Consider the following 57,054-nt stretch of genomic DNA (forward strand, 5'->3'; position numbering starts at 1 on the left):
GCAAGCGTTCAGCGCCGAGGCGCTTCGGTCCGACGTGGGGGAGCTACGGACGCGCCTGCAGGAAGCCGAGATGCGCAGCAGCACGCTCCGGGATCTCATCGACTACGTGCCCGGGGTCGTCTGGGAGAGCTGGTTCGTCGAGGATCCGAGCCGCGGCCGCGTGGGCTTCGTGAGCGGGCAAATCCAGACGATGACGGGCTATACGAAGGAGGAGTGGCTCGCGAGGCCGAGCCTCTGGTTCGATCTCGTGCACCCGGAGGACAAAGAGGAGGCGGCCCTCGGCAACCAGCTCCTCGAACGCGACGGCCGCTCCGTCCTGCGATACCGCTGGGTCCGCAAGGATGGCGGGATCCTCTGGGTCGAGGCCCAGACGGTATGCGTGCCCGAGGAAGACGGGCGCACCGTGGGGCTGCGGGGGATCATCATGGACGTCACCGACACCGTACGCGCCCAGCAGGATCGCGCCGACGCCCTCCTTCAACAGGAGGCGCTGCGCGCGAAAGAGGCGACGCTCCTCGAGCTCTCCACGCCCCTCATCCCCGTGAGTGACGAGGTGATGGTCATGCCGCTCGTCGGAGCGCTCGATCCGGCGCGGGCGGAGCGGGCGATCTCGGTGTTGCTCGATGGTATGGCGCGGAGCGGGGCGCGGGTGGCGATCCTCGATATCACCGGCGTCCCGCGCGTCGACGCCGAGGTGGCCGACGCGCTCGTGCGGGCCGCGCGTTCGGTCGTATTGCTCGGCGCCGAGCCGATGCTCACGGGCATCCGCCCGGAGGTGGCGCAGACGCTCGTCTCGCTGGGAATCGACCTCTCGGGGATCAGCACGCACAGCACCCTGCAAACGGGCGTCGCCCGCGCGATGCGCCGCGCCCGGGTGGGGTGAATACGAGAATAGGTTACATTACGTAATGGGCTCGGCGCGCAAAGCAAGATCCCGCCACGAACTCGTCTGGTCCAAACCGATGGAAAATGAGACAGTTTGGGGTTCGAGGTGCATCATGAAGCAGCAGCACACGCTCAACAAGGTGCAGTGGGGGTTCCTCGTCGCGCATGCCTGGTCGGAGGCGTCCTTCCGAAAGCAGCTCGAGGAGGATCCTTCGGGCACGATCCAGCGCTTCGCCCAGCAGCAATTCGGCCTGGAGCTCGCGCACGACGTCGTGCTCCCGATGGACCTGCCGCTGCCGCCGATGGATCTCGGCTTCGAGGATCTCACCCAGGGGATGGGGCTCAACGCGGCGCCCGGCACGGGGACCGGCAGCGGGACGGCGAGCGGGACGGCCACCGCGGGGGAGGTTCGTATGGAGGCGAAAAGCAACTGATTGACGCGCAGCTCCATGCTCGTTCGTCCATACTCCGCACAGACGGCGCGTCCTCGAGCACGCTGACGACAGAACCTATGCAGTGCACCCTCCGGCTCGATGAGCCCGTAATGCCATTATGCCCGAGGCGTGCAGAGCACGATTTTGTCGGTGGTCCGACTTGCAAATTCGCCCATACCATGAGACACACACTTGAGGTGCATCATGGAGAAGACGGACAATTTGAACAAGGTGCAGTGGGGCTTCCTCGTCGCGCACGCGTGGTCGGAGGGTTCGTTCCGTAAGCAACTCGAAGACGACCCTTCGGGCACGATCAAAAGCTTCGCCAAGCAGCACTTCGGCCTGGAGATCGCGCACGACGTCGCGCTCCCGATGGACTTGCCGATGCCGCCGGCGGATCTCGGCGTCGAGGCGCTCACCCTGGGGACAGGGCAGCACGCGGCGCCTGGCACCGCGAGCGGCACCGCCACCGCGCCTGGCACCGCGAGCGGCACCGCCACCGCGCCCGGCACCGCGAGCGGCACCGCCACCGCGCCTGGCACCGCGAGCGGCACCGCCACCGCGGGGGGTGAGGTTCATAAGGACACGAAGAGCAACTGATCGACGCGCAGCTTCATGCTCGCTCGCCCGCGTTTCAAACGTTCCTTTCGCGTCGAGACCATCGAAGGCGAGGGCGTCTACCTCCTCTGGGAAGGAGGTAGCCACGTCCTGCACGGCCGCACCCATCAGGTGCTCGCGCCACTCCTGGACGGCAAGCTGACCGAACAGGAGATTTGCGAGCGCCTCCTGGAGCACGTCTCCCCGGCGGAGGTCTTTTACGCCATCACCATGCTCCGCAGAGGCGGCTTCGTCACGAATGACGAGGCCGATATGCCCCCCGCGGAGGCCGCCTTCTGGGACGGCCTCGACATCGAGCCCGCGCAGGCCCGCGAGCGCCTGCGTCGGGCCCGCGTCGCCCTCGTCGCCCTCGGCGACGTGGAGACGACGCCGGTCGTCGAGGCCCTCGACGAGCTCGGGATCACGACGAGCGACGAGGGGGACCTGCCCATCGTCCTCGTGGACGATTACCTGCGCCCCGCGCTCGAATCCTTCAACCAGGCCAGGCTCGAAGACGGAAAACCGTGGCTCCTCGCTCGACCGAGCGGGAGCGAAGGCTGGCTCGGGCCGCTTTTCGTTCCCGGACAAACCGGGTGCTGGCGCTGCCTCGCCCATCGACTGGAGGGACATCGCCGCGTCGAGCGATATCTCGAGCGCCGCACCGGCAAGCCCGTCCATCCGCCCGCCCTCTGCGCCCTGCCCTCCACGCGCCGCGCCCTCGCCTCCGCGATCGCCACGGCCGTCGCGCGCTGGGCCGCGCTCGGCGGGATCCCGTCGCTCGAAGGTCGGGTCGTCACGCTCGGCACGACCACGTTCGAGAGCCACACGCATTCGCTCACGCGTCGCCCCCAGTGCCCGGCTTGTGGGGATCCCGCGACGGTCACGCGCGCGCAAGAGCTCCCCGTCCTCCTCGAACCCACGCCCCGGATCTATTCGGCGGACGGCGGCTTCCGGCAGGCGACGCCCGAGGAGACGTTCGAGCGCCTCTCCCTTCACCTGAGCCCCATCACGGGTATCGTGAGCCGCCTGCGCCGCACGGTGCGCCCCGAGGACGATCCACGGCTCGTCTTCTCGTATTCGACCGACCACAACTTCGCCCAGCTCGCGCACGACCTCTCCTCGCTCCGCAGCACGCTGCGTAGCCTCTCCGGGGGCAAGGGTCGGACGGACATCCAGGCGAAGACCGGCGCGATCTGCGAGTCGATCGAGCGGTATGCGGGGGTCTTCCAGGGCGACGAGGCGCGCGTCCGGAGGAACTCGAAGGAGCTCGGCGAAGAGGCGCTCGATCCCGTCCTCTTGATGGGATACAGCCCTCGTCAATACGCCGAGCGGGACCGCTGGAATCGGCACGGCGAGATGTGCACCTGGGTGCCCGAGCCCTTCGATCCGGCGCGGAGCATCGAATGGAGCCCGGTCTGGTCTCTGACCGAGGAGCGGCGGCGCTTCGTGCCCACTGCGTTCTGTTATTATGGCTATCCATTCCGTGAGGGCCCGCTGTTCACGCGGGCGGACTCCAACGGATGCGCCGCGGGCAATACGCGCGCCGAGGCCGTGCTCCAGGGGTTTTTCGAGCTCGTGGAGCGCGACGCCGTCGCCCTCTGGTGGTACAACCGCCTGCGCGCGCCGGGGGTGGATCTCGGGAGCTTCGAGGAGCCGTACCTCCTCGAGACCGCCCGGCACTGGCGCGCCCGAGGGCGCGAGCTCTGGGCCCTCGACCTGACGAGTGATCTGGGCATCCCCACGTTCGCGGCGCTCTCCCGGCAGGTGGAGGGGCCGTTTCAATCGATCGTCTTCGGGTTCGGCGCGCACCTCGACGCTCGGCTGGCCTTGCTCCGCGCGGTCACCGAGCACAACCAGCTCTTGCCGTTCGTCTTCACGGGCGACCCGGACAAACCCTCGCCGGGTGGGCAGATCGTCGATTGGCTGCGGCAGGCGACGGTGGAGTCCGAGCCTTACCTCCGGCCGAGCGGCGCGGCGCCGCGCACGCCGCGTGATTTCGCGCCCTCCGCCTTCGAGGACCTCCGGGAGGCCGTGGCGCATTGCGTGGAGATCGCCAGAGGCCGCGGGCTCGAGACCCTGGTGCTCGATCAGACGCGGCCCGACACGGACCTCGTGGTGGTGAAGGTGATCGTGCCGGGGCTCCGTCATTTCTGGGCCCGCCTCGGCCCCGGGAGGCTCTACGAGGTGCCCGTGGCCATGGGCCTGCGAAGCGCGCCCCTCCCCGAAGAAGCAATGAATCCCCACTCGATGTTCATCTAGCGAGCGAGCCGCGAGAGACGTTTTTCATGATGGAACCGTGGCGAAAAAGGCTCGTCCTCCGCCTGCGCGAGGGGGTCGCTCTTGGCCGGGACGAGGCCGGCGGCGCTTACCTCGCATCGCCCTCGCTGCCCGCGATGTCGCTCGGAGCGCTGCCGCCGGTTTTGCTCCCCGCGTTCGAACGTCTGGGCGCCGAGGGCGGTACGGTCGAGGCGCTGGCCGAAGAGGTCGCCGAGCAGGGCGGGCCCCTCCTGGTCGCGACGTTGCTCCACCACCTCCGCCGCATGGAGCAGCTCGCGCTCCTCGCGTATGCCGTGCGCGACGGCGGCGCGACGATATCGATCCTGCAACCGATCTCGCCCTGGTTCTCGCTGGGCAGCGGCGAGACGCCCCCCGCACGTCGCCATGTGCTCTCCCGATTCGCCTATCAGCGCCGCGTCGGCGCGGGCCTCGTGCTGGAATCACCCCGCTGTCACGCGCTCCTGCGAATCGAGGACGCCCGGGCCGCGGCCCTTTGTTTTGCGCTCGCCCGTCCGACCGCGCCCGCGGCCCTGACCGTGCCCGGAGCGAGCCCCGAGGCGACCACCACCCTCGTCGGCCTCCTCGTCGCGGCGGGGTTTTTGCTCCCGGTCGACGAGGATGACCACACCGAGGAAGATCGCGCATTCGAGCTCGCGAGCTGGTCCTTCCACGACCTCGTCTTCCACGCCCGCAGCCGCCCGGGCCGCCACGCCTCGCCCTGCGGCAAGACCTTCCCCTTCCGCGGCCGCGTCCCGCCGCCTCCTGCCCTCCGCCCCCCTCCCGCCGCGGCCGATCCTCCCATTGCATTACATCGCCCGAACCTCGACGCTCTCGTTCGCGACGACCGCCCCTTCACCGCCGTGCTCGAGGGCAGGCGCACCGTGTACGCCCAGGGGCGGGAGCCCATTTCGGTGGAGCAGCTCGGCGAGTTCTTGTATCGGTCCGCGCGGGTGCGCGCGTTTTTCCCCGCGACGCCCGAGACCGGCTACGACATCACCTCGCGCCCCTCCCCCGCCGGCGGCGCCTGCCACGACCTCGAAGTCTACCTCGCCGTCGATCGCTGCGGGGGCCTGGAGCCGGGCCTTTACCATTACGACCCCGCCGCCCACGCCCTCGCACGCGTCCAGGGGCGCACGCCCGAGGTCGCGGCCCTCCTCCAAGGCGCCGCGCAGGCGACGATCGGCGGCCGGCTCCCCCAGGTGCTCGTCTGCCTGGCCAGCCGCTTCCAGCGCGTGTCCTGGAGCTACGAGGGCATCTCTTATGCGATCACCCTCAAGAACGCGGGCGTCCTTTACCAGACGTTTTACCTGGTCGCGACCGCGATGAACCTCGCCTGCAATGGCGTCGGGCGGGGGGACTCCGACCTCTTCTGCAAGGCCGCCGGCACCGATTATCACGCCGAGACGACCGTGGGCGAATTCGCGCTCGGCAGCCGCCTCGAAGGAGATGAGAAATGAGCCGTGATCGCGTCGACATCGAGGGCAGCGCGAGGCCCGCCATCTTCGGCGCCGTATCCCGGGGCGACGTCTCCCCCGACGAAATCGTGACCGCCGTGCTTTTGCTGCGCACCCCGAGAGGCGCGCCTCCGCTCGTCGAGACGGCCCGGGACGTCGTCCGGACCCGCGAGCCCTGGTCACACGAGCGTTATGCGGCCACCTATGGGGCGAGCCCGGACGATCTCGCGCGTATCGAGGCGTTCGCCCGCGAATGGGATCTCTCGGTGGTCGAGGTCCATCGCCCCTCTCGGGCGGTGACGCTCCGGGGGACTGCGAGGGCTTTCATGGCGGCCTTCGGCGTGAAGCTCGAGCGCCACGTCTACAAGGGGGAGGTCGACGTCACCCACGACGCGCCCTTCTCCGTCCCCGCGAGCCTGGGGGGCGTGATCGTCTGGGTCTTCTTGCCTCGCCGTACGCCGCTCGCGAGCGAGAGCCCGCCGCCGCGGAGGTCCATCGAGCCCCCTCCCGCTCCGCCCACGAATGACCATGACAAACCATGGCGCTCGCATCCTCCCACGCGTTTCGCCGAGCTCTACGATTTTCCGGCCGAGCTGACCGGAGAAGGCGTTTGTCTCGGTGTACTGTCGCTTTATGGTGGATTCTCCACGGACGACATGCAGGTCTTCTTCGAGGGCCTCGGCATGCGGGCACCGGAGATCCTCACGGTGGGCCCGAACCGCTGGGCGACCGGGCAGGACGCCTGGGCGAACTTCGAGATCACCATGGACGCGCAGATCGCCTTCTCCTGCGCGCCCGGGGTGCGCCCGGTGGTTTATTTCTCCGGGGCGACGGGGAACGACGACACCACCGTCCACAGCTACTTCCAGCTCTTCAACGCCGCGCTCTTCGATACCGAGAATCGCCCCGCCGTGCTCACGCTGAGCGCCGGGCTGCCCGAGGACCTGCCCGGCGTGTGGACCCGGGCCGAGGTCGAGCGGGTCGACGAGCTCTTCATCATCGCCGCCATTCTCGGGATCACTGTCTGCCTGCCCTCGGGCGACTCCGGATCCATTTTCCCCATGGCCCAGGGCATGTTCTCGGCGCCCTCGCTCGTCTATTTCCCAGGATCGAGCCCCTGGGCCCTCTGCTGCGGGGGCACGACGCTCGTCCTCGACGGGCGCGGCGAGCCAAAGGACGAGGTGGTCTGGAATCGCCTCGCCGACACCATGTTCCTCGCGTATGGCAGCGCCGGCCGGCTCGCCCACCTCGGCAGCTCGAGCGGCGGCGTGAGCCTTTATTTCGAGCGCCCCGAATGGCAGTCCCGGGCCTCCGTGCCCGCGCGGACCCTCGCCACGTTCCGCGACTGGGTCTTCACCGAGCCGGCGCACGCCTTCGCCGGCCGCGGCTGCCCCGACGTCGCGGCCCACGCCGATTTCCTCGAAGGATACCGAATCTTCGTGGACGGCGCGTATCGATATGGCGGCGGCTCGAGCGCGTCCACGCCCCTCATCGCGGCGCTCGTCGCCCGCCTCTGCCAGGGCGTGGGCAGGCGCCTCGGCTTCTTGAACCCGCTCCTCTATCGATTGCAGCTCGACGAGGGGGCGGACGTGTTCCGCCCGATCGTCTCCGGCAACAACGGCGGATATTCCGCTTCACCGGAGGCGCGCTGGAACGCCTGCACCGGGCTCGGCTCGCCTCGCGGGCGAGCGCTGCTCGAAGCGCTACGCGAAGCGTATGGCGCCTAGTTCGTTCCGACAAACTCCATCGTGCCGTCGTCGACCTCGCCGAACCGCAAAGCGGCGATGTCCGCCAGGTAATTCTGGTTGACCTTCCACGGCTTCTTCGATCCCTGCTTGGGGAAGGCGCCGATCGCGCGCTGCACGTAGCCCGAGCTGAAGTTGATCAAGGGCAGCTCCTCCACCTCGGCGGCGTCACGGCGCGGCATGCAGCGGCGCGCGCCGATCGCGTCCATGTGGTTCAGGAGGCGACACACGTATTCGCTGACGAGGTCGGCCTTCAGGGTCCACGACGCGTTCGTGTACCCGAACGCGCACGCCAGGTTCGGCACGTCGCTGAACATCACGCCCTTGTAGCTGAGGAGCTTCGTCGGCTCGACGCGGCGGCCGTCCACCTCGAGCTCCACGCCGCCGAGGAAGAGGAGCCTGAGCCCCGTCGCCATGACCACGAGGTCCGCCTCGAGCTCCTCTCCCGAGGCGAGCCGGAGCCCCGTCTCGATGAAGGTCTCGATATGGTCGGTGACCACCGAAGCCTTGCCCGACTTCACCGCCTCGAAGAGATCGCCGTCCGGCACCACGCAAACGCGCTGATCCCAGGGGTTGTACCGAGGCTTGAAATGGGCGTCGACGTCGTAGCCGGGCCCGAGGTGCTCGCGCACGAGGTCGACGAGGCGCCTCTTCACGCCCTCCGGCCGCCGCCGGGCGAGCTGATAAAAGAACATGCCCAGAGCCACGTTTTTCCAGCGCGTGATGTCATGAGCGACCTGCGCAGGCAGCCGCTCGTGCAGCCAGCGCGCGATCACGTCCTGGGACGGCATCGAGACCACGTAGGTGGGGGAGCGCTGGAGCATCACCACGTGCGCGGCCTCCTTCGCGAGCTCCGGCACGAGGGTGACGGCCGTGGCGCCGCTGCCGATCACGACCACGCGTTTCCCGCGATGATCGACGTCCTCCGTCCAGAACTGCGGGTGAACGATGCGCCCCTCGAAACGATCGGTGCCCCGCAGATCGGGGGTGTAGCCCTTCTCGTAATCGTAATAGCCGCTGCACATGTGCAGGAAGTTGCAGGTGAAGTGGACGAGCTCCTTCGACGGGCCGCGCTCGACCTCCACCGTCCACGCCGCGCGATCGCTCGACCACGTCGCGCGCTTGACCCGACAGCCGAACCGGATCTTCGATTCAATCGCGCGCTCGCGGGCCGTCTCGCGGATGTATTCGAGGATCGAAGGGCCATCCGCGATGGCCTTCCGGTCCTTCCACGGCTTGAACGAATAACCGAGCGTGTACATGTCGGAGTCGGACCGGACGCCCGGATAACGAAAGAGATCCCAGGTCCCGCCGATGGCCTCACGTCCTTCGAGGATCACGAAGGTCTTGCCCGGGCATCGGGCCTCGAGGTGACAGGCCGCCCCGATCCCCGACAACCCTGCACCGACGACGATCACATCAAAATGTTCGGCCATCTCCGCACCTGCTCCGTCGACCTACGAACGGCCCCCACGGTAGCAGGATACGTCGAGGCTGGCGAGCCGGCGGCCTCGCGGCGCGATCAAAAGCGGCGACCCTCACCCCGGAGGCGCCGGGCGCCGCAGGTGACGCTCGACCGTCTTGACCAGCCGGTCGATATCAAAAGGCTTTCCGACCCACCCCTCTGCGCCGGTCTCGGCCGCGCGCCGCGGGGCGCTCTCGACCGCCGTCACCACCACGATGGGCGCCCGATCGGGGTAACGCGCCATGAGCAGCTCGACGAACATCCGGCCGTCCATCACCGGCATTTTGATGTCGAGCAGGATGAGGTCGGGCATGCGCTGGTCGATCAGACGCAAGCCCTCGACGCCGTCGCGCGCGCTCTCGACGGCATACCCCTCCTCCTGCAGGAGGTCGGACATGAGCACGCGGAGATCCGCCTCGTCCTCGATCACGAGCACGCGACCGCGACGACCTCCGGCCATCACCTCCTCCCGGGCCCTGGTTCCCACACCTGCAACGTGCTTCAAGGACGAACTTCGAGCAATGCCCCCACGGCATAACCGACGAGGGCGGTCGCCATACCGATGGCCGCGAGCTCGAGGCCGCTCCTCGAGCGCCGCCCCGTCGTGACGTGGCCCTTGTACACGCCGACCGCGAACAACGAGAGCGCAGAAACGAGCACCGCGACGATCATCCCGAGCCGAACGGGCAGGAGGAAGAAGGGCACGAGCGGCAGCAGCGAGCCCACGATCGACGAGAGCCCCACGACGAGGGAGGCGCGCAGCGCTCGCCCGCGATCGACGGGCGCGAGCTTGTGCTCCTCGGCCATCATGACCGCGACCCACACGTCTCGATTCGACGTGATGGTCGCGACGACCTTCTCGAGCATCTCGCCCTCGAAGCCCTTGCCTCGATAGATTTCGCGAATTTCCTCGCGCTCCAGCGCGGGGATGTCGCGGATATGGCGCAGCTCCCGCGCGCGCTCGCTCTCGTAGACCTCGGCCCGGGCCATCGTCGAGGTGTAGGCGACCGCGGCCATCGACAGGGATTCGGCGAACGCGGCCGCGAGGCCGGCGACCAGCACCACGCGCGCCGAGCTCGTCGCGGCCGCGACGCCGAGGACCACGCCGAGCACATTGACGAGCCCGTCCTGCCCGCCGAGCACGACATCCGAGATGCCCTCCCCGCGACGGTGCGGATCCCCGAGCGCGCGCGCCTCGATATCCTCTCGCGTGGCGTCCTCCTGAACATCGGGCGGCATTGGCACCCCATCAGCGAGCGCCGTGCCAGTTCCGCCTCGGTCGTTCGCCCGGCCGGCGCGGGACGTTCGTTTTCTCTATTGTCCGGGCCCGCGAGGAGAGGTACACCATTTGCCAGGGCCGCTCCTCGCGCCTCTCGACCTCGCCGCCGTATGCCGACCCCCGACGCCGCCCCCGCAATGCTTGCGCCCGACCGCGCAGAACCTGCGCCTGCCGGGCGTTCGCCCTGGATCCTCGGGGCCTCCGATCTCGATGTGCTCGTCCAGGCGCTCGCGGGCCTGGGTTACCGTGTGCTCGGGCCCGTCGCGCGGGATGGCGGCATCGTGATCGACGAGGTGCGGCGCGCGGCGGACCTGCCCGTCGGCCTCGAAGACGTCCAGGCGCCTGGCCGCTTTCGCCTCGAGCGCCGCGACCACGGCGCCTATTTCGCATTCACCGTCGGGCACGTTTCCTGGAAGCAGACCTTCCACGTGCCCGTCGAGCGCCTGTTCCAGGTGCGGCGCAGCAAGGAGGGGTTTTCCGTGATCCCCGAGCCGATGCCGCACCAGCGCGTGGCATTGCTCGGCGCGCGCGCCTGCGACCTGCACGCGATCGCCATCCAGGACCGGATCCTCATGCAGGGCGCCCACGCCGATCCGCGGTATGCGGCGCGGCGGAGCGACGTCTTCGTGGTCGCGGTGAACTGTATTCGCGCCGGCAATACCTGTTTTTGCGTCTCCATGGGGACCGGCCCGCGCGCCGAGCGGGGGTTCGATCTCGCCCTCACCGAGCTGCTCGACGCGGGCGAGCACCGCTTCCTCGTCGAGGTCGGCAGCGACGCGGGCGCCGCGGTCGTCGCGGGTATGCCCGTTCGTCCGGCCACACCCGAGGAGGCGGACGCGGCGGCGCGGGTCTCCGCGCGCACCGCCTCCTCGATGGGCCGCGAGCTCGATACGGACGGGCTGAAGGAGCGCCTCCAGCAGAACCTCGAGCATCCGCGGTGGGACGAGGTCGCCGAGCGTTGCCTCGCCTGCACCAATTGCACGCTGGTTTGTCCGACCTGCTTCTGCACCGACGTCGAGGACACGACCGATCTCACGGGCGAGACCGCCGAGCGCACGAAGCGCCTCGACTCCTGCTTCACGATGGGTTTTTCCCACGTGCACGGCGGATCGGTCCGCAGCTCGATCAAGGCGCGTTATCGCCAGTGGCTCACCCACAAGCTCGCGAGCTGGCACGATCAGTTCGGCTCCTCGGGCTGCGTGGGCTGCGGGCGCTGCATCACCTGGTGCCCGGTCGGAATCGATATCACGGAGGAGGCCGCCGCCGTCGGGCGGCCGGAGCAAAGGCCGGAGACGGACGGCTGAACGAGGAGCATGGAAACCGAATCCCTCGCCCGATCGCTCGCAGAGCAACCCCTCGTCGCCGGCATGCTCGACGCGCATGTCGAATTCCTGAGCGGCTGCGCGCAGAACGTCCGCCTCTCCGCGGGCAAGTTCCTCTTCCGCGAGGGCCAGCGCGCCGACAACCTCTACCTCATCCGGTCCGGGAAGATCGCGCTCGAGAGCCATGACGGCGGCCGCGGGACGCTCGTGGTCGAGACCGTGGGCGCGGGCGACGCGCTCGGCTGGTCGACGCTTTTTCCTCCTTATCGATGGGGCCTCGACGCCCGCGTGGTCGAGCCTGCGCTCGTCTTCGCGATCGACGGCACTTGCCTCCGGAGCAAGCTCGACGCCGACCACAGCTTCGGTTACGCCTTCACCCGCCGCCTCCTGAACGAGGTCCACAGCCGCCTCCAGCGCGCGCGCCTGCAGACCCTCGACGTCTATCGGGCCGCGCCATGACCGCCTCGCTTTCGCTCATGAAGCGCCCCGATCCGATGCTCCCCGAGCCGATGCGCATCACGCGCGTGAAGCGGGAGACGCCCGGGGTCTTCACGTTCGATTTCGATGTCTCGGCCCGCGGCGGTTTCTCCTTTTTGCCCGGGCAATTCAACATGCTGTATCCGTTCGGGGCCGGCGAATCGGCGATCTCGATCAGCGGCGACCCCGCCGAGCCCGAGCGGCTGGTCCATACGATCCGCGCCGTGGGCGCGGTGACGCGGGTCCTCGAGCGCCTCGGCCGCGGGGACGTGGTGGGCGTGCGGGGCCCGTTCGGCCGCGCCTGGCCGATGCACGAGGCCGCGGGGAAGGACCTCGTGGTCATCGCCGGCGGCATTGGCCTCGCACCGCTGCGCCCCGTCGTCTACCACGCCCTCCGCCACCGCGCCTCGTTTGGCCGGGTCGTCCTGCTCTACGGCACACGCACCCCCGACGATCTGCTCTACCGCAAGGAAATCGAGCGCTGGCGCGGCAAGTTCGACATGGAGGTCGAGGTCACGGTCGACGCGGCCGGCAAGGATTGGCGAGGCAATACGGGCGTCGTCACCAAGCTCATCGGCCGCGCCGCGTTTGATCCGGCGAACGCCGTCGCGATGCTCTGCGGCCCCGAGATCATGATGCGGTTTTGCGCTCGCGAGCTCGAGCGGCTCGGGGTCCCGCTCGCCGACGTCTGGGTGACCATGGAGCGCAACATGCGTTGCGGCGCCGGCCTCTGCGGCCATTGCCAGTTCGGCCCCACCTTCGTGTGCAAGGACGGGCCCGTGTATCGCTACCCCGAGGTCGAGCGCCTGCTCTCGGTGAGGGAGGTGTAGCGTGAAGAGGAAGCAGAAGCCGAAGCTCGCCGTCTTCAAGTTCGCCTCCTGCGACGGATGCCAGCTCAGCCTGCTCGATTGCGAGGACGAGCTCTTGCTCCTCGCCGACGCGGTTCGTATCGCGAATTTCGCCGAGGCCTCGCGCGCCGTGCTCCGGGGCCCGTACGACATCACCCTCGTCGAGGGATCCATCACCACGGCCCACGACGCCGAGCGGATCCGCGAGATCCGCGCGCGGTCGCGTTTCCTCATGACGATCGGCGCCTGCGCCACGGCCGGCGGCGTCCAGGCGTTGCGCAATTATCGCGACGTGAAGGAGTTCACGCGGATCGTCTACGCGAGGCCCGATTACATCGACACGCTCGCGACCTCAACGCCCATCGCGGACCACGTGAAGGTCGATTTCGAGCTCCGCGGCTGCCCGATCGACAAGCGCCAGCTCCTCGAGGTCCTCGCGGCGCTGCTCGCCGGCCGGGGGCCGAAGGTCGCGAGCCACTCGGTGTGCGTGCAATGCAAGCTGCGCGGGAACGTGTGTGTGATGGTCGCGCACGGCACGCCGTGCCTCGGCCCGGTCACGCACGCGGGCTGCGGCGCGCTCTGCCCGACGTACCACCGCGGCTGTTATGGTTGTTTCGGGCCGGCCGAGACCACGAATACGAAGGGGATCGAGGGCGCGCTGCTCGCCGCCGGCGCGAGCCACGAGGACATCGCGCGGGCGTACGCCACGTTCAACGCGGCGGCCCCTCCGTTCCGGAAGGCGCAGGAGGAGCAGCTCGTGCAGATCCGGCTGAAGGAGGGGCCCCGTGGCTAGGACGATCAAGGTCGATTACCTCGCGCGCGTCGAGGGCGAGGGCGCGCTGACGATCCGGTTCAAGGGCGACAAACCCTCCGCGGTCGAGCTCCGCATCTTCGAGCCGCCGCGGTTCTTCGAGGCCTTCCTGCGCGGCAGGGCGCACCTCGAGGTCCCCGACATCGTCGCGCGGATCTGCGGGATCTGCCCTGTCGCCTACCAGATGAGCGCCTGCCACGCGATCGAGGACGCGCTCGGGATCCATCCGGGCGGCGCGATCCGCGCGCTGCGGCGCCTGCTTTATTGCGGCGAGTGGATCGAGAGCCACGGGCTGCACGTCTTCATGCTGCACGCCCCCGATTTCCTGGGGTACGAGGACGCGATCGCGATGGCGAAGAACCACCGCGAATGGGTCGCGCGTGGCCTCGGCATCAAGAAGGCGGGCAACGCGATCGTGACGGCCCTCGGCGGCCGGGAGATCCACCCGATCAACGTGAAGATCGGCGGGTTTTACCGCGCGCCGACGGTCGCCGAGCTCGCGGCGCTCCTGCCCGACCTCTCGCGCGCCCTCGAAGACGCCGAGATGTGCCTCGAATGGATGGCGAAATTCGACTTCCCCGCATTCGAGCGTGATTACGAGTACGTCGCGCTGCGCCACCCGGACGAGTACCCGTTCTCCGAGGGACGCATCGTGTCGAGCAAGGGAATCGACATCGACGCGCGCGACTACGAGGCGCACTTCGCCGAGGAGCACGTGCCGCACTCGACCGCGCTGCACGCGGTCGTGCTCGGCCGCGGCGATTACCAGTGTGGCCCCCTCGCCCGCTTCAACCTGAATTTCGATCACCTCGGCGAGCGGGCTCGCGCCGCCGCGGAGCGGATCCATTTCGTGCCGCCCTGCAACAACCCGTACAAGAGCTTGCTCGCGCGCGGGGTCGAGCTCATCCAGGCCCTCGACGAGGCGATCCGCATCATCGAATCGTACACGCCGCCCGAGGCCCCCGCGATCACGGCGGCGCCGCGCCGGGCCACGGGGTATGGTTGTACGGAGGCGCCGCGCGGCATGCTCTGGCACAAATACACGATGGACGAGGCCGGGCTCGTCGAGGACGCCCGCATCGTGCCGCCCACCTCGCAAAATCAGAAATGCATCGAGCGGGACCTCTGGCAGCTCGCCCCGGCGCTCGCCGCGATGCCCCACGCGGCGGCCACGCGGCGCGCCGAGCAGGCCGTGCGGAATTTCGATCCGTGTATCTCCTGCTCGACCCATTTTTTGCGGCTCTCCATCGAACGGGAGGATTGACGTGGTCGTCCGCGTCATCGGTATCGGTCAGCGCGCGGCCGGCGACGACGGCCTCGGCCCGGCCGTGGTCGACGCGCTCCGGAGCGAGGGCGCCCTCGAGGGCGTCGACCTCTGCGAGGTGAACGAGCCCTCGGCGCTCCTGCCGCTCCTCTCAGGCGCGCGGCGCGTCATCCTCGTGGACGCGGCGCTCGGCGGCGGCGAGCCCGGCGCCGTGCACGTGCTCGCCCCGGAGGCGCTCCTGGGCGGGGAAATCGCGCCCATCTCGACGCATGGTATCTCTGTCGGACAGGCCCTCGGGCTCGCGCGCGCGCTCGAACCGGAGGTGGTTTGTCAGGACATTCAAATCGTCGCCGTCTCCGTCGAGCGACCGGCCTGCCTCGCGTATGGCCTGTCGCCCGAGGCGCTCGCCGCCGTCCCGCGCGCGGCCCGGGCGGTGCGAGACCTCGTCGCGGGGGTGAGGTAGACGAAGATGCACGAATCGTCGCTGGGCAAGGAGGTCCTCCGTCTGGTGCTCGCGCGCGCCGACGAGGAGGGGGCCGCGCGCGTGTGCGCCGTCCGCGGCTGGATCGCCGAGACGGAGCGCCTCGCGCCGGAGGCGATCGCGTTCCATTTCGAGGCCCACGCCCGCGGCACCAAGGCCGAGGGCGCGCGGCTCGACCTCGCGCTCCGCTGGGTCGAGGCCGAATGCAAAACTTGCCGGAGCCATTACCGGCCCGAGCACCACCTGCTCCTCTGCCCGGCGTGCGGCTCGACCGAGGGCACGGTCCTCGGCGAGACGGGCCTCGCCGTCGAGGCCATCGAGGTCGAGTAGAGGGCGAAATGGCGCGCGTGTCCTTGCACGTGGAAGGGGTCGTCCAGGGCGTGGGCTTCCGGCCCTTCGTGTATGGCAAGGCGCACGCGCTGGGTTTGTCCGGCTGGGTCAAGAATGGGCGCGGCGGCGTGGAGATCGAGGCCGAGGGTTCGCCCGAGGAGATCGAGGCGTTCGTCCGGGCGATCGAGGTCGACCTGCCGAGGCCGGGCGCCGTGACCCGGATCGAGCGCCGCGAGATCGACGCGCCCCCGAACGCGAATGACGGGAAAAAAATTCCCGGCTTTCGGATCCTGCCGAGCGACGAGGGCGCGCGTCCGGCGCCGCTCTTGCCGGCCGATCTCGCCACCTGCGCCGATTGTTTGGCCGAGACCTTGGCCCCGCAGGGCCGGCGCAGCGGGTATCCCTTCACCACGTGCGCCCGCTGCGGGCCTCGTTATTCGATCATCACCTCCCTGCCCTACGATCGCGACCGCACCTCCATGCGGTCCTTTCCGCTCTGCGAGGATTGCCGCCGCGAATACGAGGACCCGCGTGATCGCCGCTTCCACGCCGAGACGATCGCCTGCCCGCGCTGCGGCCCGCGCCTCTCCTTGCTGTCGCCCGCGGGGCGCGCGATCGAGGAGGGCGAGCGAGCGCTCGAAGCGGCCGCCTCGGCCCTCCGCGAAGGCCATATCATCGCGCTACGCGGCGTGGGCGGATTCCAGCTCCTCGTGGACGCGACGAACCCGGGCGCGGTCGAGGCGCTCCGAGAGCGCAAACGACGCGACGAAAAGCCGTTCGCCGTGCTCTTCGCCGACGTGCGCGCCGCCTCGGCGGCCGCCGTGCTCTCCGAGGAGGAAATACGCGCCCTTTCGGGACCGGAGGCGCCCATCGTGCTCGCGCGCCGCCGCGATTCGACGCCCCTCGCGCCCGAGGTCGCGCCGAAGAGCCCGCTCGTCGGCGCCATGCTGCCGGCCTCCCCGCTGCATCGATTGCTCGCCGAGGCCGCGGGCCGCCCGCTCGTCTGCACGAGCGGCAATCTCTCCGGGGAGCCGCTCGCCGTGGACGTGCCCGAGGCCCTCGCGCGCCTCGCGGGGATCGCCGACGTATTCCTCGTCCACGACCGACCCATCACGCGGGCCGTCGACGACGCCGTGGTGCGCGCGGGGCCGGATGGCATCGGGGTGCTCCGGCGCGCGCGCGGCTTCGCGCCGCTCTCCGTGGCACATTGGCCCGCGGACGAACCCATTCTCGGCCTGGGCGCGCACCTCAAGAGCACGATCACGATCGCCGTGGGCGGCGAGCTCGTCACGAGCCAGCACCTCGGCGACCTCGACGGGCCCGCCGCCGTGGACCTGCTCGAACGCACGGCGCGCGACATGGTGCGTTTTTTCGATATTCGCCCCGCCGCCCTCGCCTGCGACCTGCACCCCGATTACGCGTCGAGCCGCCTCGCGGAGCGGCTCGCGGAGGAATGGGGCGCAAAGCTCGTCCGCGTGCAGCACCACCATGCGCACGTCGCCGCCGTGATGGCCGAGCACGGCCTCGAAGGCGAAGTGCTCGGCCTCGCCTGGGATGGCACGGGCCTCGGGACGGACGGGTTCTCGTGGGGCGGCGAGGCGATCGTCGCGAGCGCCGCCCATTTCCGCCGCGTCGCGCACCTCGCGCCCTTCCGGCTCCCCGGCGGCGATCGAGCCTCGCGCGAGCCACGCCGGAGCGCGCTCGGCCTGCTCCACGCCACGCTCGGCCCGGAGGCGCTCGCCCGGGCGCGCGGGCTCGGGGAGGAGCGGGCGCTCTCCGCGCTGCTCGCCGCCATGAACCAGGGTTTTTCCGCGCCCATTTCGACCAGCGTGGGCAGGCTCTTCGACGCGGTCGCGGCGCTCGTCGGCCTGCGGGAGACGTGCTCGTTCGAGGGCCAGGCGGCCATGGAGCTCGAATGGTTTGCCTCGACGCACCCCGAACCGCGCCCTCTGCCTTATCCCCTCCCCCTCTCGGACGGCGCGCCCGCCGTCGCGGATACGGCGCCGCTCGTGCGCGCCTTGCTCGCCGATCGGGACGCCGGCCGGCCCGTCGCCGAGATGGCCGCGCAGTTCCACGCGAGCCTCGTCGAGCTCGGGCTGCGTATCGCCGAGCGGGTGAACCTCCCGCGTGTCGTGCTCGCGGGTGGCTGCTTTCAGAATGATCTGCTCACCCGCGCGCTCACCTCGCGCCTGCGCGCGGCGGGGTTCGACGTGCGCCTCGGGGCGCGCGTCCCCACGAACGACGGCGGCATTTCGGTGGGCCAGGCGGCGATCGCCGCGCGTGTATGTACAGGAGGCCGGTGATGTGTCTCGGGGTGCCCGGGAGGATCCTCGACGTGCGGGAGGGTGACCTCCGTCATGGTCACGTCGCGTTCGGCGGCGTGGTGCGGGACGTGTGCCTCGAATACGTGCCCGAGGCGCGCGAGGGAGATTGGGTGATCGTGCACGTGGGGTTCGCCATTTCGCGCATCGACGAGGCCGAGGCGGCCCGCGTCTTCTCCTACCTGGAGGAGATCGGCGACCTCGGCGAGCTCGGGCGTCCGCCGGACGGAGGGGACCGATGAAATACGTGGACGAATACCGCGACGCCGACCTCTGCCGCCGGTACGCCGCGGCCATCGCCGCGAAGGTGACGCGGCCGTGGCGGATCATGGAGGTCTGCGGCGGCCAGACGCATTCGATCGTGCGTTACGGGATCGACGCGCTCCTCCCGCCCGGGCTCGAGCTCCTGCACGGACCGGGCTGCCCGGTCTGCGTGACGCCGCTCGAGATGATCGACCGCGCGATCACGATCGCGGCGAAGCCGGGCGTGATCTTCTGCTCGTTCGGCGACATGCTCCGCGTGCCGGGGACACGCACGGACCTCTTCGGCGCGAAGAGCGAGGGCGCCGACGTGCGTATCGTGTATTCTCCGCTCGACGCGCTCTCGATGGCCACGAAAAACCCGGACCGCGAGGTCGTGTTCTTCGGCGTCGGCTTCGAGACCACGGCGCCCGCGAATGCCATGGCGGTCCGCGAGGCGCGGCGACTCGGGGTCCCCAATTTCTCGATGCTCGTCTCGCACGTGCTCGTGCCCCCGGCGCTCGGGGCGATCCTCTCCTCGCCGGATTGCCGCGTGCATGGCTTCCTCGCGGCGGGCCACGTGTGCACCGTGATGGGCATGGACGAATACCACCCGATCGCCGCCCGCTCCCGCGTGCCCATCGTCGTCACGGGGTTCGAGCCGGCGGACATCCTGCAAGGCATTCACATGTGCGTGGCGCAGCTCGAAGAAGGCCGCGCGGAGGTGGAGAACCAGTACGCGCGCTCGGCGCGCCCCGAGGGCAATCGAGAGGCTCTGCGCGTCGTCGAGGAGGTGTTCGAGGTGGTGCCGCGGAAATGGCGCGGGATCGGATCGATCCCCGCGAGTGGCCTCGGGCTCCGGGCCGCGTATGCGGCGCACGACGCGGAGCGGCGCTTCGACGTGGGGGCCCTCTCGGCCGAGGAGCCGGCCGAATGCATCAGCGGCCTCGTGCTGCAAGGGATCAAAAAACCCTCGGCTTGCCCCGCGTTCGGGACGCGTTGCACGCCCGAGACGCCGCTCGGCGCGCCGATGGTCTCCACCGAGGGCGCCTGCGCGGCCTACTATCGTTATCGGAGGGCAGGCTCTTGAGCGGGCGCGGCTTCGATCTCGCCTGCCCCGCGCCGCTCCGGCACAGGACCGTGCAGCTCGCGCACGGCGGCGGCGGCCGTTTGTCGCGCGACCTCGTCGAGCAGGTCTTCATGCCCGCGTTCGGCGGCGCCGCGCTCTCCTCGCGGCACGACGGCGCCGTCGTCGAGGTCCCCGCGGGGCGCATCGCGATGACCACGGACGGCTACGTGGTAAAGCCGCTGTTTTTCCCGGGCGGAGACATCGGCAAGCTCGCCGTTTGTGGCACGATCAACGACCTCGCCATGACCGGCGCCGCGCCGCGCTGGCTCGCGGTCGCCTTCGTGCTCGAGGAGGGTTTGCCCATGGAGGACCTCGTCCGCGTGGTCCATTCGATGCGCGACGTGGCCCGCGCCTCGGGGGTCGAGATCGTCACGGGTGATACGAAGGTCGTCGATCGCGGCAAGGGCGACGGGATGTTCATCACGACGACCGGCGTGGGCGTCGTGCCCGCGGGAATCGTGATCGAGCCCCGCCGGGTGCGTCCGGGCGACGCCGTCCTCGTGAGCGGCGACCTCGGGCGGCATGGCATGGCCGTGCTCTCGATGCGCGAGGGGCTCACGCTCACGGGCGCGCTCGAGAGTGATTGCGCGCCGCTCGACGGGCTCGTGTCCGCGCTCCTCGCCGCGGGCGTCGTACCCCATTGCCTCCGTGACCCCACGCGGGGTGGCCTCGCCGCGGCGCTCGGCGAGATCGCCATGGATGGGGGCGTGGACATCGAAATCGACGAATCCGCGGTGCCCGTGAGCGAGGCCGTCGCGGGCGCGTGTGAGCTCTTCGGGCTCGATCCGCTCTACGTCGCCTGCGAGGGCCGGCTCGTCGCCATCGTGCCGGCGGAGCAGGCGACGCGGGCCCTCGAGGTGATGCGGGCGCATGCGGCGGCGCCCGCGCCGGCGCGTATCGGCGAGGTCCTCGGACCTCCCGATGCCTCCCGGCGCGGCCGCGTCACGCTCCGGAGCCGCGTCGGCACGAGCCGATTGCTCGACATCCCCGCGGGCGAGCAGCTCCCGAGGATTTGCTGAGCGTCACCCCTTCCAGTGCGGAGGGATCGTCTTCGCGTAATACGGCAATGCCTCCACGCGCTTCATCCACGCGGCGAGGCGCGCGGGCCACGCGGCGCCGAGCCCGTGCGCGGGCATGCGGTCGTCGACGCGGCCGATGGCGCGCACGTGCGGGTAGACCGCGAAATCGGCGAGCGAGAGCGCGCCGCAGAGCCAATCCCCCGAGAGCCGCGCGTCCCAGCGCGCGAGCTCCTCGACGACCGCCGCGCGGGCCTCGGCGATCTTGGTCTCGTCGCGCTCCTCGGGTTTGCGGTAGAGCGTCTCCTGGAACAGGCGCCTCTGCACCGGGGCGATGTAGCCGTCGGCCTCGGCGGCCAGCATTCGCACCTGCGCGCGCGCCGCGATGTCACGCGGGAGGAGCGCGGGATCGGGGAATCGCTCCTCGAGGTACTCGACGATCGCGTTCGACTCGGCGATGGCGACGCCGTCGTGGACGAGGACGGGCACCTTTCCGCGCGGGTTCACCGCGAGAAACTCGGGCGTCTGCGTCTCCCCGCGGTCGAAGGAGAGCATCTTCCACTCGTAATCGAGCTTCTTGTGCTCGAGGGCGAACCACACCTTCCAGGCGTACGGCGAGCCGGAGCCGTAATAAAACGTGAGCGACATCGAGAATGAGCCTCCTTCAGCCAGACGCGGCCGGGGCGGCAGTAAAACCACTCGCCGCGGCCGGGTCAACCGTCGCCGAACCTCGCAGCAACGTTTCGCCCGTGTGGTTTACTACAAATTCCCGCCTCGCGCCGGGCCACCCTATGCCGCGCGCAGCTTGGCTCCGATCGTGATCGCGTGGTCGAGATCGTCGGCGAGCTCCTCGGCGGTCGGGTAAATCGCCGCCGCGCCCGCCTGCTCCAGCAATCCTCGCTCGATCCCGCCCGTGAGCACGCACAAGCAAGGCAGGCCGAGCTGGGTCGCGGCGACGATGTCGTAGACCGTATCGCCCACGACGAACGCGGCGCTCGGCCGCCCGAGCGCTTCGAGCGCCACCGCGAAGATATCGGGCGCGGGCTTCGTCGTGCTGACGTCCTCTTGCGTGATGATCGCGTCGACCTCCTGTTTTGCCGGGCCGAGCTTGGCGAGGAGCCGATCGAGCTCCTCGCGCCGCGCCGAGCTCGCCAGCGCGATACGCGCCCCTCGATCCCGCAGCGCCCCGAGGAGCCGCGCCGCGCCCGGCAGCGCGCGCGCGTGTTCGAGGAGGTTCGTCTCGACGTACTCCTCCGCGTGATAAGCCCGCGCCTGCTCGGCGAGGGCCTCGTCCACCTCGCCCAGGATCGCCGGCACCAGCCGATCTCCGCCCATTCCGATCGCGTGCACGATCCGGTTCACCTCGATCTGGCTCCCGAGCCGCTCGAACGCGCGCCGCCAGGCGAGCACGTGCAGGAGGTTCGTGTCGAGCAGCGTCCCGTCCACGTCGATGAGTGCCGCAATGTTCATCCTCTCCTCCACGCGCCGATCGCCTCGCCTTTTCAACCTCGCCCGCCCCGACCGCGTGAATGCTCGCGATCGAAGGGCACGCCGTGCCGCCATTGCTCGGCCGGCACGCGGACCTCGTTCTCGCGATCACTGACCACGCCCGTCGCCGGCATGTCGCCCTCGTGCCCGGTCCGTTGCACGTGCTCTTGCGCCAGACGCTCGCTCTCGATGGTCTCGAGGTCCTGCCGAACGGCCTGCTCGACGGCCCCTTCGCCCTTCGGCTCGCTCGGTCCCTGATTCTGGCCTGCCATGGGGATCACCTCCTGTGAGGTGATCTCCTCGGACCGCCCCGCGGCCGCAGCAAGCGCAGCGAGGGCAAAACACCCGCAAGACGCTGCCCGAGCGCCACCGCCGCCGGGTCCTTGAACCGGACGTGGAAATGCGTCCGGTGTCCCCAGGCATGTCGAACGAGGGTGTCTCGCTTCGTGGGGCTCGGAAAAACCTCCTCCGAGGGCCGCTCCTCTTCGGGCAACGTGGCGATGTACGCCTGGAGCAGCCGCTGCACCGAGACGTCGATGAAGATCATCTCGACATTGCCGCCCTCGATCAGCGCCCGGACGAGCGCCCAGGTGCGCGCCGCATCGAAATTGTGGGCCGTGGCGGCCTGGTACCAGATCGCCTGCGTGTTGTAATAATAACCGATATCGGCGTCGAGGCCGGATTGGTGGCTGCGGTGGGGCTTGAGCCACCCGCCGCGCTCGCGGGCGATGTCACCCACGTACAGCCTGGGCGTGCCCGGGAAGCAGCGGCGCACCTCCCGCACGGCGCGCTCGATCGAGCGAATGACGCGCTCCGTGCCCCAGCCGTATCCCCCGGCGCGCAAGATCCCCTCGGATTCCTGGAGCTCCACGCCGCCGAAGAGCGAGCCTCGCGTGGGCGAGCCCAGCGACGCCGAGCCCAGCGCCTCGGGTCGTTCCTTGGCGAGGCGAGCGAGCTCCGCGGCCGGCGGTGGCTCGACCTCGCGCACCTCGATCGCGGGCTCGGGCGCGCAACGCGCAGGCGCGGGCGGCGCCTCCGGCGGGGGCGCGTCCGCGACGGCGGCGCTCGCGGGCGCGGCGGGGATCGCCGTCACGACCTCTGCGACGAGGCCGCTCCGCAGCGTGGAGACCCGAGGGATCGGCTCGCGCGCGCGCTGCAGGGCCACGCCGGCGATCGACGCCGCCGCGACGATCGCGGCGACGGATCCCAGGACACGCGGGGGCACGGACCTCACGCGCTCATTCTACGCCGAAGCGCGGAGTCGCGGGCGAACCATGTTCGTCGCTCCCGTGCTAGAGGTCCGATCATGTCGTACAAAACCCTCCTCTACCGCACCGAGGGCCGTATCGCGCGCATCACGCTGAACCGCCCCGATCGGCGCAACGCGATTACCGACGAAATGCCGGGCGAGATCCGCGCGGCCGTCGATCGGGCGAACGACGACGATGGCGTGCACGTGATCGTCCTCGACGGCGCGGGCGCTTCCTTCTGCGCCGGCTACGACCTCACGCTCTTCGCCGAGGGCGAGGGCGCGACGATCGGCATCCAGGAGATGCCCTGGGATCCTCTGCTCGATTATCGGCACATGAAGCGCTTCACGGACGACTTCATGAGCCTGTGGCGGAGCTACAAGCCCACGATCTGCAAGGTGCACGGGCACGCCGTGGCCGGCGGGAGCGACATCGCGCTCTGTTGTGACCTCGTGGTGATGGCCGAGGACGCCTCGATCGGATATCCGCCGGCCCGCGTCTGGGGCTGCCCGACCACCATGATGTGGGTCTATCGGCTCGGCGTCGAGCGCGCCAAACGGATGCTGCTCACCGGGGATCTCGTCACGGGCCTCGAGGCCAAGGCCATGGGGCTCGTGCTCGACGCGGTGCCGGCGGAGGCGCTCGAGGCGCGTGTCCTCGCGCTCGCCGAGCGCATGAGCGGCGCGCCGAAGAACCAGCTCATGATGCAGAAGCTCGTGATCAACCAGGCCTACGAGAACATGGGCCTCGCGAGCACGCAGATGCTCGCCACCCTCTTCGACGGCATCACCCGGCATTCGCCCGAGGGGATGTGGTTCAAGAAGCTGAGCGAGGAGCGAGGCTGGAAGGCCGCGGTCGCGTGGCGCGACAGCGGGCGGCCGATCCCCTCGATCAAGGATCCCGGCGAGGGCGAAGGTTAGAGGCCTTCAAGCGGCGGCCGCCTCGCGCGCGAGACCCTCGCCGAGTTTGTCGAGGCCGATCTTCGTCCCGTGCTCGCGCTGGGCCGGATCGTCGTGTCCATCCAGGAAAGCGCCCTGCTCCGTGAAGACGAAGCGCGTCCCTTTGCCCTCGGCGCGGAGCTCGATCGTCACCAGCGAGACCGAGATCCGCGCCTCGTCGCGGTGCATGTCGTACGTGTAGACGATCCGCTGGTCCGGCACGATGTCCTGAAACCGCGTCTCGTTCGTGTAGACGGGGCCGCCTTTCGGGCCGCCCCGGTACGTCTCGTGGCCTCCGACGCGGAAATCGAGCTCGTGCGTGCCCCCCTCGTGGCAGCCGAACCACTTCCGCTTCTCCTCGGCCGTGGCGAAGGCCTTGAAAACACGCGCCGGTGAGGCCTGATAAAAACGCTCGATGACAAAGGTGGTGTGCTTGACGGATCGTTCCATGAGGATTCATTCCTTCGATTCGGGTTCGTCGGGGTGCTCGGCGAGGTAATCGCCGAGCCGGTCGAAGCAACGCTCCCAGGCCGCTCGCCGCTCGGCGATCCATCGCTCGGCCGTCCGCAGCGCCGCGGGCTCGAGCCGGCACGTCCGCACCCGCCCGGCCTTCTCCGAACGGACGAGGCCGCTCGTCTCCAGCACTTGCAGGTGCTGCATCACCGCCGGCAGCGACATGGAAAGCGGCTCGGCGAGCTCACTCACCGAGGCCGGCCCGCGGCTCAGCCGCTCGATCATGACCCGCCGGTTCGGGTCCGCGAGCGCCTGAAACATACGGTCGAGCGACGTGGCTTGGTTAAGCACGTGCCTAAGTATCGCGGCCGGCCTGGGTTGTCAAGAAACAGTTTGGCAAACACTGAAGTGTCCTGCCCGACAGACAAAAAAACTTGGGGGGCGTGTCGATCGGGCCGGCGCCCGTTCGTCGTGACGATGAAGCCAAGTCGGGGAGCCCAGCCCGGCAGAGCCGAGAGTAAGGAGACGACGATGCGATTCATGATTTGCGCCGCCCCGGACCCGAACGCCCCGAAGACCGAGGGAGCTCCGCCGAGCGAGGAGCTCATCGCCCGTTACATGAAATTCAACGAGGACATGACGAAGGCCGGCGTGCTCGTGACGGCCGAGGGCGTGAACCCGGGCCGTGAGGGCGCGCGGGTCGGCGTCAAGGGCGGCAAGCGGGTCGTGCTCGACGGGCCGTTCGTCGAGACGAAGGAGCTCGTCGGTGGGTTTTACCTGATCGACGTGAACAGCCGCGAGGAGGCCATCGAATGGGCCCTGCGCTGCCCCACGGGGATCGGACACGACGACATCCTCACCATTTTGCCGATGACGGACGCGGACGACCTCCCGCCCGAGATGATGGCCATCATCGAGAAGGTCGCGCCGACGTGGGTTCAATCGTTCTCGAAAAAAAAGTAGAAGGGCGCGTCGATTTCAGGGCCCCTCGTTCGACGTGAGGATGAAGGAGAGACGACGATGAAGTTCATGATTCTGGTCAAGGCGACGAAGGACAGCGAGGCCGGCGTGCTGCCCAGCGAGGAGATGCTCGCCGCGATGGGCAAGTACAACGAGGAGCTCGTCAAGGCCGGCGTGATGGTCGCGGGCGAGGGGTTGCACCCGAGCTCGAAGGGCGCGCGCGTCCGGTTCTCCGGGAAGGACCGGACCGTGATCGACGGCCCGTTCGCCGAGACGAAGGAGCTCGTCGCGGGCTTCTGGATGTGGCAGGTGCGCTCGAAGGAAGAGGCGATCGAGTGGGTCAAGCGGATGCCGAACCCCATGCTCGAGGAGAGCGAGGTCGAGATCCGGCAGGTGTTCGACACGGAGGACTTCGCGCCGAGTGATCCCACGGGCGAGCTGCGCGCGGCGGAGGAGCGGCTCCGGGCCCAGGTCGAAGGGAAGAAGTAACGAGACAAACCCTTGCGCGGGCGGTGGAAGATGCTCTGATCCGCCCTCGTGACGGCCTCCGCTACCCACCGCGCGATCGACGCGGTCTTCCGGATCGAGTCGGCCAAGCTCATCGCCGGGCTCGCGCGGATCGTGCGTGACGTCGGCCTCGCGGAGGAGCTCGCGCAGGACGCGCTCGTCACCGCGCTGGAGCGGTGGCCCGAGGCGGGCATCCCGGAGAACCCGGGCGCCTGGCTCATGGCCACCGCGAAACACCGCGCGATCGATCACGTCCGCCGCAGCAAGCGGATCGAGCGCAAGCACGAGGAGCTCGGGCACACGATCGAGGCCGCGCAGCCGTCGATCGCGCCCGATCTCGAGGCCGCGATCGACGAGGACGTGGGCGACGACCTCCTGCGGCTCGTGTTCACGGCCTGTCACCCGGTGCTCTCGACCGAGGCGCGTGTCGCGCTCACGCTCCGCTTGCTCGGCGGGCTCTCGACCGAGGAGATCGCGCGCGCCTTCCTGGTCCCGGAGCCGACCGTGGCCCAGCGGATCGTCCGCGCCAAACGCACGCTCGCCGAGGCGCGCGTGCCCTTCGAGGTCCCGCGCGGCGAGGAGCTCGCCGTCCGGCTGTCGTCGGTGCTGCAGGTGATCTACCTCGTCTTCAACGAGGGGTACTCGGCGACCGCCGGCGACGACTGGATGCGGCCCGCGCTCTGCGAGGACGCGCTGCGCCTCGGCCGCATCCTGGCCGAGCTCCTGCCGAAGGAGCCCGAGGTCCACGGCCTCGTCGCGCTCATGGAGATCCAGGCGTCACGGGCGCGCGCGCGGGTCGGCCCGTCGGGAGAGCCGATCCTCTTGCTCGAGCAGAACCGCGGGCTCTGGGACCAGCTCCTCATCCGCAGGGGCCTCGCGGCGCTCGCGCGGGCCGAGGCGCTCGGGGGCGCGTGGGGCCCGTACGCGCTGCAAGCCGCGATCGCCGCCTGCCACGCGCGGGCGCGCGCCGCCGAGGAGACGGACTGGCCACGTATCGCGGCGCTCTACCTGGCGCTCGTCGAGGTCACGCCGTCCCCCGTCGTGGAGCTGAACCGCGCCGTCGCGTTTGGCATGGCGTTTGGCCCCGCCGCGGCCCTCCCGCTCGTCGACGCGCTGCTCGCGGAGCCCTCGCTCGCGCAGTATCACCTCCTGCCGAGCGTACGCGGCGACCTGCTCGCGAAGCTCGGCCGAATGGACGAGGCGCGCGTGGAGCTCGAGCGCGCCGCTTCGCTCACGCGGAACACACGCGAGCGTGCCATCCTGCTCGAGCGCGCCGCCGCCTGCGCCCGCGCCTCGTCTCGCGCGGATTGACCTTCGAGAGACGCCGGGAGGACACGCACGCGGCGCGACGGCGTACCCTGTCCTGGAAATCATGCCCTCCGCCGCCGACGGCTCGCCCGTATCCCTGCCCCTCCGCTATCGCCTCCCGAATCCCCCGCCCCTCTTCGTCGGACGCGCCGAGGAGGCCGAGCGCCTCCGGGCCATGATCCTCCGCGCCCCCGTCTCCGTCGTCTGGGGCCTCGGCGGGCTCGGCAAGACCGCACTCGTCCTCCACACCCTGCACCACGCCTTCCCGGAGCAGGCCTCGCGCACCCTCTTCATCGGCTTGCGCCCCGCCGAGCCGCCCGGCGTCGTCCAGGTGGAGATCATGCGCGCCATCGCCGCCGCCTCCGGGCTCGCCAGGGTCGACTGGTCCGGCCTGCTCGACGACCCCGACGCCCTGCTCGCCACCCTCCTCGATCGCACCGAGGCCCGCGCCGACTGGGTCGTCCTCGACGACCTCCACCACGCCGACGCGCGCGGCAGCCGCGACGTCCTCGCCGCCCTCACCCGCTACGCGCGCAAGACCCGCTGGATCGTCACGAGCCGCGTCGACCCCACGCTCCCGGAGCTCGCCGACCAGACCCTCTTCCTCGGCGGCATGAGCCACGCCGACCTCTACCAGCTCGCCGCGCGTTGCGCCCAGGAGCACGCGCCCGTCGAGCTCCGCCAGGCCACCGACGCCGCCGCCGGTTCGCCCTGGCGCCTGCGCCAGCTCCTCGCCGGCGGCGCCCCGCGCAGCGCCGAGGGGGACCTCCTCCACGCCGCCCCGCCCGAGGCCGTCCCGCTCCTCGAAGCCCTCGCCGTCCTCGACCTGCCCCTCTCGCCCACCTCCCTCGGCGCCATCGTCCCCCTGCCCCCGCCCGACGTCCTCGACGCCCTCGAGCGGCGCGGCATCGTCGAGCGATCCTCGGGCGGCATGCGGCTGCACGACGTCGCCAGGCCACTCTTCCAGGACCGCGAAGGCCTGCGCCTGCGCAAGAGCCACGCGGCGAGCGCCCTCGCCCACGTCGACGATCCGCTCGCCACCCTCGAAGCGCTCCGCCTCTTGCTTGGCCTCGGGCGGTACGACGAGGCCGTCGCCTTGCTCGAGGCCCGCTGCGAGCTCGTCCTCGCCGCCGGGCTCGCCCCTCGATTGTCCCGGCTCATCGAGCCGCTCGAAGGTCCACGCTTCGCCCGCTTCCGGCTCCGATGCGCCGTGGAGCTCGGCGACCCCGCCGCCCTCGACGCCGCGACCCTGCCCGATCCACCCACCCTGAAAGACCGCTTCCTCTGGGCGCTGTCCCGCTTCGTCCGCGGCCACATCGCCGAGACCGCGCCCGTGGCCGCCGAGGTCCGGCGCGCCGCCGCGGACGGGCCCGCCGCCGCCTCGCTCGCGTTCGCCGCCGGTATCCTCGAAGCTGGCTGCCTCGGCGAGCAGGGCCGCGCCGACGAGGCCCTCGCCGTCATCGAGTCCCTCGCGCCCGACACCCCCCACGCCGCCGCCTTGCGCGAGGTGCACCGCGCCCGCTGGCGCATGCACGTCGGAGCGATCGTCGAGGCGATGGACGTGCTCGAGCGCCTCCTCGCCTTGCACCTCGATCCGGACACGGCCACGGCGCGTGAGGTGCGCGACGAGCTCGTCGTCACCTTCTGCTTCATCGGCCGCATCCGCCGGCTCACGCAGGCCCTCGCCGCCCTCTCGCTCGCCGCGCCCACGGGCCACGCCGCCCTCTTCGGCTCCCGCCGAGGCCTGCTCACCGAGGCCATGCTCGCCGTCCACGAAGGTCGCCTCGGCGACGCCCGGGCGCTCGTCGATGCCGTGGTACCGCTCACCGGACAAACCTCCTACCTGCGCTCCTTCGTCCACGCCCTCGACGTGGAGTGCAGGCTCATGGTCGGCGAGCTCGACGGCCTCGAAGCCCTCCTCCACGCCGTCCACGCCGAGGCCGCCCGCGCGGGCCACGCGCTCAACCAGTGTTTCGCGCTCGTCACCGCGTACCGGCTCGCCATCCTCCGCGGCAGAGCTTCGACCTCGCTCGCCGCCGGACCGCCCATCGTCACCCCCTTCTGGGCCTCGCTCCACGCGCTGATCGCGCGGTATCACGCTGTCCTGCACGGCCTACCGCCGCCTGCGCCGCCTCCGCTCGCCGACCCGAGCATCTTCGGCCGCGTCGTCGCCGCGCTCTTTCGCTCCGCCGAGGCCACCCTCGCCGGGGACCTCGTGGCGGCGCGCGTGCACGCCCTCGCCGCGCTCTCGGCCGCTCGCGAGCATGGGCACGTCCCGGGCGAGCTCGACGCCCTCCGCGCGCTCGCGGACGTCTTGCTGCTCGCCGACGACGACGGCCTCGCCTCCACCGCCGTGCAGCTTCGTGAGCGCGCCGAGGCCGCGGGGTCTCGGCGCTTCTCCGCCGAGGCCGAATGGTTTTTGGCCACGCTCGGCCCCGCCCTGCACCCTGCCGCGCTCGAGCCCTTTTGTGCCCTCGTGGACGTGGCGCCCGTCGCTGCGCGCCGGGCCCGCGCCTTGCTCGGCGAGCCTGCCGAGCTCGACCTCGTCGACGGCGCCGTGGTCGACGCCCTCCGCCGCAGGTTGTCGAGCCCGGCGATCGTGCGCGTGGCGGAGCGCGCGCCCGAGTCGATCGGCGGCGCGGGCTGGGGGCTCGACCTCGGCGCGCGCAAGGCGTGGCTGCCGCGCGGCCGCGTCGTCGACCTCTCCACCCGGCCGATGCTCTGCCGCCTCCTGCTCGCGATCGCGGAGCGGGGCGGGCGCGCGACGAAAGAAGAGATCGTCCTCTTCGTCTGGTCTTCGCGTGACTACCACCCCATGCGCGACGACAAGCGCCTGCACGTCGCGGTCCGCAAGGTACGCCTCCTCGTGGAGGACGACCCCTCGCACCCGCGCCGCCTCGTCACCACGGAGGACGGTTATGCCTTCGGCGAGGCCGAGCCGTTTCGCCTGCTCGCCGCCGACGGAGGCTAGCCGCCCAACGTCCGGGTAAGCGCAAGTTACCCGAGGTAACCCCCACGCCCCGCGCCCCTGGTGGATAGTCCCTTCGTCGCCAACGAACGCCGCGTCCCCCGCGGGCAGGCAGGAAGAGGAGAGAACCATGAAGGCATTACGTGTCGTGCTCGCCATCGCTTCGCTCACGGCTCTCGCGGCTTGCGTCGTGACGCCCGTCGACGAGGGCTCGGTCGAAGGGCCGCTCGGCGAGGACGCGGCTGCCCTCAAGTTCCCGGGGGACCGGGACCTCACCTGGTCCGGCCCGGCGACGTACGGCGCTCTGTGGGCGAAGCAGTCCTTCACGCCCTACCCGGGCATCTACATGTACGACAATGGCCAGGGGGTCGACCATGGCGCCGTGTACCTCTCGCCCGGCACCGTGTGCAAGCTCGTGGGGTATCAGGAGGACGCGGAGCGTATCTACCTCGGGAGCGGCAATTGCAGCGGGCCTCGGGCGGGCCTCCAGGTCGCGCTGAGCTGCCTCAAGGGGGCGCCCATGGTCTGCAATGGCAGCCTGTCGACGGCGAACGGCGCGCAGTCGGGCATGTCGACGTCGATGGCGATGAAGGTCTGCGCGCCCGACGGCTGTTACGAGGGCCCGAAAGACCCGGGGCCTTCGGGACCGAAGGGCCCCGCGGATTGCCCCGAGGGCCAGAGCCCCTGCGGCGGCGACGGCTGCTGCGGCCCGGGCGAGCGCTGCGGCGACGGCCAGTGCTGGGTGCCCGAGGAGGGCGACGAGCTCATCGCGCAGCAGGAGATCGCGGCCGGCGGTCTCTGACAGTGTGAGCGGAAAAGTTCCGTCGTAAGTGGAATCGACGATACCTGAAGGTCTCGTGGGCACGACCTGAAGTCTCGTGGGCACGACCCGAAGGTCTCGTGGGCGGGTAGTGGCTGGATCCGGCCATGCGCCGAAAGTGGCGGGATATCCGCCCGGCCACTTTCACCGGGGCTCGTCGTCGGGGAAGAGGGAGAGCTGGCCCTTCGGGGGCGGCTTCGGTTGCCACGAGAAGAGGTCAAGCTGCCCGGTCGGATCGGCAACCGGCGCGACGGGGATCGCGACGGGCACGGGCGCGACCGGAGGGGGCTCGACATGAGGACGCGGCTCCGCTCCCTTGCTTCCCCCGACCAGGCGCAGGAACCCACGCCCGCCGGGCAGCTCGCGCGCCGGACCTTCCGGCTCCCGATGGCGCAGCGCTTCCTTGGCCGGCGGGTCGCACGGCTTGGCCGTCATGAGCGCGTCCAGAAGCTCCTCCATCTCCCACAGATGATCGGTCACGTGCGCGGCCATTCCCGGCGTCGTGCGGAGCGTGCTCACGATATGGCACATGTTGTAATGCACGTAGGCCAACGAGACGGCGGCGCGGTGATTCTCGGGGCGCTTGCTGAAGGCGTACGAGAGGCGCCGCATGCGTCCGATATGGTGGCGCATCGTGCCGTTCTGGCGCTCCATGTAGGCGGTGCTCGCCGTTTCGAGATCGGGCGCGCCGAAGATCGCCCGCTTCGTGACGAAGTGCGCCTCGCGCGCGGGCTCGTACCGGTGGTCATCGTCGCGGCGCCCCTTGCGGCTGTAGTTCTTGACGGTCTGCGCATAGTCGACGCCGGGCCCGAAGGACGCGCCCACGGCGGCGATGTACGGGGCGAAGCCGTCGGACACGATCGAGGGCATGACGCAGAGGCGCGCGCGGACGTCCTCCATGAACGCCCGCGCGCTCTCTTCGTTCCGCTTGCCGACGTGCCAGCCGATGACGAAGCGGCTCGTGGCCGACATGGCGACGAAGGTGTACGCCTCGCCGACGTAGGGCGGGTCCTCGGGCGTGACGCGCTTCTGCTTCTTCCCGACGTAGCTCCAAATCTCGTCGACCTGGATCAGCGACGCCGCGAGGTGCCGCGCGAGGCCGTTGTGGAGGTGCACCGCGCCGGTGCCGAACTGCAAGGACAGGCGCCCGACCGTCTCCCGATCGACGCCCGCGATCCGGGCCGTAGCGCGCTCGCTGTTCCCGTCCACGAGCGCGGAGAGGACACGCAGGCGCTTCGATCCATCCAAGGACGCTCCCATGGCTTCCTCGCCCCGGCGACGGTCTATCGGGCGCCCCGTCGCACCCTCTCCGCGTCGCCGTTGACTCGTAGAAGGTACCACGAAACGCGCGGAAAACGCGGAGAAACACACGACAGATCGGACACGGAATGTCCTAGCGCGGGGATGTGGTGATGGGACGCCTAGACCACCTCTACGGCGTGCCATACAGTCTTATGACTCAGGATGAGTTCGCAGATTTCGCTGTGCGTGTGACGTGCACCATGTGCTCGTCGTTAGACGTGCACATCGATCGCACAAGATTGGCGCCACAGGTCGTACGGGTCGACGAAGACGATCTTGATGTTGTAATCGCCAGAAACAACCTAGGCGACGTAATCGTGAGGCAATATCGAAACCGAAGGCCATTCGGTGGCTATGCGCCGCCTAACTATCACGCTAGGCTATGTGCGTAGCGAGCGCCCATATTCGATAGCAGCCGCTATGGATGCTTTTATTGCACCACGAAAGCTGTCGGAAGCAATGGAGCTTGCGTCGTAGGTGTCTCGCAATGCCACCGGACTCGCTGTCGTCAAGTCACGAGACCATTGCGTGACTACGTATAGCTTGCTGTTGTATGGATCCTCAATGACGTACACGTGATGCGTAGTCCATACTGGCGTAACAGCAACAGGAGACGAAACCTCTCTATACGTCCTGAACTTTATGGAGAGCATTGCTTCTCCAAGGTGGTAGCGGAATGACTTTACAGTCTGTCCAATTTGTGTGCCATAGCGAGTATTTATTGTTGCCTCGTGATCGATGCCAGACGCCTCTCCGAGGGCCTCCTGTGCAGCTTCAAAGATCGTTGTTTCTCGCTCACGAACAGCAGCGGCAAACTCTTGGTTCAGCTCCACTAACTCCAATTTCACGTCACTCATACTCGGCCTCGTGAGTGAGCGCGCGACGCGCGACGGCGCCTTGACGGTGTGCCGTCCGCCTGCTATGTGAGCCTCCATCCGTGGCTGGATGTTGGGCGAGCATGGCAGGCGAAAGCCTCGCGGCTCGCCCTTCTCTTTGGCAGACCCGACGAGCCCGGGATGGGCGCGCCGGCCAGACGGCGAACCGCCCAGCGCGGGCATGGATGGTCGGTTACAGGCGTGGCGTCAAGAGGCAGGAGAGGTGACGGGCGCAGCGGCGTCGATCCGGGCTTCCAGCTCGCGGATGCCGCGGAGGATCTCCCGACGCAGGAAGGCGCGTGCGTGGACGCGCCTGCTCGGTTCTGCGGTCGCATCTTCGGCGAGGGTCCGGAGGCTCGCGACGACGGGGCGCAACGCGCCCGCGTAGGCGGCCAGCGCGGCCGGGTCGGTGGTCTCGACGGGCGCCCGGAGGCGCTCGCGTTCCCTGACACGGGAGCGCTTCATGCCGCCCTCCCGATGACGGGCGTGGTCACGACGAGCTTGCCGCCGAGAAGGACCTCGACCGCGACGCCCGCGGCGGCGGCGATGCGGATCGCGAGCGTGCCCGTGGGGGAACTCTTCGGGTTCGCGGCGCGGCGGAGCGTGCTCGCCGGGATCCCGGTCATCGCGGAGATCGCGCGGAAGCTTCCGAACGCGCGGCGGAGCTTGCGGACGGCGACGCGCACGTGGCGTGCCTCGTCCTCGGAGAGCATGAGCGCGCCCGACTTGCGGCGGCTCGGCGTCTCGGTTTCGGGTACGTCGGGCGGGCAGGGCGGATCGTTCTCTTGGCCGTATGAGCCGGGCCATGACAGATCGTGCATGGGCGTGACCTCGTGTGTGCGAAGTTGCGTCAAGTCGCCCCGGTGGTGTGGATAGCGCCATCGGGGCGGCGTCTTGCACAAGCGTAGATCGAGACGCGCTCGCCGGATCGTCATCCAGCCACTTTCACGGATATCCGGCCACTACCCGTGGGCGTGACTTCCGGTCGCCCGGGCACGCCTCGACGGCCCCTCGACACGACCTCGGGTCGCCCGGTCACGCCCCGCGCCTCGTCTCGACGTGACCTCGGGTCGCCCGGGCACGCCACGCGCCTCACCTCGACACGACTTCGCGTCACGTGCGCCCGCCTCGAAGGCCCCTCGACGTGACCTCGGGTCGCCCGGGCACGCCCCGCGCCTCGCCTCGACGCCAGGAAAGGTCGCCTGGGCACGCGTCGAAGACCCCTCGAGGCGACCAGAGGTCGCCTGGGCACGCCCCGCGCCTCGTCAACCCTCGGCGCCATGCGGGGGTCGTGCTCTCGTCTTCTGCGAACCCCGAAGCTCTGGCACGATGGGCCCATGCGCGTGCCCGTTCTGATCGCCTTGGCTCTCGCCGTCACGGCTTGCGAGGTTCGTGGGCCTTCGGGGTCCACCGCGGATTCCACAGCGTCGCCCGCTGGCTCGGCCGCGCCGGCCGCCTCGGCCGAGCCCGCCGCCGCTGCCGCGCCCGCGTCGAGCGCGAGCGCGGCTCCCTCCGCGGCCCCGGCGGCCGCGAGCGCCGAACCGCCGGACGCCGGGTCGCCGGACGCCGCCCCGGTCGCCGATCCGAGCCGCCTCACGATCGAGGGGCGCGCCGTGCAGGGCGGGCTCCTCCGCGCGAAGCTCGACGGCAAGCTGAAGAAGATGAACTTCCCCGGGCACCGGGCCATCGTCAGCGACGAGGGCGAGTTCTTGATCGTATTCGGCCGCAACGCCCCGAAGCAGGAGAAGATCACGATCACGTTCGACGACGGCCAGGTCCTCGAGCGCGTCTTCGACGTGGAGCAACGCACGTACGAGACCGACAAGATCGACAACCTGCCGAAGAACATGGTCGAGCTCGACATGCCCACGCGGGTCAAGCTCACGCAGGCCGAGCAGAAGCTCGACGTGGTCCGCAAGAAGTACACGAAAAAGAGCTGCTTCAAGGAGGCCTTCGTCTGGCCCTCGAAGGGCAAGGTCACCTCGCGTTATGGGCAGCCGCGCGTGCTCAACGGCACGGACGGCGGGATCCACTGGGGCGTCGATATCGCGGTGCCCACGGGGACGCCCGTGCGCGCGCCGGCCTGCGGCACGGTGGTGTTCGCCGAGAAAAACCTGCCGCTGAGCGGCGACACCCTCGTCATCGATCACGGCCAGGGTTTGACGTCGACCTTCATCCACCTGAGCGGCTTCTCCGCGAAGGTGGGCGACGAGGTCAAGCAGGGCCAGGTCGTCGCGCGGGTGGGGATGACCGGCCGCACGAACGGGCCCCACCTCGATTGGCGCATGAATTTCTTCGAAGTCCGGATCGACCCGGAGCTCCTGGTCGCCGGCGCGAAGTGATCGTCACCGCTTCGGGAAGCGCACCCGGAGGTCGTAGATGACCTTCTCCATGTTCGGGTTCTGCGGGAAACACGCGCGCCCGTGCGTCTCGAGCGCGAGGCGCGCGCGGAAGTCGCCGTCCTTCTGCGCGCGGTCGAGGAGCTTCAGCTTGTCGACGCACGAGGCATTCCGCAGGTCGAGCGCGATCCGCATCGCCGGCGAGGCCTTCTCGAGCCGCTTCTCGTCCTCGAGGAACTTGCCCGCCGCGACCGCGATCGGCGCCCTGCCCTGGCCCTCGACGAACGCATAAAGCATATCGAGGCCCACGCTGCCGAGGTCGTCGGCGAACAACTTCAAGAGCTCGCCGTCCGCGTTCTCCCGCGAGAGCTGGATGGCGAGGCCCTGCACGAGCTGCGAGAATTCGCGGTCCTTGAATGCGTCGGGCGCGCCTTTCCCGAGCTCCAGCACCACGCGGCTCGCGCCGCGCCAGTCCTGGTAGCGGAATGCATTCTTGAATTTCAGCTTCGCCGCCTCCACCTCTTCCTTCGACAGGGTGGCGGCCGGGACCGCGGCCGACGCCGGAGGCTCGGGCGCGGCCGACGCGGACGGCGCAGGGGCGACCGCCGCCGCCGACGGCGCCGGCTTGGCCACGGGCGCGGCCGAGGCTCTGGTCGTCGCCGTCGCCGTCGCCGTCGCCTGGGGCGCGACCGACGCCGTCGCATTTTTCCTCTGCTGCATCACGCGGGCCGCGTACGCCGCCCCGCAGCCGAGCGCCACGCCCACCACCACCGTGAGCACGGTCTTGGCCGACGATTTTTTCTTTTTTTGCGCCGGAGGCGCCGGGGCCTCGGTCAGCTCGACCGCTTCCATCGGCGCCGGCGGCTCCTCCGCGGCTTCGGGAGCGAGCGGCTGCGCCAATGGCAAGATGGGCTTCGGCGTCGGCTTCGACGACGGCCCGTTCACCCCTTCCGAGGGCAAGGTCACCGCGGGCGGCCTCTGCGACGACGTCGACGCGGGTGGCCTTTGTGATTGCACCGGAGGCCGCATCGAGGGGACCGACGTGCGCATGCTCGGCTCCCCCTCGTACGACTCGCTGAGCGGGGGCTCCTCCTCGCCCTCGGCGGGAGGCCCCATCTCGCGTAATGCCTCGTCGATCGCCGCCGCGACCTCGGCCCCCGTCTGATATCGGCTCGCCGGCTGCTTCTCGAGCAACTTGCGCGCGATCGCCTCGAGCTCCGGCGGCGCGGCGACGTCCGGATTGCGCTCGGCGAGGGGCGGAGGCGGCTGGAAGCGGTGCTGCATGAAGAGCTCGACCGGGTTCACCGCCGTGAAGGGGTGCTTGCCCGAGAGCATCTCGTAGAACATCAGGCCGAGCGCATAGAGGTCGCTGCGCGCGTCGACCGCGTCCATGCCCTCCGCGGCCTCCGGGGAGAGATACGCGATCGTGCCGAAGATGGTGCCGGCGATCGTGAGGTTGCCGTACTCCTCGTCGTCACCGTCGGAGATCGAGGCGCGCGAGTCGTGTTTGTCGCGCTCGCCCGCGGAGAGCTCGTTGACCTTCACCTTGGCGAGGCCGAGGTCGATGATCTTGACGACCTCCGCCGGGCCGTCGACGACCATGATGTTGCGAGGCTTGAGGTCACGATGGACGATGTCGAGGCGGTGGATCGCGTCGAGGGCCGAGGCGAGCTGCCGCGTGAGGCGCGCGGCGCGGCGCGGCGGGAGCGGGCCATCTTGCAGGATCTGATGGAGCGTCTTGCCCTTGACGTACTCGAGGACGAGGAAATAACTCCCGTCGGGCAGCTTTCCGAAATCGGTCGCGGTCGCGACGTTCGGGTGCTGGATGTGCGCGCCGGCGATCGCCTCCCGCTCGAAGCGCTTGACGAGCTCCGGGAGATTCTCCGTCTCCGGGTGGAGGATCTTGATCGCGATGCGTTTCTTCAGCAGCAGGTGCTCGCCGCGGTAGACCGCGCCCATGCCGCCCATCGCGATGAGCTCGCGGATGCGGTACCGGTCCGAGATCACCCGGTCGATCATGCCGCGCGCGCGCTCTTGCGCCGCCCGGTCCGCCTGCGCCGTGCCGCCTTGGGGTTGCTTGGATTCCATGTCGAGAGGCGAGCTCGATCTTGCGAGGAGCGAGCCTCCCAGATCGAGTTCGATCGTACCGTACCCCCTCGACGCGCGCGCGCCTAGAGGGAATGAAGTAGGGCCGCCGTCCCGGGCGATCCCGCCGCGCCGGCAGAGGCCTCCCGAGCGGCCAACCTCGACGATGACGCGCCGCGTTCGGTGGGCCTGCGAGGGCGGTTTTCAGTCGTGAATTTTCTCGTGCCTCGCCAGCATCTCGACGAGCTGCGTGATGCGCCGCTCGCGCGTCTCGGGCTTTTTCGCGGTCTGGATGCGAAAGAGCACGGCGAAGCGGTTCGTGGCGTCGAGCGCGGCGAAGAACGCCGCGGCGCGGGGACGTTTCGCGAACGCGGCGGAGAGATCGTCGGGCACGGTCGCGCGGCTCGGCGGGTCGTACGCCAGGTCCCAGCGGCCGTCCTTTTTCGCGCGCTCGACCTCCGCGAGCCCCGGCGGCTGCATCACGCCCGACGCGATGAGGCCGAGGGCCTTCTCCCGGTTGATCTTCGACCAGATGCTCTTCGGGCTGCGCGGCGTGAACTTCTGGAGCCACGCCGCCTCGTCGAAGCTCCTCTTCTGGCCGTCGATCCAGCCCCACACGAGCGCCACCTCGACCGCCTCCGCATAGGTGACGGACGTGACGCCGGCGCCTTTCTTGGCGAGCTTGAGCCACACGCCACGCGACGAGGCGTGGTTCGAGGCGAGCCAGGTCGACCACGCGCCCGGGTGCTCGAAGGTGATGATGGGAGCTTCCACGGCGGGGGCCGCCTTGGTCGTCGTCTTCCTGGGCGCCGTCGCCTTCGTCGTTCCGGTCTTTTTCATGCGAGAATCGTTCGCTTTCGTGTAGGCCCGGTGTTCGGGCGCTAGGGCGCCGCCGCGCCGAGCGCGTCGCGCTCCTTGCACGCCTCCTCGTCGCCCTCCTGGCAGGCGCGGTCGTACAGCCGGCGCGCCTTTGCGGGATCACGCGCCACCCTGTCGCCCTCGGCGAACGCCTTCGCCGCCGTCCGGCAGCCCTGCGACGCGCCGAGGGCGCAGGCGCGCTCGTAATGGCGGAGCGCGTTCGTCCAGTCGGCGGAGACCTCGCGCCCGTCCTCGTACGCCATGGCCGCGTGCAGGCACGCCGTGCTCACCTCACCCTCGCAGGCCTTCACGTAAAGCGCGACGGCGCGCCCCGCGTCTTTCGGCACGCCCATTCCCTGCATGTACATGACCCCGAGCCCATTGCAGCTCGCCGCATACCCACCGAGGCAAGCCTTCTCGAACGCCGCGAGGGCACGCTCGTTGTTGTCGCTCTCCTTGTCCTTCGGCGTCATCAGCGCGAGCCCGAGCGCGTGGCAGCCCGCGAGATCGTTCTTGTCGCAACGATCGTCGTGCGCGGCGATCTGCGCGGAGTCCTCGCCATGGCCGGCGCCGTGGATGTAGACGAAGCGGCCCTTTTCGGGCTCCTGCGACGCGGACGCGGACGCGGCAGGCGACGGCGGCGTCGAGGCCGCGGGAGCCTCGGCGCCGCAGCCGGCGAGCAAGGCGGCGGAGGCGAAGACGAGCGAGGCGCGGGCGATCATCGCGGCGAGTTTACAGGCGGACGCGGCGCGGGGGAAGGGAGCCCGCGTCGGTCAGGGCGTCGCTCCAGGGCGAAACTTCTGCACGCGTCGCCCCACCTGCTCGACCACGTACACGCTGCCGTCGGGGCCGACGGTGATATCGTGCCCCGTGTCGAACTGCCCTTCCTCGCGGCCGAAGCCGCCCCAGCTCGTGACGACCTTGCCGTCCCGATCGAGCTCGAGCGCGCGCCCCGATGGCGCGCCTTCGAGCTGGTCGCCGCCGTCGATGACGAAGACGTGGCCGTTCGGGGCCACCTCGACGCCCCAGGGGCGCCCGATCTCGGGCCCGCTCCAGACGTCGACGAGCGTGCCCTCGAGGTCGAAGATCTGCAGCCGCGCATTGCCACGATCCGCGACGTAGATCCGCTCCGCCCCGTCGGACGCGATGCCGTGCGGGATGTCGAAATGACCCGGCTCGCTGCCCGCTTCGCCCCACGCGTCGAGGAACAACCCCCGCGGATCGAAGCGCGCCACGCGGGTGTTTTCGTAGCCGTCCGACACGTACACCTCCCCGTTCGGCGCGACGAACACGTCGGTGGGTTTGGCGAACGCGTCGGGCGGAGGCGCGCACGCGACGCACGCGAGGGAGGCGGCGACGAGCGCCGGGGCGAACGGCAGGAGCCGAGAGGACACGCGCGGCTTCATTCGTCCCCCCTGCCGATCGTCTGGAGGAGCGCGCCGTCGTGGCTGAACTCGAAGATCCGATCGAGGCCGACGTCGGTCACCCAGACGTGGTCGTTCTTGTCGACGCCGAGGCCGTGCGGCACGAGGAAGACGTTCTCCCCCCACGAGGCGAGCACCTCGCCCGAATCGGCCTCGACCATCCAGATCGTGGGTTTGTCGATGATCTGCTCGTTGCCCCAGCCTCGATCGGCGCGGTGGAACACGAAGACGTGGTTGTGCGAGTCGACCCCGACCCCCACGGCCTCGCCGAGGGTCTGTCCAGCCGGAGGCTTCAACCATTGGGGGACGACCTCGTAGCCCGCCGCGGCGGCGCCCGGCGCGCGCGGGGTGGGCTCGTCCGCGCAGCCCGCGACGAGCACGAGGGCGAGCGCGGCGAAGGCGAACACGCGTGGTTTTTCGTGTGTCTGTCTCATGAACGAACGACCTCCTCCGGGCAGAGGAGCACTCCGCCGCGGCGAGGTCCATCTCCCGCTTGTGAACGGGGGGCATCCTCGGTACGCTCTCGGGCCTCCGCGCCACATGGGTGGCGTGGACCGAGGAGGCTTTTGCGTGTTCTGTCCGACCTGTGGTACGCCGAACGCCGATGGCGCGCCCGCGTGCATCAAATGCGGCAATCGCCTTGCTCCGCCCCCGGGCTGGGGCGCTCCCCAAGGGTATCCCGGCGCGCCGCAGGGGTATCCCGGCGCGCCGCAGGGGCAAGCCGGCCCGCCGCAGCAGGGATGGGGACCTCCCCCGCAGCAGCAGGGATGGGGACCCCCCCAACAAGGGTTCGGCAACTACGCCGCCCCCGCCCAGTTCGGCCTCGCGCCCGCGGCGTACAGCGGGGCGGTCGGCCCGAAGGGCACGACGCGGGACCCGGTGACGGTCCTCATTTTCAGCTTCTTCTGCTTCTACGGCGTCTACGTCGCCTGGGCCATGCTGAGCGAGCTGCAGGCCTACACGCAGGACGACAACTTCAAGCCGTGGAAGATCTTCGTCCCGATCTACAACCTCTGGTTCTGGCACAGCGAGGTCCCGGACCAGGTGAGCAAAGCCAAACGAATGGCGGGCTGCCCGAACCCGTACGCGAACGGCTTTTACGAGCACGCCAACGTGGCCTTGTACTCCCTCGCCAAGGACCTGAACGAGGTCTGGGCGACGAGCCCCTGAGAGAACGCCCATGCTGACGATCTACGGATACAAAGGCTGGGGCTCGGTGATCATCGAGGCCGCGTGTGAGCTCCTCGGGGAGACGTACGCGCTCGAAGAGGTCGAGCCCGGCAAGCCCGGCCCCGCGTTCGACGCGCTCCGCGCGCTGAACCCGCTCGGGCAGGTGCCCACGGTCGTGCTCTCGGACGGCACGGTCCTCACCGAGAGCGTGGCCATCCTCCTCTGGCTGCTCGAGCGCCACCCGCATTCGACCCTCGCCCCGCCGCCCGGGGACCCGAAGAGGCCGGTCTTCCTGCGCTGGCTCGTGTTTTTTGTGACGAACATCTACCCGATGTACACCCTCGGCGATTACCCCGAGCGGTGGGTGAAGGACGAGGAGGCGCAGAAGGAGCTCAAGGAGGCCACCATCCGGCGGACGCTCGATTGCTGGCGCACGCTGGAGCAGGGGCTCTCGCCCGGGGCCTATTTGCTGGGGGATTCGATGACGATCCTCGACGTGTACGCGGCCGCGATGTCCCGCTGGCGGCCCGGGCGCGAGAAGATCCGCGCCGTGGCGCCGCGCTGCATCGCCGCCGCCGAGCGCGCCGAGGCGCACCCGGCGGTGGCGCGGATTTTCTCGGTCAATTTCGGCGCTTGACGTCGAATCAGGCCATCACGGACCGGCTCTCCGTACCCTTCGCGCTCTTTTCGCCCTCGCCGCCCTTCGCGCCGATCCGCGCGCTCCGCAGCACGCCCACGGACACCACGATCGCGACCAGGGTCAAGAGCGGCCCGGCGAGCGTCCCGGGCCGGCCCGCCTCCTTCAAGCCCTGAAACAGGGTCCGCGTGATCTCCGCGTCGGACGCGCGCGCGGGATCCTCGAGGAACGACATCACCGCGCCGACGTTCGTCCAGACCCCGGTGATCGTGGCGATCACCGTCGTCACCGACAGCGCCGCCGTGAAGGCGAGCTTGCCGCGATCGGGCGCCAAGGCATATCGCACGGCCGCGCCGAGCGCCGCGCTGCCCGCGGCGAGCACCGGATACATCCCCCAACCACCCTCGCACATGAACTGAACCAGGCTGAAACCACTCATGGCTCGCTCCTCTCGTTTCATTCCGGACAGCTCCTTTGCCGTCCTTTCATGAGCAGAGAACACGAGCGGCCGGCGGGCGTGACAGGGCGCGGTCGATTTTTTTCGGGGTCGCCGAGGTTCGGTTCACGTACCGCACACGCGGAGCTCGAGGGCCTCGCGGAGGTCCCCCGAGGGGCTGCCATCAATTGACGATCGGGTGGGCGCTCGTCGATCGGGCAGGGAAGGTGGATTTCACCGTGGCTGCCGGGGCGGCGGCGCGAGGCCGATCGGCTCGGCGCGCACCTGCGTGTGTACGACGCGCCGCCGCTTCGCGCCGATGTTGGCGAAATCGAAATCGAACTGGAGGCCGATCGTGACGGCGTCCGGCGGCAGGTTCGTGCTCGTCATCGGGCTGCTCAATCGATCGTCGCGCACCCCGGGGAGCGTGATGATGCTCGAATTTCCGCCCATCAGGGCGAGCTTCGGTATCGGAATGCCGTGCGCCGTGCCGTCGGGCATGGTGAGCCGGCTCCTCACGCCGACGAAGACGCGCCCGCCCTGGGAGAACGCGGACGGCATGTGGAAAACACGGCCAGCGAGCTGCTCTTTCACGGCGCGGGCGATACGCTCCCATTCCCTTCGATCGCCGCCCTTGACCGCGACGACCTCGACGGAGGCGACATGGCCGCGCGCGTCGAGCGAAAGGACAAACGTACTGTCGGATTCGGGGGGCGTGCTCGACGATCGCACCCCGTTCGCAATCGCCGACGCGAGGGTCCCGGCCGCAGGGAACATGGCGGGCTCGATGTTTCCGGCGAGAATGCCTTCGGCCGTGGGGCGAATGGGCGCAGGGGCCGCGGCGCTCGCGCTCGGCATGGCGCCGGGGATCGCCCAGACGGGGGGACCCGCGAGCGCAGGGAGGGCGCCGGGGCGAGGAGGTTCGTCCGGAGGTCCGTCGTATTCGGAGGACCCGACCGGGGGTGGTGCATTCGGCTCGGACGGCGCGGGCGGGGGCGCGGGCGCGATCGAGGCCGTGCGTCGAGGCTGGGGCGTCGCGCGGGACGCGGGCTCGGGGGCCGGCGCAGGAGTGTCCAGGGCGCCGCGCGGGGGCTCCCGGGAGGAGGCGTCTTCACGCGGGAGGAGGTCGACCCACAACTCGGGGGGGCGAACGAAGTGATGCCCGATCGTCGACAGCTCGAGCGGTCGGGTCGGGAGCGCGCGCACCAGCAGCAGGCCTGCCGCATGCAGGAGCAGTGCGGCGAACAGCGAGAGCGGAATCCGGCTGCGTGCGGTGGATCTCAAGGGGTCTGCCCGTATGTTGCGAGCGCGCGCCTGCGTATTCAGGCGCGCGCTGAGCCCATGCGTCGAGCGTAGCACCGGCCGCGCGAAGTCTGCTACCCTCGCCCGCGGTGGGAAAACTCTACGACACCCTCGACGACGACCTCGTCGATTTCATCGGGCGGCAACACGTGTTTTTCGTGGCCACCGCGCCGCTCGCCGGAGACGGCTTCGTGAACGTCTCGCCGAAGGGGTACGACACCCTCCGCGTGCTCGGCCCGCGCACGCTCGGGTACCTGGATTTCGTGGGGAGCGGCGTCGAGACGATCGCCCACGCCCGCGAGAACGGGCGGATCGTGCTGATGTTCTGCGCATTCGACGGGCCGCCGCGCATCCTGCGCATCCACGGCCGCGCCGAGGCCTTCGAGCCCGGCGACGCGGGCTTCTCCGCCCTGCGCGAGCATTTCGGGCCGCCGCGCCCCGGCGAGCGGGCGATCTTGCGCGTCGAGGCGACGCGGATCTCGACGGCCTGCGGCTACGCCGTGCCGTTGTACGATTTCGTCGAGGACCGCCCACAGCTCGTGGATTGGGCCGAGCGCAAGGGTCCGGAGGCGCTCTCCGAATACATGGATACGCGCAACGCGACGAGCCTCGACGGGCTGCCCGGGCTCACCCCGCGGAGGCCTCGTTGATCGACGTCACGCGCCCGCGCCTCCCTTCCGCGCCGCCTGCGCCCGGTTCACGTAATCGAAGAGCGCCGGATCGAAGCCCTGCTGCGCCGCGAAGCCCTTCTCCTTTTGATAGAGGTTCTCGAGCGACCGCCGGATCCCCGGGTCTCCGCCCGTGAACATCTCGACGAGCTCCATCCAGCGCCCGGCGAGCGCCTGGACGGCCGGGTCCTCGGGCGGCGTGCCTCTCTCCATCTCCGCGCGGACCTTCTCGATGAGCGCGGGCCATTCTGCTTGCACGGCCTGCATCCCCTCCTCGCCGAGCGCCTGCCTCCGCGCCTCGAGCTCCGCGAGCTGCTCCTTCGTGTAGTATTTCTCGAACATGTTCATCACCTCGATCGTCTTCAAGAGTTCGTCGGCCGATACGCGTTCGTTCGCGGCGAGCCAGGCGGCGAGGGCCGAGAGGCGGCCGAGGAGCTTCCGGGTGAGCTCCATCTGCTCCTGCAAACGCGTGATGTGCATGCGGACGACGGAGAGCGGCGAGACGTCGGGCCGCGCGAGCAGGTCCCGGATCTCGTCGAGCGAGAGGCCGAGCTGCCGCAGCGATAAGATCTGCTGCAGCCTGGCCACGTCCTCCTCCCCATAAAGTCGATACCCCGCCCGTGAATGGTCGGACGGCGAGAGCAGCCCGATCTCGTCGTACCAGTGGAGCGTCCGTACGGACGTCCCCGTGGCCTTCGCCAGCTCTCCCACCTTCCACGTACGCTTCTTCGCGCCCTTGTTCATGCGCTCTCCCGCAGCCACGGACCGGACTCTAGGCCCTCACGCGACGTGAGGGTCAAGGGGCTCCCGAAAAAAAGGAGGGGTAGTCGGCGCGCCACGGGACGAGGTACCCTTTGCCATGATCTCCCGCATCCTCGCTGGCTCCCTCCTCCTTCCTCTTCTCGCCGTGTCCCTCGCCGCCTCGTGCGGCGGCAATGGCGGCACTTCGTCCGGCAGCGCCTCCTCGAACGCCACGGCCTCCGGCGGCTCCGGCGGCGCGGGTGGCTCCGGCGGGGACGGCGTGGGTGGATTCATCGCCGCGGGTGGCTCCGGCGTCGGCGGGCCCGACGTCTGCGATCCGCCCGACGTCCTCGTCGTGCTCGACAGGACCCTCACGATGCACAAGACCCCCGAGGGCGGGACGCCGAGCGACGGACCCGAGTACAAGAGCTCGAAATGGTACCAGGCGATCACCGCGGTCGAGCAGCTCGTCGCGCCGCCCCTCGACAAGGGCATTCGATTCGGCGTCGAGCTCTGGCCGAAGGACCCGGGCGGCGGCACCTGCATCACCCTCGCCGAGCGCGTGCAAAACACGAAACCAGCGACGAACCCCTCCTGCCAGGAGGGCGAGGTCCCGATCTCCCCGGGCCTCGACCAGGGCCCGACCATTCAGGCGCTGCTCGATCCGGCGACCACCACGCTCTGCACCAGCACGCCCACCGGCAATGCCCTCCTCACGGCCGAGCAGCACCTCCAGGAGATCGCCGCCGCCGGGCGCGAGCAATACGTCGTGCTCGTGACCGACGGCGCGGACTGGGATTTCTCCTGCCCCGAGCCGAACCCCTTGCCCATCACGCAGGCCCTCATGAAAAAGGGCATCAAGACCTACATCGTCGGGTTCTCCGCGGAGGGCGACATCCAGCCCGGCGGCGTGGGCGCCGAGTTCCTCAACAACATGGCCTGCGCCGGCGGCACCGCGAAGGGTTTCCCCGCCTCCTGCGCCGACGACGGCAATGGCAACTTCACGGCCACCGACCCGTCCGGCGCGCCGCTCTACCTCAAGGCGGAGAGCTCCACCGAGCTCGCGCTCGCCCTCAAATCGATCGGCGGCAAGCTCTGCTGCAATTGCGGGGACACCTGTGATCCGCCGGAGATCCTCATCGCCCTCGACCGCACGCTCACCATGCACAAGACCCCGAACGGCGAGACGCCCACGGACGGGCCCGATTACCCGAGCAGCAAGTGGTACCAGGCCGTCACCGCGATCGAGAAGATGGTGGCCCCGCCCCGCGACAACCACGCCCGGTACGGCCTCGAGCTCTGGCCCCGCGACCCCGGCGGCGAGACGTGTATCACCCTCGCCGAGCGGGTCACGAATTCGAAACAGGCCACGAACCCCTTCTGCGAGAGCGGCGAGATCGTCGTGCCCCCGGCCCTCGGGAGCGGCGGCGCCATCCAGCAATACCTCGATCCCGCGGCGACCCGCCTCTGCATCAGCACGCCCACCGGCGAGGCCCTCTTCACGGCCACGGATCACCTGTTGAAGAGCGTGACGCCCGGCCGTGACCAATACGTCGTGCTCGTGACCGACGGCGCCGACTGGGACCAGTCTTGCCCCGCGCCGAGCCCCTTGCCCATCGTACAGCAGCTCGCCGCTTCGGGCATTCGCACGTTCGTGGTCGGCTTCTCCGCGGAGGGCGCCATTTTGCCGGGTGGGGTCGGCGCCGGGTTCCTCAACGACATGGCCTGCGCCGGTCAGACCGCCAAGGGCTTCCCCGCCGGCTGCCAGGAGGGGCCGGGCGGCTACGTCGCCAAGGATCCGGGCGGGGAGATCCTCTACCTCCAGGCGAGCGACGCCGCGGGCCTCGACAAGGCGCTCGCCGGCGTCGCGGACGGCCTCTGCTGCGACTGCGTCAAATGAGCCGGCCTTTCTTCTGACCACCGACCTCACCTCTGCCGGGCCCCATCCCGCGATGGCCCGCGCCCCCGCCCCGATCCAGTTCGAATAAAATTTCACGTCCGTACCGTCCATGCGGACGTGCGTGCGGGTGTCGAAAATTCGACGTCGAACAACGGTTTCACATTGCTCTTGAAAGCCGAACCCCTTCATGCATAATACACTTTGGCCCGGCATTTTCTCATGTCCGGATCGTGCGTTCGCCGCTGGCGCGCGTAGGTATCTCCATTTGTACCGATGTGGCGATCGCGTTTCGATCTCCCCATCGAGAAAGAGGCCACATGTCGAACGAACTTGCTTCGGGCGAAGGGGATTCGTCCATCCCGGAGAGCGGGGCGCGTCTGCCCTTTTTGCGCCGTCGCCTCGGCCCGATCCTCGGTTTTGCTGCGGCTCTCGCGGCGCTCGCCGCCCCGCGGATGGCCGAAGCCTCCTCTTTTGCCCTCTTCGAGAGCGGTCAGGTGCGGCCGCTCGCGCTGTCCCCCGACGGCAACAAGCTCTACGCGGTCAACACCCCCGACAACCGTCTGGAGATTTTCTACGTCACGAGCTCTGGCCTCCTCCACATCGGCTCCGTCACGGTGGGCCTCGAGCCGATCGCGGTCGCGGCGCGCAGCAATGGCGAAGTGTGGGTGGTCAATCATCTCTCGGACAGCGTCAGCGTGGTCGACGTGACCCCTGGTTTTGCGCCGCGCGTCGTGCGGACCCTGCTCGTCGGAGACGAGCCACGCGACATCGTGTTTGGCGGGCCCGGCAAGGGCCGCGCCTTCATCACGACGGCCCACCGGGGCCAGAACGCTCCTTTTGATCCCGAGCTCACGACCCCCGGCGTCGGCCGCGCCGACGTCTGGGTCTTCGACGCGACGAACCTCGGCCCGAGCACGCTCGGCGGCGCTCCTCTCCACATCATCCCTCTGTTCACGGACACCCCGCGCGCGCTCGCCGTGAGCCCGGATGGGTCACGCGTGTACGCCGCGGGCTTTCACACGGGCAATCGGACGACGGCCATTCATCGGGACCTCGTGGCGGCGGGCGGAGGCCCCCCGGCGCCGCTCACCGACTACCTGGGCGTGGAGCAACCTCCCACCGCCCTCATCGTGCAATACAACGGCGAGAACTGGGTCGACGAGACGGGCACCACCTGGGATCCGGCGGTGAAATTCAACCTGCCCGACAAGGACGTCTTCGTCATCGACGCCACGGCGAACCCGCCGGCCCCGCTCCCGGGCGCGTCGGGCTTCTATTCCGGCGTGGGGACGGTCCTCTTCAACATGATCGTCAACCCGGTCAGCGGGAAGGTCTACGTCACGAACACCGAGGCGAACAACCTCCAGCGATTCGAGGGCCCGGGGACGTTCGCCGGCTCGACCGTACGCGGGCACCTGCACGAGGCCCGGATCTCGGTGCTCGGCGACGGCACCGTGAGCCCGCGGCACCTCAACAAGCACATCGATTACAATGCGCCGCCGGCGCCGCTGCCGAACCCGACGAACGAAAAGAGCCTCTCGACGCCCCTCGAGATGGCCATCACGCAGAACGGCCAGAAGCTCTACGTCGCCGCCCACGGATCGAGCAAGATCGGCGTCTTCGACACGGCGCAGCTCGAAAACGACACATTCGTCCCGAACGCGAGCAGCCACATCATCCTCGACGACGGCGGCGCGCCCGTGGGGCCGACGGGCCTCGTGCTCGACGAGGCGCGCGGCCGGCTCTACGTGCTCACGCGGTTCGACAACAAGATCGCGGTCGTGAATACGGCGACCAAGGCCGTCACCGCGCGCGTCCCGCTGTACAACCCCGAGCCTCCGAGCGTCACCGAGGGCCGCCCGTTCCTCTACGACGCCCGGTTCACCTCCAGCAACGGCGAGTCGTCCTGCGCGAGCTGCCACGTCTTCGGCGACGTCGATAGCCTCGCCTGGGACCTCGGCAATCCCGACACCACCACGGCCCCCCTGCCGGGGCCGATCTCGCTCGTCATGCCGGAGTTCTTCGAGACGTTCGACGATTTCCACGCCTTCAAGGGCCCGATGACGACGCAGAGCCTGCGCGGGCTCGCGAACCACGGCCCGATGCACTGGCGCGGCGACCGCACCCGAGGCGACGAAGAGCCGAGCGTGCAGCCGAATGGAGGCTCGTTCGACGAGCGCGGCGCGTTCAAGGAGTTCCAGGCGGCTTTCGTCGGGCTCATGGGCCGCACGGAGGTGATCCCCGACGAGGACATGGAGGCGTTCGCGGACTTCGCGCTCCAGATCATGTATCCGCCGAATCCGATCCGGCACCTCGACAACTCCCTCACGCCGGATCAACAGGCCGGTCGCGACCATTTCTTCACGCCGGACGTCGCCATCTTCCGGTCGTGCGAGCAATGCCACAGGCTCGACCCCGCGGCGAACGCCGAGTTCGGCGAGCCCATCCCCGGCTTCTTCGGCACGGACGGCCAGTACATCCTGAACGAGATTCCGCAAGGAATGAAGATCCCGCACCTGCGCAACCTTTATACGAAGGTTGGGATGTTCGGCATGGGGGAAGTCTCGAACATCTACCCTGGCGACAATGACTTCCAGGACGATCAGATCCGCGGCTTCGGCTTCGTGAACGACGGCAGCCACGACACCATCTTCCGCTTCATGCAATCGATCGGGTTCGATCTCCTGAGCGGCTTCAGCCCCGCCGGATTCGACGACCGCCCGGGCGGCGACGGCGACCAGAAGCGGCGGCAGGTCGAGCAATACATCCTGGCCTTCGACTCGAACCTCGCGCCGATCGTCGGGCAGCAATTCACGTGGACGAAACACAACGGCGCCGCGGCGAGCGCGCGCCTCGACCTCTTCCTCGCGCGCGCGGACGAGGGTGAATGCGACGTCGTGGCGAAGATGCGGTTCGCGACCGAGGAGATCGGCTTCCTTTACGTCGGCGGCAACCAGTTCGTCTCGAGCAAGCAGTCGTTCGGGCCGCTCTCGCGGCCCATGCTGGTCCTCGTCGCGCAGCTCCTCCACAGCGAGCTCACGTTCACCAGCGTCCCCCCGGGGTCCGGCGAGCGCATCGGCATCGACCGCGACGAGGACGGGATCCGCGACGGCGACGAATGAATGCGAGCCATCGCTCGGGCGCACGTGTTTTTCATCTCACCATCGACACCCGCGCGACGGTCTCCTGCGTCGACTCTCTGGCGCTGACATCACCGCACAAAATCGATCGGCTCGACCACGAAGCCTTGTTACAGAGCGCGGCAACGGATAGCCTCCATGATCCCATCGGGGGACATGACCAGGAGATGCCATGGCCGCGGAGTCGACCCTTCCCGCCCTCGATGGGTTCCATGGGGATTCCTTCGAAGGTTTCACGGCGCTGACCCCCATCTACGAGGGGGCCGAGACCTTCGTATTCCGCGCCCGGTCGGTCGCCGACGGCAGGCGTGTCGTCCTCAAGCAGACGAAGAACGAATATCCCACGGCCCGCGAGGTGGGGCGGCTCCGGCGCGAGTTCACGATCCTGCGCGAGCTCGGCGAGGAATGCGCGCCCGAGGCGCTCGCGCTCGAGGAGCACGGCCGCGGCGTGGTCTTGATCATGGCCGACATCGGCCACCCGACGCTCCGCGAGATCCTGGAGAAACGCAGGCTCGATATCGAGACCGCGCTCACGATTGCCCTGTCGATCACGAACGCGCTCGCCGCGGTCCACCGGAAGGGGATCCTCCACAAGGACGTGACCCCGCGGAACATCCTCGTCGAGGAGGCGACCTGGAGGGCGCACCTCATCGATTTCGGGATATCCGCGCGCCTCTCCCGCGAGCTCCACGCGCCGACGGGGCCGCGCTCGCTCGAGGGGACGCTCCTCTACATGGCGCCCGAGCAGACCGGTCGAATGAACCGCGCCGTGGATTCGCGGGCGGATCTCTACTCGCTCGGCGTGATCCTTTACGAGATGCTGACTGGCTCCGTGCCCTTCGCGCAGCGCGAGCTCTCGGAGATCGTCCAGAGCCACCTCACGCGCCCGCCGGTGCCGCCGCGCGAGCTCGTGCCGACGGTGCCCGCGCCGCTCTCGGACCTCGTGATGACGCTGCTCGCGAAGACGCCGGAGGAGCGATATCAGAGCGACGCCGGGGTCCGCGCCGACCTCTCGGAATGTCTGCGGCAATGGAAGGAGAAAGGGACCATGGCGCCCTTTCCGCTCCGTCAGCGCGACAAGGCGCCGGAGCTCCGCCGCGCGCAGCGGCTTTATGGCCGCGAGAAGGACATCGACGCGCTCCTCCAGGCGTTCGGCCGCGCCCGCGCGCGCGGCCCCGAGCTCTGCCTCGTCTCCGGCTATTCCGGCGTGGGGAAATCGGCGCTGGTCCACGAGATCCACAAGATCATCGCGCGCCACGGCGGCGGCTTCTTCATCTCGGGCAAGTTCGACCAGATCTCGCGCGACGTGCCCCTCGCGCCCGTCGTGCAGGCCCTGCGGGAGCTCGTGCAGCAGCTCCTGTCGGAGCCGGAGGAGGTGCTCGCGCGCTGGCGAAGAGACCTCCTCGCGGCGCTCGCGGGCAATGGTCGCTTGCTCACCGAGCTCGTCCCCGAGCTCTCGCTCGTCCTCGGCGAACAACCACGCCTGCCGGAGTTGCCCCCGGATCAAGCACGAAACCGCTTCGAGTTGACGCTCCAGAACTTCCTCGGCGTCTTCGCGACCGAGGCCCACCCGCTCGTCATCTTCCTCGACGATCTCCAGTGGATGGATCCCACCTCGCAGCGGCTCCTGCAGCTCCTGCTCACGGACGCGTTCAGCCGCCATTTGCTCGTCATCGGCGCGTATCGCGACAACGAGGTTTCGCCGGGCCATCCGCTCACGACCCTGCTCGACGAGCTCGAGGGCGTGGGTTTTTCGGCCGCGAAGATCCACCTCTCGCCCCTCGATCGCGACATGGTCGGGAGCCTCGTCGCCGACACGCTCACGAGCGCGCCCGAGGAGGTCCGGACGCTCGCGGACCTCGTCCACGAGAAGACGCAGGGCAACCCGTTCTTCGCGCACCAGTTCATGGTCGCCTTGTACGAGCGCGACCTGCTCCGCTTCGACGCGGAGATCGGCGCGTGGCAATGGGACACCGCGGCCCTCCGCGCGGCGGACGTGACCGACAACGTGGTCGACCTCATGGTCGGCGTCCTCCGGCGCCTCTCGCCGGAGACACAACACGTGCTCGAGCGCGCGGCCTGCATCGGCCATTCCTTCGATTTCGGCTCGCTCGCGACCATCGCGGAGAAGCCGGCGGACGAGGTCGCGGCGGCGCTCTGGGAGGCGCTGCGGGCGGGGCTCGTCGTGTCGCTCGACGGCGATTACAGGTACCTCGAAGCCGGGCCGGGCAGCTCGGCGCGGGGGCTCTCGGCGTCGCTCTTCGGCGTCCGTTATCAGTTCGTCCACGACAGGGTCCTCTCGGCCGCCTACACGCTCGCGGCGCCGGAGCAACGAACGCAGCTCCACCTCTCCATCGGGCGCCTCTTGCGGAAGCGCTCGGGCGAGCGCCCCCGCGACGAGGACCTGCTCGATCTCGTCCACCATTTGAACCTCGGCGCCTCGCTCATCACCGACCCGGCCGAGCGGCTCGACGTCGCCGAGATCAATCTGCGCGCCGGCCGGAGGGCGAAGGCCGCGACGGCCTATCACGCCGGCGCCGAATACACGCGCGCCGGGAGGGAGCTGCTCCGCGAGAGGGACTGGGACACGCGCCACGATCTTTGCTTCGAGCTCCTCCTCGAGGGCGGCCAGTGCGCGTATCTGAGCGGCGACTCCGCGCAGGCCGAGTCGCTGTTCACCCGCCTCATGCAGAAGGCGAAGACCGACCTCGAGCGCGCGTCGATCCACCGGCAACGCATCTACAATTTCACCTCGCACGGCCACTTCACGGAGGCCATGCAGGTCGGCTGCGACGCGCTCACGCTCCTCGGCCATCCGCTCACGATGGAGGACCTCTCGTCCTTCGACGTGATGATGGGGGAGCTCGCGAAGATCACGACGAACCTCGGCGGGCGGCGAATCGAGGACATCGAGGGCGCGCCGGAGGCCCAGGATCCGGTGATCCAGGCCGTCATCGGCATCCTCGATTCCATCGGCGACGGCGCGCATCACCTCGGCCCGGTCGTCTTCGGCGTCATTGCGCTTCGGGCCGTCAACGTCTCGCTCGTGCATGGCCCCACCGAGGTCGTCGCGTATCCCCTCGCAGCCGCCGGCTACATTCTCTCGACGATCCTGGGGCGTGTGCCCGAGGGTATCGCGTTTTGCCAGCTCGCCGAGGCCATCAACGCTCGGTTCCCGAGCGGCATGCAGCTCACGCGGCTCAACGTGGCCTGGGGGAGCTGCATCTCCATGCAATACCCGATACGGGAAGCCGCGCCGCTCTGGGCCGCCGCGCGCCATCGCGGCGTGGAGTCGGGCGAATACCACATGCTCGGGGTCGCCTGTTTCCTTGAATCGATGGGGGAGCTCTTCGCGGGGGATCCCATCGAGCAGGTCCTGGAGAACGCCGACAGGAACCTCGCGCTCACCCGTCGCACGCGGCAGCCGATGGCCATCGCCACCATGACCCTCGTCCGCCAGGCCGTGGCGTGCCTCGCCGGCAAGACGCAGAGCTGCACGTCGCTCGACGACGATACGTTCAATGAAAAGGAGTACGTCGCCCGCCTGGATGACGAGCATTTCGGTAACTCCAAGGTCCACCACGCCGTGGTGAAGACGCTCGTCTGCCTCGTGCAGAGCCAGTACGACGAGGCCTGGGAGATCTCGCAGGAGGCCGAACGGACGATCCTCTATGCCGGCGGCAACCTCGCCTCGAAGATGCACCCCTGCCTCCGCGCGCTCGTCCTCCTCGGCTTACCCCGCGCGGAGGCCCCTGAAGAGGCGGAGCGACGGGCGGCAAACTTGAAGAAATGCCGCACGGAGGTCGCCCAGCTCGCCGCCTGGTCCCCGAAGAGCTTCGGCCACCTCGAGGCCCTCGTGAACGCCGAGGCGGCGCGCGTGGAGGGGGACATCGAAGGCACGATCCGCCTCTATGAGCGCGCGATCACGCTCTGCCAGGAGAACAAGGCCCCCCATTTCGAGGCGCTCGCCGGCGAGCTCTGCGCCAAATTCTACCTGAGCATCGGCGCGCCGACGGCCGGCGGCGGGTACATGAAAAACGCCTACCGCGCCTACGCGCACTGGGGCGCGGCGCCGAAGGTCGCGGCGCTGGAGAATGAGGCCACGCACATCTGGCCCGCCCTCCGCGAGGTCTCGCGCACGCGCTCGGCGTCCGCCACGAGCAGCCAGAGCGCGTCGCTGGCGACGAGGACCCTCATCGGACAAACCAGCTACGGTAGCCTCCGCGACGCGGCGCTCGTCGTCCGCGCCGCCCAGGAGATCGCCAGCGAAATCGACCTGCTCAAGGTGATCGATCGGCTCGCCAAGCTCGTCCTGGAGAACGCCGGCGCCGACCAGGGCTCGCTCATCCTCGCGCGGGACGGCGGGCTCGTCGTCGAAGCGACCTTCCAGCCCGGCCAGAGCTCGCTCGACGTGGGGCGCGGCCAGCCGCTCGAGAAGGCGCCGCATTGCGCGAGGAGCGTCATCCATTACGTCACGCGCACCCTCGAGTACGTGGTCCTCGACAACTCGCGGAAAGCGTCGCGGTTCTCGGACGACCCCTACATCCAGGAGTTCGCGCCGAAATCGATCCTCTGCTTGCCTTTGCTCCACCAGGGGAGGCTCTCCGGCGCCCTCTACCTCGAGAACCGGATGACCCCCGGCGTCTTCGACGCGGCGCGCGTCGAGCTGCTCGGGCTCCTCTCCTCGCAGGCGGCCATCGCCATTGAAATCGCGCGCCTCATCGAGAGCGACCGCGCGGCGAACGAGCAGGTCAAGCGCGTGAACGAGCGGCTCGAGATGGAGGTCGCGCACCGGACGGCGGAGATACGCCGCGTCAACGACAGCTTGTTCGAGACGAACCAGGCGCTGGAGAGCGAGCTCTGCGAGCGCAAGAAGATCGAGCAAGAGCGCGCGGAGCTGCACGAGCAGGTCATCGCGGGGCAACGCGCGCGCCTCGCCGAGCTGTCGACGCCGCTCTTGCCGATCACGAAGGACATCGTGGTGATGCCGCTCATCGGCACGATGGATACCGAGCGCGCCGAGCAGGTGCTCAGCGTGGCCCTCGACGGCGCCCAGCGCCTCGGGGCTCGGGTCGTGATCCTCGACGTGACGGGCATGAAGCACGTCGATACACAGGTGGCCGGGATGCTGGTGAGCGTGGCCTCCGCGCTCCGGCTGCTCGGCGCCGAGACGGTCCTCACGGGCATCGGGCCGCGCATCGCGCAGACGCTCATCGCGCTCGACGTGGACATGAAATCGTTCGTCACGCTGGGCACGCTCCAGAGCGGAATGGAGTACGCCCTCCGTCGATCGGGCCATTCGAACCTCGGGGCCCCGCGTCGAAGCCGCCCGGCGCGATAAAAACGAGAATGCCGCCCGCCCCGCGACGCAGCGGAGCGGGCGGTGTCCCCTCAGGCGCGGGGGAACTCGGCCTTCAGGGCGCGGCGCAGAAATCGCCGCCCTTGGGGCCTGCCATGGCCGGCAGGTCGACGAGCGGCGTGTCCTCGTCGATCGAGAGCACGAATTGCACGAGGTTCTCGACGTCGTTCGCCCCCGTGAGATAACTCGGCGCGGCGAGCGCCTTGTTGTGGGCGGTGAACGTGTTCGAGAACAGCTCCTCGAGCGTCCGCGCGTTGCCGGCGTGGAAGAACGGCGCGCCGACCTGCGTGCCGAGGATCGACGGCACGTTGAAGCCCTTGCCGTTCGCCTCGTCGCCCTGGGCCTTCGTGATCATGTCGGCGCGCACCTCGATCACGTTCACCGCGGCCGGCGAGCTCTCGAAGGTCCCGACCGCGCGGAGCACGCACTGGATCTGATCGAGCCCGGCGTTCTTCGGGTTCGGCCCGCGCATGAACTGGTTGTTCGCCGTGGCGGGCAAGAGCGCCGCCGGGAAGCCCGCGGCCACGAGCGCGTCACCCTCGTACGCCTTCGCCAGAAGCGCCTCGTTCGTCGCGGCCGACGGCGTGTAGAAGCGCTTCGAGAGCGTCCATTTCGCGCCGCCGTGGCAGCCCTGGCAGCTCCCGCCATCCATGAACAACGTCATGCCCGCCGCGACCTTGGCCGGGTCGAGGTTCGAGGGCTTGCGCGGCGAGCGGATGCCTCGCGCGTAGGCCTCGAAATCGTCCCAGTCCTTCCGGACGCTGACCGTATCGCTGACCTCCTTCGCCGAGCCGTTGAGCCCGACGGCGCCCGCGGGCGGGAACAGCATGGTGCTCGCGAGGTTCACCCGATCCGAGGGGACCGGCGGGCTGCTGTCCGTCGTGACGAGCGCGCCCACGCCGCCTTGCGTGCCGCGCGCGCTGTTCTCGAAATCGTGCGGCTCGTCGAAGAAGGCGCTCCAGCCGAAGATGCGCGCGTCCGTGGGGTCGTTCGAGGCGAACATGCCATCGAGGCTCGTCGATTGCCGCGGCCCACGCGCGAAGTACCACGTCACGTTGTCGCTCAGCCCGTCGATGTGGCACGCCTGGCAGGAGACCCACGCCTGGCCTCGGTGTGACCAGCGCCCGAGCCCCGTGTTGAAGATCCGCTTGCCACGCAGAGCCGCCATCCCGGCCGGATCGGCGGGCATGGGCGCGGTCGCGACGACACGCGCCGAGCCGAGGTCCGCGCCCGCGACGACCTGCTTGCTCGGTTCGATCGCCACGGCCGACACGTTGCGGCTGATGTCATTCGCGACGAACGCGAATGCGTGCGTGTTTGCCACGGCGATACCGACGGGGCCCACGCCCTTCAGGCTCTCGGCCAGCGCCTGGGGCGCGAGGTCGATGAACTTCTTCTCCATCGCGCCGACGCCCGTGACGGCGCCGCTCGTATCGTCGAAGTTCACGCGGAACACGGCGTCGGCGCCGTTCGCCGGCACATAAGCCTCGCCCGTGGCCCCGACGAAAGCGATGTCGTTCGCGACCAGCGGATAACGACGATTCGCGTCGTCGGGCACGTTTGCCCCGACGTACGCGTCGCGGAAGGCCCGGTTCAGGTTCGTCGGCGCGGCGGCGAGGGCCATGTCGGTCTTCGTGTCGAGCACGTTCACGACCGGGTGCACCACGGTCTTTGCGTTCGTCGGGATCGGCCGGCACGCGCCGCCGCCGAGCGGCCCGCCGCCCTCGCACGTCCCCGGGGGCGCGTCGCCG

Annotated in this window: 52 protein-coding genes (2 of these 52 running past the window's edge); 30 read left to right on the top strand and 22 right to left on the bottom strand. The window is 69.5% G+C overall.

Annotated features, from left to right (window positions below; all coding sequences use genetic code 11):
- The 6 genes from GF068_RS17630 to GF068_RS17655 form a co-directional block, all read left to right on the top strand.
- Positions 1 to 883 carry the 3' portion of a PAS domain-containing protein gene (locus tag GF068_RS17630; protein ID WP_170319544.1) on the top strand. Its footprint begins 8 nt before the window's first position, so 883 of the gene's 891 nt are visible here — the last part of the coding sequence; the start codon falls outside the window, past its left edge; the stop codon is at positions 881 to 883.
- A gap of 115 nt (positions 884 to 998) precedes the next feature.
- The gene (locus GF068_RS17635; protein WP_153820579.1) at positions 999 to 1,319 is read left to right on the top strand and encodes a hypothetical protein; all 321 of its coding nucleotides are present in this window, start codon (positions 999 to 1,001) and stop codon (positions 1,317 to 1,319) included.
- Between the two features lie 204 nt (positions 1,320 to 1,523).
- Positions 1,524 to 1,919 (top strand): hypothetical protein, encoded by a 396-nt coding sequence (locus GF068_RS17640; protein WP_153820580.1) that lies wholly within the window; start codon positions 1,524 to 1,526, stop codon positions 1,917 to 1,919.
- Positions 1,920 to 1,934: 15 nt separating this feature from the next.
- Positions 1,935 to 4,175, top strand: coding sequence for a TOMM precursor leader peptide-binding protein (locus tag GF068_RS17645; RefSeq protein ID WP_153820581.1), 2,241 nt, complete (start codon positions 1,935 to 1,937; stop codon positions 4,173 to 4,175).
- Between the two features lie 26 nt (positions 4,176 to 4,201).
- A complete protein-coding gene (locus tag GF068_RS17650) occupies positions 4,202 to 5,650 on the top strand; it encodes a SagB family peptide dehydrogenase (protein WP_153820582.1) in 1,449 nt (482 codons plus the stop codon).
- Positions 5,647 to 7,374, top strand: a complete 1,728-nt coding sequence (locus GF068_RS17655; protein ID WP_153820583.1) for a S53 family peptidase — start codon at positions 5,647 to 5,649, stop codon at positions 7,372 to 7,374. Before GF068_RS17650 ends, GF068_RS17655 begins: the two co-directional genes overlap by 4 nt.
- Here GF068_RS17655 and GF068_RS17660 read toward each other — a convergent pair.
- From GF068_RS17660 to GF068_RS17670, 3 genes are all read right to left on the bottom strand, one after another.
- Positions 7,371 to 8,828 carry a flavin-containing monooxygenase gene (locus tag GF068_RS17660; protein WP_153820584.1) on the bottom strand — a complete coding sequence of 486 codons (1,458 nt, stop codon included), beginning with the start codon at positions 8,826 to 8,828 and terminating at the stop codon, positions 7,371 to 7,373. The two genes, GF068_RS17655 and GF068_RS17660, sit on opposite strands and share 4 nt — an antisense overlap.
- A gap of 102 nt (positions 8,829 to 8,930) precedes the next feature.
- The gene (locus GF068_RS17665) at positions 8,931 to 9,317 is read right to left on the bottom strand and encodes a response regulator (protein WP_153820585.1); all 387 of its coding nucleotides are present in this window, start codon (positions 9,315 to 9,317) and stop codon (positions 8,931 to 8,933) included.
- A gap of 41 nt (positions 9,318 to 9,358) precedes the next feature.
- Positions 9,359 to 10,096, bottom strand: a complete 738-nt coding sequence (locus GF068_RS17670; protein WP_153820586.1) for a VIT1/CCC1 transporter family protein — start codon at positions 10,094 to 10,096, stop codon at positions 9,359 to 9,361.
- 177 nt (positions 10,097 to 10,273) lie between these two features.
- Between GF068_RS17670 and GF068_RS17675 the strand changes: the two genes are divergently transcribed.
- The 11 genes from GF068_RS17675 to hypE are packed head-to-tail and all read left to right on the top strand — an operon-like array spanning position 10,274 to position 20,378.
- Positions 10,274 to 11,440 (top strand): 4Fe-4S dicluster domain-containing protein, encoded by a 1,167-nt coding sequence (locus tag GF068_RS17675; RefSeq protein WP_153820587.1) that lies wholly within the window; start codon positions 10,274 to 10,276, stop codon positions 11,438 to 11,440.
- A 9-nt stretch (positions 11,441 to 11,449) separates the two neighbouring features.
- Complete coding sequence (locus tag GF068_RS17680; protein ID WP_153820588.1) at positions 11,450 to 11,917, top strand: cyclic nucleotide-binding domain-containing protein; 468 nt, start codon at positions 11,450 to 11,452, stop codon at positions 11,915 to 11,917.
- Positions 11,914 to 12,765, top strand: a complete 852-nt coding sequence (locus GF068_RS17685; protein WP_153820589.1) for an FAD/NAD(P)-binding protein — start codon at positions 11,914 to 11,916, stop codon at positions 12,763 to 12,765. Before GF068_RS17680 ends, GF068_RS17685 begins: the two co-directional genes overlap by 4 nt.
- 1 nt (position 12,766) lies before the next feature.
- Positions 12,767 to 13,576: an NADH-quinone oxidoreductase subunit B family protein gene (locus tag GF068_RS17690; RefSeq protein ID WP_338046438.1), complete on the top strand. Its 810-nt coding sequence runs from the start codon at positions 12,767 to 12,769 to the stop codon at positions 13,574 to 13,576.
- Complete coding sequence (locus GF068_RS17695) at positions 13,569 to 14,858, top strand: Ni/Fe hydrogenase subunit alpha (protein ID WP_338046439.1); 1,290 nt, start codon at positions 13,569 to 13,571, stop codon at positions 14,856 to 14,858. Before GF068_RS17690 ends, GF068_RS17695 begins: the two co-directional genes overlap by 8 nt.
- A gap of 1 nt (position 14,859) precedes the next feature.
- Positions 14,860 to 15,321 carry a hydrogenase maturation protease gene (locus GF068_RS17700; RefSeq protein WP_153820590.1) on the top strand — a complete coding sequence of 154 codons (462 nt, stop codon included), beginning with the start codon at positions 14,860 to 14,862 and terminating at the stop codon, positions 15,319 to 15,321.
- A 6-nt stretch (positions 15,322 to 15,327) separates the two neighbouring features.
- Entirely contained in the window at positions 15,328 to 15,669 is a 342-nt protein-coding gene (locus GF068_RS17705; RefSeq protein WP_153820591.1) for a hydrogenase maturation nickel metallochaperone HypA/HybF, read from the top strand.
- An 8-nt stretch (positions 15,670 to 15,677) separates the two neighbouring features.
- Positions 15,678 to 17,972: a carbamoyltransferase HypF gene (gene hypF, locus GF068_RS17710; protein WP_153820592.1), complete on the top strand. Its 2,295-nt coding sequence runs from the start codon at positions 15,678 to 15,680 to the stop codon at positions 17,970 to 17,972.
- Positions 17,972 to 18,232, top strand: a complete 261-nt coding sequence (locus GF068_RS17715; RefSeq protein ID WP_153821168.1) for a HypC/HybG/HupF family hydrogenase formation chaperone — start codon at positions 17,972 to 17,974, stop codon at positions 18,230 to 18,232. The genes hypF and GF068_RS17715 overlap by 1 nt, the downstream gene beginning before the upstream one ends.
- Positions 18,229 to 19,320, top strand: a complete 1,092-nt coding sequence (gene hypD / locus GF068_RS17720; RefSeq protein WP_153820593.1) for a hydrogenase formation protein HypD — start codon at positions 18,229 to 18,231, stop codon at positions 19,318 to 19,320. Before GF068_RS17715 ends, hypD begins: the two co-directional genes overlap by 4 nt.
- The gene (gene hypE / locus GF068_RS17725) at positions 19,317 to 20,378 is read left to right on the top strand and encodes a hydrogenase expression/formation protein HypE (RefSeq protein WP_153820594.1); all 1,062 of its coding nucleotides are present in this window, start codon (positions 19,317 to 19,319) and stop codon (positions 20,376 to 20,378) included. The genes hypD and hypE overlap by 4 nt, the downstream gene beginning before the upstream one ends.
- Positions 20,379 to 20,381: 3 nt before the next feature.
- On the opposite strand, the gene GF068_RS17730 is transcribed toward hypE, so the two are convergent.
- The 4 genes from GF068_RS17730 to GF068_RS17745 form a co-directional block, all read right to left on the bottom strand.
- Positions 20,382 to 21,023, bottom strand: a complete 642-nt coding sequence (locus GF068_RS17730) for a glutathione S-transferase family protein (RefSeq protein ID WP_153820595.1) — start codon at positions 21,021 to 21,023, stop codon at positions 20,382 to 20,384.
- Between the two features lie 141 nt (positions 21,024 to 21,164).
- Positions 21,165 to 21,845: an HAD family hydrolase gene (locus tag GF068_RS17735; protein ID WP_170319545.1), complete on the bottom strand. Its 681-nt coding sequence runs from the start codon at positions 21,843 to 21,845 to the stop codon at positions 21,165 to 21,167.
- A 32-nt stretch (positions 21,846 to 21,877) separates the two neighbouring features.
- Positions 21,878 to 22,135: a hypothetical protein gene (locus GF068_RS17740; RefSeq protein ID WP_153820597.1), complete on the bottom strand. Its 258-nt coding sequence runs from the start codon at positions 22,133 to 22,135 to the stop codon at positions 21,878 to 21,880.
- Between the two features lie 5 nt (positions 22,136 to 22,140).
- A complete protein-coding gene (locus tag GF068_RS17745; RefSeq protein WP_153820598.1) occupies positions 22,141 to 23,097 on the bottom strand; it encodes a penicillin-insensitive murein endopeptidase in 957 nt (318 codons plus the stop codon).
- A gap of 72 nt (positions 23,098 to 23,169) precedes the next feature.
- Here GF068_RS17745 and GF068_RS17750 point away from each other — a divergent pair, with 72 nt between their 5' ends.
- Positions 23,170 to 24,033 (top strand): crotonase/enoyl-CoA hydratase family protein, encoded by an 864-nt coding sequence (locus GF068_RS17750; protein ID WP_153820599.1) that lies wholly within the window; start codon positions 23,170 to 23,172, stop codon positions 24,031 to 24,033.
- A gap of 6 nt (positions 24,034 to 24,039) precedes the next feature.
- Here the strand turns inward: GF068_RS17750 and GF068_RS17755 are convergent, their stop codons facing one another.
- Together GF068_RS17755 and GF068_RS17760 are read right to left on the bottom strand one after the other, a co-directional pair.
- A complete protein-coding gene (locus GF068_RS17755; protein ID WP_153820600.1) occupies positions 24,040 to 24,501 on the bottom strand; it encodes an SRPBCC family protein in 462 nt (153 codons plus the stop codon).
- 6 nt (positions 24,502 to 24,507) lie between these two features.
- Positions 24,508 to 24,855, bottom strand: a complete 348-nt coding sequence (locus GF068_RS17760) for an ArsR/SmtB family transcription factor (protein WP_338046440.1) — start codon at positions 24,853 to 24,855, stop codon at positions 24,508 to 24,510.
- Between the two features lie 180 nt (positions 24,856 to 25,035).
- Between GF068_RS17760 and GF068_RS17765 the strand changes: the two genes are divergently transcribed.
- From GF068_RS17765 to GF068_RS17785, 5 genes are all read left to right on the top strand, one after another.
- Positions 25,036 to 25,467, top strand: coding sequence for a YciI family protein (locus GF068_RS17765; protein ID WP_153820601.1), 432 nt, complete (start codon positions 25,036 to 25,038; stop codon positions 25,465 to 25,467).
- Between the two features lie 57 nt (positions 25,468 to 25,524).
- Positions 25,525 to 25,953 carry a YciI family protein gene (locus GF068_RS17770; protein ID WP_153820602.1) on the top strand — a complete coding sequence of 143 codons (429 nt, stop codon included), beginning with the start codon at positions 25,525 to 25,527 and terminating at the stop codon, positions 25,951 to 25,953.
- 48 nt (positions 25,954 to 26,001) lie between these two features.
- Positions 26,002 to 27,282, top strand: a complete 1,281-nt coding sequence (locus tag GF068_RS17775) for an RNA polymerase sigma factor (RefSeq protein ID WP_338046441.1) — start codon at positions 26,002 to 26,004, stop codon at positions 27,280 to 27,282.
- 61 nt (positions 27,283 to 27,343) lie between these two features.
- On the top strand, positions 27,344 to 30,250 hold the full coding sequence (locus GF068_RS17780) for a hypothetical protein (RefSeq protein WP_153820603.1): 2,907 nt from the start codon (positions 27,344 to 27,346) through the stop codon (positions 30,248 to 30,250).
- Positions 30,251 to 30,377: 127 nt separating this feature from the next.
- Positions 30,378 to 31,049, top strand: a complete 672-nt coding sequence (locus GF068_RS17785; protein ID WP_153820604.1) for a hypothetical protein — start codon at positions 30,378 to 30,380, stop codon at positions 31,047 to 31,049.
- Positions 31,050 to 31,211: 162 nt separating this feature from the next.
- Here the strand turns inward: GF068_RS17785 and GF068_RS17790 are convergent, their stop codons facing one another.
- The 4 genes from GF068_RS17790 to GF068_RS17805 form a co-directional block, all read right to left on the bottom strand.
- Positions 31,212 to 32,327 (bottom strand): transposase, encoded by a 1,116-nt coding sequence (locus GF068_RS17790; RefSeq protein WP_153820605.1) that lies wholly within the window; start codon positions 32,325 to 32,327, stop codon positions 31,212 to 31,214.
- 422 nt (positions 32,328 to 32,749) lie between these two features.
- Complete coding sequence (locus GF068_RS17795) at positions 32,750 to 33,226, bottom strand: hypothetical protein (RefSeq protein ID WP_153820606.1); 477 nt, start codon at positions 33,224 to 33,226, stop codon at positions 32,750 to 32,752.
- 225 nt (positions 33,227 to 33,451) lie between these two features.
- The gene (locus GF068_RS17800) at positions 33,452 to 33,709 is read right to left on the bottom strand and encodes a hypothetical protein (protein ID WP_153820607.1); all 258 of its coding nucleotides are present in this window, start codon (positions 33,707 to 33,709) and stop codon (positions 33,452 to 33,454) included.
- Entirely contained in the window at positions 33,706 to 34,065 is a 360-nt protein-coding gene (locus GF068_RS17805; protein WP_153820608.1) for a hypothetical protein, read from the bottom strand. The genes GF068_RS17800 and GF068_RS17805 overlap by 4 nt, the downstream gene beginning before the upstream one ends.
- Positions 34,066 to 34,581: 516 nt before the next feature.
- Here GF068_RS17805 and GF068_RS17810 point away from each other — a divergent pair.
- Positions 34,582 to 35,586: a M23 family metallopeptidase gene (locus GF068_RS17810; protein ID WP_153820609.1), complete on the top strand. Its 1,005-nt coding sequence runs from the start codon at positions 34,582 to 34,584 to the stop codon at positions 35,584 to 35,586.
- A 3-nt stretch (positions 35,587 to 35,589) separates the two neighbouring features.
- On the opposite strand, the gene GF068_RS17815 is transcribed toward GF068_RS17810, so the two are convergent.
- The 5 genes from GF068_RS17815 to GF068_RS17835 form a co-directional block, all read right to left on the bottom strand.
- On the bottom strand, positions 35,590 to 37,671 hold the full coding sequence (locus GF068_RS17815; protein ID WP_153820610.1) for a serine/threonine-protein kinase: 2,082 nt from the start codon (positions 37,669 to 37,671) through the stop codon (positions 35,590 to 35,592).
- Positions 37,672 to 37,872: 201 nt separating this feature from the next.
- Entirely contained in the window at positions 37,873 to 38,508 is a 636-nt protein-coding gene (locus GF068_RS17820; protein WP_153820611.1) for a YdeI/OmpD-associated family protein, read from the bottom strand.
- Between the two features lie 41 nt (positions 38,509 to 38,549).
- Positions 38,550 to 39,248, bottom strand: coding sequence for a tetratricopeptide repeat protein (locus tag GF068_RS17825; RefSeq protein ID WP_153820612.1), 699 nt, complete (start codon positions 39,246 to 39,248; stop codon positions 38,550 to 38,552).
- 51 nt (positions 39,249 to 39,299) lie between these two features.
- Complete coding sequence (locus GF068_RS17830) at positions 39,300 to 39,920, bottom strand: NHL repeat-containing protein (RefSeq protein WP_170319546.1); 621 nt, start codon at positions 39,918 to 39,920, stop codon at positions 39,300 to 39,302.
- A gap of 8 nt (positions 39,921 to 39,928) precedes the next feature.
- Positions 39,929 to 40,384: an NHL repeat-containing protein gene (locus tag GF068_RS17835; protein ID WP_153820614.1), complete on the bottom strand. Its 456-nt coding sequence runs from the start codon at positions 40,382 to 40,384 to the stop codon at positions 39,929 to 39,931.
- Between the two features lie 136 nt (positions 40,385 to 40,520).
- On the opposite strand from GF068_RS17835, the gene GF068_RS17840 reads away from it, so the two are divergent.
- Both GF068_RS17840 and GF068_RS17845 read left to right on the top strand, forming a co-directional pair.
- Positions 40,521 to 41,120: a zinc-ribbon domain-containing protein gene (locus GF068_RS17840; RefSeq protein WP_153820615.1), complete on the top strand. Its 600-nt coding sequence runs from the start codon at positions 40,521 to 40,523 to the stop codon at positions 41,118 to 41,120.
- Positions 41,121 to 41,130: 10 nt separating this feature from the next.
- Positions 41,131 to 41,757, top strand: coding sequence for a glutathione S-transferase family protein (locus tag GF068_RS17845; protein WP_153820616.1), 627 nt, complete (start codon positions 41,131 to 41,133; stop codon positions 41,755 to 41,757).
- A 7-nt stretch (positions 41,758 to 41,764) separates the two neighbouring features.
- Here the strand turns inward: GF068_RS17845 and GF068_RS17850 are convergent, their stop codons facing one another.
- Both GF068_RS17850 and GF068_RS17855 read right to left on the bottom strand, forming a co-directional pair.
- Positions 41,765 to 42,196 carry a hypothetical protein gene (locus tag GF068_RS17850; RefSeq protein WP_153820617.1) on the bottom strand — a complete coding sequence of 144 codons (432 nt, stop codon included), beginning with the start codon at positions 42,194 to 42,196 and terminating at the stop codon, positions 41,765 to 41,767.
- A gap of 231 nt (positions 42,197 to 42,427) precedes the next feature.
- Entirely contained in the window at positions 42,428 to 43,477 is a 1,050-nt protein-coding gene (locus GF068_RS17855; protein ID WP_153820618.1) for a hypothetical protein, read from the bottom strand.
- Between the two features lie 107 nt (positions 43,478 to 43,584).
- Between GF068_RS17855 and GF068_RS17860 the strand changes: the two genes are divergently transcribed.
- Positions 43,585 to 44,145, top strand: coding sequence for a pyridoxamine 5'-phosphate oxidase family protein (locus GF068_RS17860; RefSeq protein ID WP_338046442.1), 561 nt, complete (start codon positions 43,585 to 43,587; stop codon positions 44,143 to 44,145).
- A gap of 6 nt (positions 44,146 to 44,151) precedes the next feature.
- On the opposite strand, the gene GF068_RS17865 is transcribed toward GF068_RS17860, so the two are convergent.
- Complete coding sequence (locus tag GF068_RS17865) at positions 44,152 to 44,925, bottom strand: MerR family transcriptional regulator (protein ID WP_338046443.1); 774 nt, start codon at positions 44,923 to 44,925, stop codon at positions 44,152 to 44,154.
- Positions 44,926 to 45,022: 97 nt separating this feature from the next.
- On the opposite strand from GF068_RS17865, the gene GF068_RS17870 reads away from it, so the two are divergent.
- The 3 genes from GF068_RS17870 to GF068_RS17880 all read left to right on the top strand — a co-directional run bounded on the left by GF068_RS17870 (position 45,023) and on the right by GF068_RS17880 (position 55,285).
- Positions 45,023 to 46,804, top strand: coding sequence for a vWA domain-containing protein (locus tag GF068_RS17870; RefSeq protein ID WP_153820620.1), 1,782 nt, complete (start codon positions 45,023 to 45,025; stop codon positions 46,802 to 46,804).
- A gap of 317 nt (positions 46,805 to 47,121) precedes the next feature.
- The gene (locus GF068_RS17875; RefSeq protein ID WP_275939178.1) at positions 47,122 to 49,926 is read left to right on the top strand and encodes a YncE family protein; all 2,805 of its coding nucleotides are present in this window, start codon (positions 47,122 to 47,124) and stop codon (positions 49,924 to 49,926) included.
- A 190-nt stretch (positions 49,927 to 50,116) separates the two neighbouring features.
- Positions 50,117 to 55,285, top strand: a complete 5,169-nt coding sequence (locus tag GF068_RS17880; protein WP_153820621.1) for an AAA family ATPase — start codon at positions 50,117 to 50,119, stop codon at positions 55,283 to 55,285.
- A gap of 73 nt (positions 55,286 to 55,358) precedes the next feature.
- On the opposite strand, the gene GF068_RS44295 is transcribed toward GF068_RS17880, so the two are convergent.
- Positions 55,359 to 57,054, bottom strand: partial view of a YncE family protein gene (locus tag GF068_RS44295; protein ID WP_153820622.1) — the 3' portion only. It continues 1,142 nt past the right edge of the window; 1,696 of the gene's 2,838 nt are visible here — the last part of the coding sequence; the start codon falls outside the window, past its right edge; its stop codon occupies positions 55,359 to 55,361.

The organism is Polyangium spumosum (assembly GCF_009649845.1).
GTDB classification, from domain to species: Bacteria; Myxococcota_A; Polyangia; order Polyangiales; family Polyangiaceae; genus Polyangium; species Polyangium spumosum.

Coding starts and splice junctions, on each gene's coding strand:
- GF068_RS17635 (WP_153820579.1), top strand. CDS start 999: ATGAAGCAGCAGCACACGCTCAACAAGGTGCAGTGGGGGTTCCTCGTC.
- GF068_RS17640 (WP_153820580.1), top strand. CDS start 1,524: ATGGAGAAGACGGACAATTTGAACAAGGTGCAGTGGGGCTTCCTCGTC.
- GF068_RS17645 (WP_153820581.1), top strand. CDS start 1,935: ATGCTCGCTCGCCCGCGTTTCAAACGTTCCTTTCGCGTCGAGACCATC.
- GF068_RS17650 (WP_153820582.1), top strand. CDS start 4,202: ATGATGGAACCGTGGCGAAAAAGGCTCGTCCTCCGCCTGCGCGAGGGG.
- GF068_RS17655 (WP_153820583.1), top strand. CDS start 5,647: ATGAGCCGTGATCGCGTCGACATCGAGGGCAGCGCGAGGCCCGCCATC.
- GF068_RS17660 (WP_153820584.1), bottom strand. CDS start 8,828: ATGGCCGAACATTTTGATGTGATCGTCGTCGGTGCAGGGTTGTCGGGG.
- GF068_RS17665 (WP_153820585.1), bottom strand. CDS start 9,317: ATGGCCGGAGGTCGTCGCGGTCGCGTGCTCGTGATCGAGGACGAGGCG.
- GF068_RS17670 (WP_153820586.1), bottom strand. CDS start 10,096: ATGCCGCCCGATGTTCAGGAGGACGCCACGCGAGAGGATATCGAGGCG.
- GF068_RS17675 (WP_153820587.1), top strand. CDS start 10,274: ATGCTTGCGCCCGACCGCGCAGAACCTGCGCCTGCCGGGCGTTCGCCC.
- GF068_RS17680 (WP_153820588.1), top strand. CDS start 11,450: ATGGAAACCGAATCCCTCGCCCGATCGCTCGCAGAGCAACCCCTCGTC.
- GF068_RS17685 (WP_153820589.1), top strand. CDS start 11,914: ATGACCGCCTCGCTTTCGCTCATGAAGCGCCCCGATCCGATGCTCCCC.
- GF068_RS17705 (WP_153820591.1), top strand. CDS start 15,328: ATGCACGAATCGTCGCTGGGCAAGGAGGTCCTCCGTCTGGTGCTCGCG.
- hypF (WP_153820592.1), top strand. CDS start 15,678: ATGGCGCGCGTGTCCTTGCACGTGGAAGGGGTCGTCCAGGGCGTGGGC.
- GF068_RS17715 (WP_153821168.1), top strand. CDS start 17,972: ATGTGTCTCGGGGTGCCCGGGAGGATCCTCGACGTGCGGGAGGGTGAC.
- hypD (WP_153820593.1), top strand. CDS start 18,229: ATGAAATACGTGGACGAATACCGCGACGCCGACCTCTGCCGCCGGTAC.
- GF068_RS17730 (WP_153820595.1), bottom strand. CDS start 21,023: ATGTCGCTCACGTTTTATTACGGCTCCGGCTCGCCGTACGCCTGGAAG.
- GF068_RS17735 (WP_170319545.1), bottom strand. CDS start 21,845: ATGAACATTGCGGCACTCATCGACGTGGACGGGACGCTGCTCGACACG.
- GF068_RS17740 (WP_153820597.1), bottom strand. CDS start 22,135: ATGGCAGGCCAGAATCAGGGACCGAGCGAGCCGAAGGGCGAAGGGGCC.
- GF068_RS17750 (WP_153820599.1), top strand. CDS start 23,170: ATGTCGTACAAAACCCTCCTCTACCGCACCGAGGGCCGTATCGCGCGC.
- GF068_RS17755 (WP_153820600.1), bottom strand. CDS start 24,501: ATGGAACGATCCGTCAAGCACACCACCTTTGTCATCGAGCGTTTTTAT.
- GF068_RS17765 (WP_153820601.1), top strand. CDS start 25,036: ATGCGATTCATGATTTGCGCCGCCCCGGACCCGAACGCCCCGAAGACC.
- GF068_RS17770 (WP_153820602.1), top strand. CDS start 25,525: ATGAAGTTCATGATTCTGGTCAAGGCGACGAAGGACAGCGAGGCCGGC.
- GF068_RS17780 (WP_153820603.1), top strand. CDS start 27,344: ATGCCCTCCGCCGCCGACGGCTCGCCCGTATCCCTGCCCCTCCGCTAT.
- GF068_RS17785 (WP_153820604.1), top strand. CDS start 30,378: ATGAAGGCATTACGTGTCGTGCTCGCCATCGCTTCGCTCACGGCTCTC.
- GF068_RS17790 (WP_153820605.1), bottom strand. CDS start 32,327: ATGGGAGCGTCCTTGGATGGATCGAAGCGCCTGCGTGTCCTCTCCGCG.
- GF068_RS17795 (WP_153820606.1), bottom strand. CDS start 33,226: ATGAGTGACGTGAAATTGGAGTTAGTGGAGCTGAACCAAGAGTTTGCC.
- GF068_RS17800 (WP_153820607.1), bottom strand. CDS start 33,709: ATGAAGCGCTCCCGTGTCAGGGAACGCGAGCGCCTCCGGGCGCCCGTC.
- GF068_RS17805 (WP_153820608.1), bottom strand. CDS start 34,065: ATGCACGATCTGTCATGGCCCGGCTCATACGGCCAAGAGAACGATCCG.
- GF068_RS17810 (WP_153820609.1), top strand. CDS start 34,582: ATGCGCGTGCCCGTTCTGATCGCCTTGGCTCTCGCCGTCACGGCTTGC.
- GF068_RS17815 (WP_153820610.1), bottom strand. CDS start 37,671: ATGGAATCCAAGCAACCCCAAGGCGGCACGGCGCAGGCGGACCGGGCG.
- GF068_RS17820 (WP_153820611.1), bottom strand. CDS start 38,508: ATGAAAAAGACCGGAACGACGAAGGCGACGGCGCCCAGGAAGACGACG.
- GF068_RS17825 (WP_153820612.1), bottom strand. CDS start 39,248: ATGATCGCCCGCGCCTCGCTCGTCTTCGCCTCCGCCGCCTTGCTCGCC.
- GF068_RS17835 (WP_153820614.1), bottom strand. CDS start 40,384: ATGAGACAGACACACGAAAAACCACGCGTGTTCGCCTTCGCCGCGCTC.
- GF068_RS17845 (WP_153820616.1), top strand. CDS start 41,131: ATGCTGACGATCTACGGATACAAAGGCTGGGGCTCGGTGATCATCGAG.
- GF068_RS17850 (WP_153820617.1), bottom strand. CDS start 42,196: ATGAGTGGTTTCAGCCTGGTTCAGTTCATGTGCGAGGGTGGTTGGGGG.
- GF068_RS17870 (WP_153820620.1), top strand. CDS start 45,023: ATGATCTCCCGCATCCTCGCTGGCTCCCTCCTCCTTCCTCTTCTCGCC.
- GF068_RS17875 (WP_275939178.1), top strand. CDS start 47,122: ATGTCGAACGAACTTGCTTCGGGCGAAGGGGATTCGTCCATCCCGGAG.
- GF068_RS17880 (WP_153820621.1), top strand. CDS start 50,117: ATGGCCGCGGAGTCGACCCTTCCCGCCCTCGATGGGTTCCATGGGGAT.